A 57671-nucleotide genomic window follows, 5' to 3' on the forward strand; every position below is an offset into this window, starting at 1 on the left:
ATGAAGCCGGAGACCAACGTCTTCGAGACGATCTACCTCGTCGACGAGATCCGCATCCCGCACGAGAGCTGGATCATCGACCCGGAACGGGAGAAGGTCGAGCTCTCGTGCGGGATGCGCACCGATGAGAACGGCAACATCCGGCGGACTCTGATTGTCATGCCGGAGGAGCTGGACGACGAGACGCTGAGGCTGTTCCATCGGCGCACGCTCGAGCAGGGCAAGGGCTGAAGCGATGGCTGAGATCTTGTCCGATTCCAGTGCGCCGACCACAACCACAGTGTTCGATGTCGCAGAGTACATCCTCTCCAAGAACGCGGTAGAGCACCCTGAGAATCCAACGATGTCGACGATGAAACTGCAGAAGCTCGTCTACTACTGCCAGGCCTGGCACCTCGCCTGGGACGGCCGGACGCTGTTCCCGGAGGAGATCCAGGCCTGGGCCTCCGGTCCCGTATGCCCGGCACTCTACGAGGTACACCGCGGCATCTTCGCGGTCGGGCCGGGCTTCTTCGCGAAGCGCCTGCACGTACGCAACGACATCGCAAGCTGCGAATAACGCTAAAGCATCAGTCAGTCGCTGCGCCTGACGGCAATCCAACCTTGGCCCGCGTTGCCGGTCTCATGAATCCATTGCTGGCCGCATTCCGTGCAGCGGTAGTCCTGTTCGTCGGCGCGCATACCCTTCACAGCGATCTCTCGCAGTTCACCGACCGGTACCAGCGCCGCGTGTGGCGGTTTCTTCCGGCCGGACACTCCGAGTCCGGTCAAAGCCTTGCAGTCGTTGCACATCGCCATGCGATCGAGAGTAACAGCCAGCCGAGGCGCTCAGGCGATGGCCGTCGCCTTGTCATAAGCGTCCACTACGTTCTGTGCGATCCGACCTCGCGGAGCAACGGAATAACCGTTCGCCTCGGCCCATTCGCGAATCTTCGCCAGATCCGGCTTAGCCGGCCGTGGTCGGCCAGCGCTTCGCTTTCCAGAGAGCTGATGTGCGGCGCTCACGCATCGCTCCAGAACCTCCTGAAACTCGCTGAACTCTGCATCGGTGAGGTCGATTTCGTAGCCCTTGTCGTCAACGGAAAAGAGCGTTGGCTTCTTCGAGCTATCGAGGGTCGCACCGGAAACATCGCTGAAGCGATGGATGACAGTCTTTGTTCCCATGCCTGGATTCTAAGCATGGCGTTCACAGGGACCGGAAAAATGTGTCTTCGGTGAGTGTTGAGAAGCGCAAGACTGCCGGACACGGAACTCAGCATGTGACGCCGCATTGAGTACTGCCAGCAGCAAAGCTGCTTCGGGATCATTCTCGATGGCTCAGGCATTTGACCGACTTTCAGACATGGCAGCCGCACCTGCCGGCCTCAGCAGAACAGGAATCCTTCATGAGCGCCCTCGCCTCCGAGCACGATCCGGCCCTCCCGTACCTGGTGGTCAACACCGGTGGTCACCCGATCGCCCGGTTCGCCGTCGAAGAGCACGCGAACGAGTACTCAGCCCAGTGGCTGGGACTGTTGTCGCCGATCGACAGCTCCATCGCCGGCAACACCGGCGAAGCAGCGGTCGCCGAATGGACGGCAAAGCAGAAGAGGGACTCCGCTAAAGCCAGAGCTTCCGGCTGGTGATCCTCTGAACATCTCACACAACGAAAAGGACAGGACCTACGATCATGACGGCTATCGACGACAGCGAGCTGACAAAGCTCCAGGAGCTCCAGGGTCTGCTCGACGAGGCGTACAAGCACTACTTCGAGCTGAGCGCCGGCTACTGCAAGTTCAGTGAGGGCCACGTTGCTCTCGAGTTCGGCAATTTCTGGAACCGGCGCGGCGGTGCTGATGGCGCTCTGAAGATCCTGGGCGTCACGGTCTACTCCTACGTCTTCGGCCCCGGCCGGACACACCACTTCGAGAGCCTCGACGAGGCCCTCAACGCAGTGCGCACCTGGCATGCCGAAGAAATGAGCACCGAGTACGACGAGGACGGCGATCCGGTCTGATCACGAGCTGCCACCTGAACCAGCACAGAACAGGACCCACCCTGATGAGCACCACCTTCCAGAACGCCAGCACGGACACCGAGATCGACGTCGACACCCTCTTCAGCTCGATCGTCGAGAACGAGGAGCGAGTAAAGGACGACGGCGGGGGCGAGCACTACAGGCTGTCGCACTACGTCAGCAAAGAGGACATCGTCCGCTCCTCCATGACGGGGGAGCCTGTCTTCGCGGCAAGAAGTGGACGCCGTCCAAGAACCTGGAGAAGTACCCGGTCTGCCCTGAATGCAAGGAAGTCTGGGAGACCCTCAAGGAGGAGTAGCGCCATGTCTGATGCCATCACCCGCTTCGACCGTGAGCACCGCTTCCTGTCGAACTTCCACGTTGCCCCTCTCGAAGTGCATTTCGTTGCGCCGGCTCTGCGCCCTGGCCTCGCCGGCGGCTTCGAGATCGGCCTTGTGGGTGGCCTGGAAGTCATCCAGGCTGCCAGCGCCGAGCACGCCTTCCAGGCCCTGAAGACCGTCGACCCCGCGGAGCGCGCTGCTGTCCTGGCCTGGGAGACCCCGGGCCGTGCCAAGCGCATGGGGCGGAAGGTGACGCTGCGTCCCGGCTGGGACGACCTGCGGCTCTCCGCCATGGAGATGGTTGTCCGCGGCAAGTTCCGGGATCTGGAGCTCGCACTGATCGCCACCGCTGACGCTCTCCTCGTCGAGGGCAATACCTGGGGCGACCGCTTCTGGGTGTGGACGTGTCCGACGGCCGGGGCCTGAACATGCTCGGCCTGACGCTCATGAAGGAGCGGGCTCGCCTCATCGCGCTGAATGGTGCCGGTTGAGGCCTTCATCGATCCACCTACGGCAGGGGTGCACGGATTCCGTGTGCCCCTGCTACGTCCCGGGGTACTTGCTTGCCTCCCGAGAAAAGTTCGACTCCGCGTAGATCAGCAGAGCTGATCCGGGTCCCGCCCTGACAGAGACCATCCATTGTCTACAGGAGACATTGCCATGCCTGAGCGCCAGCCCACCGAATTCGAGCTCGACTGCTATGTCCAGCAGAGCCGGCTCACCGATATCTCCGAAGAGCTGGCACGCGTCCAAACGAAGATCTGCGACGAGCTTCGGACGCAGAACATGATCGCCTTCTACCAGCTGGTTCAGGAGAACGAAGCACAGGGCAGGCAGGCGCTGCCAACCAGCGGCAGCAACACCGCGCTGCTTCGTGAGATCAGCAGCAACATCGCAACGCGCCTGAACTACTGAAGAACACCGCCTTCGGCGAAGAAAGCACGGATACCGATCAGCGCAGCTGATACGGGAACAGCAAAAGCAGTGCAAGAGCATCCGATCGGCAGAGCCGATTCGGGGTGTGCCCTGACAGACAAGCCCGTCTCGCCCTCCGGCAAGCCTACGGGCGGGAACAACACCTTCCGGCGTCGATGCGGCGCGGTAACCATCGAACAATTCAAGGAGAACACCATGTCGAACGTCGCCAACAACGGAACCATCATCGGCCGACTCGCCCGTGACCCCAAGGTCTTCGCGAACGAGGACGGTTCCGCCAAGGTCGTCTTCACCGTCTTCGTGAATCGCAACTACAAGAACCGCGCCGGTGAGCGCCTTGCGGACGCCATTCCGCTGGAGACCTTCATCAACAAGGACGCCAACTTCGAGGCGACCCCGTACGCGAACGTCCACAAGGGTGACCTCGTGGCCGTCGGCACCGAGCTGCGCATGAACGAGTATGAGCGCGGCGGCGAGACCGTCCGCGATCTGAAGGTCATTACCACCGGCATCACCTTCCTTGAGTCCCGCCATACTGTGCAGAACCGCCTGGCCCAGCGCGTGAGCGCCGCCGAGCAGACAAACCGCGAGGTCCAGGCCGCCCCGGCTGCCGCTGCACCGGCTCCGGTCCCCGCCGGCGTCGCCGCGCGTGACAGCTCCGCCGTCCAGGACGAGCTGCCTTTCGGCAACTGAGCCTGACAACTGAATAGCCGATCCCCGGTGGCTGCGCCAAGAGCGCTGCCGCCGGGGGTCTGTCATTCGCAACATTGACCCCTGACCGTCTGAGAACCCCACCGGTTCTTTTCTTTTGCATAGCATCAGCCACTCAATGAGGAGAGGAGAATCATGATCCGCTTAAGCGAACCCACCAACCAACAAATCGAAGAGGCCCGGGCCTTGTTGTTCCTGGCGGACCTCAAGAAGGCTCTTCGCGACCAATACATCCGTGACGCCGTCCTGGAGCTCAGCGTAGATCGCAACATCCATAACCAGGTTGTCTACTGCATCCATGCCACTCGTGGAGCTCTGCAGATCACTGGCCCCGAAGGCCGTGCTGTGCACCCTATCTCAGACACCCCGTTCACGATTGCCCGATTACTTGCGAGCGACGCACGGCAGGCAGCCAAACACGAAGCGGCGATCCCGCAGAGTGCGGCAGCATGATGCTCCCCGCGCACGCTCTGTGGAGCCAGGCCTTCGTGATCCTTCTGCCTATCTTTACTAGGGGCGCCAAACGAACCGGACGACGGCTACGGATACTGATCGTCGCTCCATTCTGGTCGTCTCGGCTTTTCTTTCATCACCCCCTGACCCCGTGGCTGCTCATCCTGGGCGCCGCGGGGTCTTCTATTTCCTGTCTGAACAACTCGAATGAGCTGCTCACGGATGCAGCCCTGGCCTGCGACGGTTCGGGCCGCTTCGTGGACAAGGACAGCCCGCCGACCTCGATTTGGATACCGCAACCCAAAACTCACGCACCAGTGGGCCAAGAAAGCTTTAGTGTAGCGTTTCTGAAGTAGTTAAAGCGGTTGGCTTTGGCGAGGATCTGTTCGGGGTTTTGGTCCAGACGAACGGGTGGCGGCGGTCGTTCCAGTCGGTCATGAATCGGCGGTTTTTCTGGTTGAGGTCTTTGACGCTGGTGAAGACGCCGAGCCGGATGGCCTGCCGGTCGATGATGCCGAACCCGACTTCTGCGAGGTTCAGCCAGGATCCCGAAGCGGGAGTGAAGTGAACGGTGAAGCGGGGATGGGCTGCAAGCCATACCTTGACCTCAGGGGTCTTGTGCCTGGCGTAGTTGTCCATCACTAGGTGCACCACCTTTCCGGGATCCGTGCGGTCAATTTCGAGCCGGTCCCGGCGCGCCTTGACCCCGCCGAATCCAACTGTGCGGTGAAATCCTGGCAATGGGCTTAACCCTTCACCGACTACGCTGCGGACCAGCGGGCACGGCCTACGACACTTCCCTTCCACGTCGAGGCCATCGGCCGCCGGGGAACGATCAATCAGATCTCAGCGTCTTCCGACAATCTTCGGTGGGGGCGGGTGCGTGAACGCGCTGGGCTCCGATTCGGAGTGAGCTGTTGTTGCGTGTCAGGTTAGCGGGCTACGGAGCGCTGGTGTCCTGATCTTTTGTCCTACGGCGCTTCTTTCCATTGCTCTCAAGCTCCGCAAGGTGGCTAATTCGCGGATACTCTTGGATTACGTAACTCTTAATAACATCGGCCCTCGCGGCATCGTCGGTAATTGAAAGAATGAGATTACGAATCTGCATCTGACGCGCGATATTAGCCGGTAAGTCATAGAGCTCCTTGACTCGCTCAGAAGCGACATCGTGGGCCTTTCGAAATGTCTTGGTGATATATGCGGTTACCCCACCAATAACAGCAGTAGCGGTGCCAGCAATGACAACTCCGCCAATGGTGGGTGCAAGCACAGCTATAGTGGCGAAACCGATCACCGCAAGGAGTCCAACGCCCATCGCATATTGGGCCGAATAGAAACTGTGGCGCGCTTGTTCGAGAGCCATGCTCCTAAGCCCTACTATCTGTTTATCGATTTCTCTGCCGACGCGCCACTCGGCATCATCATCGATGCTCTCCCTCGTCATAAGGAGCATGCTCTGCTGGCGTTCCAAGCCGTCGAGTCCGTTAGATATTCTTCCGAGCATGTATCTATCTCTTCGTTGAGAGCTCCATGCAGACTGCAGGCCAAAGGTAGCGAGAAGAAATGCGCCAAGAATCAGCCCGAGTGCTATGGTGCGCACAGCGTTCGTAGACGGGTCGTCGTAAGGATCGTAGGCAATGGACAATGGAGGGGCAACGAGGAGCGGTGCGAGACCCCATCCGGATAACCGTTGCTCAGTGGCTCTGTGGCTGTTCATCTCTACACCCACCTTGATACACAATCGTAACCGCGGCCAGTGCCGCGAACAGGGCAGATAGGGATATCTCAATGCGGAATCTCAACACAGGACCTCACTAACTGAGGGTGGGACTTATTCAGAGAATTACCCGTGGACCAGGGCTTTCTGGTGTCACCGACGGTCCAAGCGGACACAAAATTGCAGCCGTCGGGTTGTCCTGTTCCTCGCCCTGGCGCAGTTGATTGGACCAAGGCAGAGAACGCAAGGTTGCTTGCGGGAATTGTCCCGCCGAGCCTCCTTTCGGTCAAGGCTTCAGGGGCTGAAATCATTCCCTTTCTGCGCCTTGCAATACCAAGGGCCCAAGATAACCCGGGGGACTGGCACCCATTCGGATGTTCAGCCCCCTAGGCTCATGCACAAGCCATCCTTGTCTCGCGGCGCAGCTTTGGCGGTCCTGCCGCTCCTAGTGATCGGCTATCAGGTGTTGAAGCACCCGAGGAATTGCCACTTGAGTCATTCGCCCCTGGTGCCATAGACGTGCACGACTGCGCAGTAGGTGCTTCCGGCCAGAAGGGGAGCGGTGTCTTGCCAGACGTTGGTCCAGTGACCGGTCCAGTATTTGGTGGAACTGGGGCCCGAGATGTCCATTTCAAACCTGTAAGGGTTATCGGTGAAAGCATGTGTTCGTTCCAATGGTTTGTGCAGGACGCCGCTTCGACTTCGCCAATCATTCATCATGAGGCCGCGGCGCAAGCGTGAGATACGGCTGGCCGTATTCTTCAACGGCCATCGGCCGACCTTCTATTGGATACCTGCGCTTTGGTTCCACCGGCTTGGATAAAGACTCAGCCACCGGTGCTCTTGTCGTTCTGCTCGTCGGTGCTTGCCTCAGCAACCAAACGCGCGACCAAGGCGCTCACGAGGGCGTCTCTTAGGACAAGGGCTTGGAACCGACCAGCGGAAGTCAGTGCGAAGAATCTTCGCGGACTGGATGTCAAGAGGTTTGCCCAGTCACCGACGCCTGCTTGTTTATCGGCGTGGTCAGTAACCAGAACCGGTTCAAAGAGATCACGCAATCGTTGAACGTGCACATGTCGGCGGAGACTTGAAAGGTCCGGAACATCCACGTTTTGCTGTAGGAAAAGCTCAAAAGCAAAGTCGGGGTCTGGACTTTCGTTGCTTGGGGGAAGGAAGAACGGCTGATTGTTCCAAGGCAAGAGCACCTGAGGGAATGCACCGGGAGACGGCTTCACCGGTTCGCCAATCTGCCATCGGGCGGTCATCGCGGCTGCGGCATGATGTGCAATACGAAGAGAATCGTTAGAAGCAAGAATTTGTTCGAGCAAATCGGACGGGGCGGCCCAGCCTAGAAAGACCCCTGGGGCCCCGTTACGGTCGCCTATAAACGCGATAGCCTGTGGCCGAGTACGCCTCGCCGCACCTGCAATAAGGATAAAGAGGCGAGACTCCCACCATTTCTGCCCGTTTCCGAGGTCTACCACCGTGATATCACTGCTCTGCGCGCGGCGCAAGGATCGCAAGATGCTCGTAACAGAACTCTGGGGAACGGGTTCGCTTTCGGGGGTCCCGAGATTTTCGCTCAGCGTCGTACTGCGTGTGCTCGAAGCGGCCTGAGCTGACGCCGAGTCAAACGAAATTTTTATGCCGCCGGGCACCTCAATTCGCGCGCCGGAGGCAGCTAGTACTTGAACGACGAGTAGAAAGACTGACAGGAGGCTGAGTGACACTACCCCTAGCAGAACCCATCCTTCGTAGCGGCTGTCCGGCCAACCCAGTGCTGCCTTGGCAAATCCATAGATAAATAGCAGGACTACCAGAACCACTGGCACTGTCAACAATGCTGCGCGACTAGTCCACGGCCACAAAGCGCCGCTTGACGATTTCGCTTGATTTACGACCTTTGTCGTTGCCATTTTGTTGCCCATCATGCTCCAGCGCGGTCTCTGGAGGTCAGGACCCGCTACCGGTCAAAAATTTGCTAGGAAGCCGTGGGTCGGAAGTGACTCGAAAGCTTGATGTTTTCGTGGCTATAGCTGCCGCGTCAAGGCCGGCACCCATGCCTGTTCTGTGTGTGTCGATAAGGCCACGACACGGCGGCCTTTCCCGTCTGGGACGCTCTAAGGTCCAGGCCCCAAGCAGTGTCCGCTTGAGCCCCGGAGAGGACGTCAGGGCCATGTCCAGCCCTTAAGGAATTTTTGGGCGCTGGTCCAACCGCTCGTGTACAGCTCTACCTTCTGCGGGCCCGTGAGCTCGAAGTCGGTCGCTTTGAATCCAGTGGTGTCGACAAAGATTGTCCGTTTTTGTACACCGGGATGGTCGTCGACATGTGCGCGGTCGTGGGCGCCCATCATCGTGCTAAGGAGCGACTTTGAAAATTCGAGGTTGTTTGCAGTGGGTGCCCACTGTTCGTCGGCCAAGGCCGCATTGGCCGAAAGCTTGATACCGAACGTCGGCCAGCGCGGATCCTTGCCGTCATCCCTGTCGAAGATATCCACCGGGAAGTTGGACAACATTCCGCCGTCCACACACAGGATGTCGCCATTCTTCGCAAACACACCACCCACGGGCAACTTGAACGGTCGGAAAAAGAATGGAATTGAAGCGGATGCTCTCACGGCATCAGCAACCGGCTGCTCATCGGGGTCCACTCCCAGTAATTCCTTGTAGTCCCAGGGAAGCCTTAGCATCCTGCCCTGCGAGACGTCAGAGACGATGACCACAAGCTTGTATCGCCGCTCCGGCGGCAGAGCACTTTCGGCGTCCTCATCCCTGAGGTCCGCCCAAGTCTTGACGCCGTTGTCCGAGAGTTTCTTGGTTATCCACTCATGCAGTCGGTTTCCTAGGAACATGCCTTCCTTGAACAACAATCCGAACGCTTCGCCAGCGCCCTCGGCGTGTTTGAAGACCCTGGCAACGTCCTGAAATTGGCGGAAGTCCTCCTCCATCGCCAACTTGATCTTTGCCGGCGTCATGCCCGCGGCAAGCATCGATCCTACAATGGCCCCCGCCGACGTCCCGGCGATTCGCTTGAAGGCGTAGCCGTGATTTTCCAGAGCGTTCAGCGATCCGACAAGGGCTGCTCCCTTGACACCCCCGCCCTCAAGGACCAAGTCAGCCTCAAGGGCCGAAACTGTGTCTTCCATGGCTATCCTTCTTTCAATAATCCGTTGCTGGATAGGTTCACGCTGCGAGTAAAGACAGATATCGAGCCAGGGGATGGGGCTGCAGCATGGCTTGAGCCTTCTTGCGGGGGTTTAAGTGATGAGTCTTTGCCGAAACAGTCCCCCAGACCGAAAGGCACACCATTGTGCGTGGAATCCATACCGGGCACTTCGTCATAACAATGGCTGAGATGGCGGCGCGACCGGTAGCCTACGAGGTCGGCAACAGATGGGTCACGAGTGGTTGGTACTCGTCTTTTTAAGAACCACTTAGTCTCCGGGGAGAGCCCACTCGGCCCGGTTCTTGACGGTTTGCCCAGAATTCTCGTTCGATGGTCTTGAACAGGGAGATGCTTCCCGGCCCGATGGGGCGGGCCCGGGCTAGGAAGTCGGGCCAAAATCTGGGCCGCGATTGCGTCATTTCGCGATGACGTTAAAGCAGCTCCAACAGCATCGTTTTCCTCGAACAAGCCACGCCACTGATCACGACGAAGCGCAGAAGACTGGATCGTTCCTTCGCCTCGTCCTGCAGGCCCTGTAGCCGAACAAGCACGCAGCCTGCCTGCGACAACCGTTGCAGCGGGTGAAATACTAAAGTGAATCTCTCCCAGAAGATATCGTTGGTCTCCACCCTCGACGAGTCAGAGTTGCCCTTGAAAAGCTCCCGCGTTGTGCATCAACGTGTCGCAGTTAACGGCAACTTTGACAAGCCACCGCGGGGTAGTTGACGGATTTCATACAGTGCGGGATCCTAGGCCTCTCAGCATTGTTCTTCATGCCTTTCGAACCGTAGCCATATTTGGTGACGCGGGTTGTATTGAAGTAATTGCAAGAGGGTGATGCACTGTCATGAGCATGCCTGCACGTGTGATTGGCGTTCCCCGCGGAGCGCCGAGGTCGATACCCGACAACCAACCAAATCCGGAAGCTGCCGGCCCTGCGATGCTTGGTCGAACTCCGGACACCGTTGTGAACGCGGCGTTAGGGGAGTCGCTCGACCAAGGCGATGGAAGTTTACGACCACTCAGCACACGGGCGTCGTGGGTCGTCCTCGGATGGCTCCTGGTGGTCGCCGCGACCACAGGCCTTGCGTGTGTTACCTTGCTGTCTGCGCTGGAGCAGGTTGAGCAGGTCGCCCGGCAGACGGCAAGTACAACCGTCACCGCCGAGCCGCCGATTCTTCCGGACCTGAATGTTCTGGGCATACACATTACTTTTACCGCAGACGCGGGCGTCCTCCTGCTGGCGATCCTCTGGGGCATGCTCGGAAGTCTTGTCCACGCCCTTACGGAACTGGCCCAGTCTAGAGGTACACGACAAAGCAAACGCGGCGGACCTCGATATCACGGTGCCGTATGGTTTGTCGCCGCACCCTTCCAAGGCGGTCTGCTCGCGTCCTTGGTGATCGCCGCAGTCGCTGCCGGTCTTCTCAGCACCGGTCAGTCGACGTCGTCGACCGGCGTTAGCTTATTCACGGTCTCGTCGGTCGCCGGGGTGACCGGGCTGTTCAGTAAGCGGATGACCGACAAACTCGCAGAACTCATCAACCGTGTGACCGACACGGGAGCCAAGAAACCGCCGAGGTAGAAGCGATGAACGAAACAGACGGCGCAGAGAACCTGCCAGGCAGTGGATTGGTGACAGGAATCGCGCAGGAGGAAGCCGCACTTGGCTGGGTCATTTACAACCAGGATCCGGCGGCGCGAACCGACTGGGTCGTGGTCAGCGACGGCCCGACGGACAGTATGCCTGTGTTGCAGGTGACAGCATCTCACCCCGGGACCCGGTTATTCAGAAACCTGGTCGCGCCGGTGTCCGTGGCAACGCAGGTCAGCGGCTGGCAGCGGGTGGCCGCGGGTGCGGTGTTGGCCGGCGCCGGAGCGGGGGCTGCCACGACCGACAGTCTCCGGTTCGGCAGCGGATCGGGATGGCAGCAGTTCAGCCTCCCGGCGGTCCCGCCGGCCGACCAGGTCGTGTTCTACACGGCGCTGCCGGGCACGACGTTCAGCGTCTACGACGTCGGGATCGATAGGTCCGGGTTGCACTCGCCCACGGACGGGGCCGGTGGGTTGAATTCTCAAATAATAGCGACCGCGAGGGCGCGTTTTACGGCGTTGGCGAACAAGCCGGTCACGCCTTCTGTCGCGCCCGCAGGTGTCCTGATGCCACAGCAGCAACCATTTGCCCGGCCGTCACTCCCGTCTGGTTCTGCGGATTCGGGGCCGATCCAGGCGATGCCTGCGCTCAGCGGGTCCGCGTTCAGCCTCAGCATCGACCCGCCCGCTTCGGTGCAGGGGCATGAGCCGGGGACCCCGGTAATCATCAAGGGCACCTATCAGTTCCGTAAGGACATCCAACCTGTCGATGCTCAAGTCGTTCTCACCATTGACGGAGTAACTAGCGGTCCCGTGGATCCTGTGGACGCCGATCGATGGGAGGTTCCGGCTCGGGTCTATCGCACCGGAGACCTTCCTGTTGTCTGCGCGATGACAGCGACCGACGCGTACACCGGAAGCATTATGCAAGCAGAAGGCACGGCCACTGTCACGGTGAGCTCCTTGCAGAGCGCCGTCCCGGCTTTCACGGTCGACACGCCCCAGTCCAACGACTCCGTCCCGATCGGCTTGGCTGGAGGCGGGTTCGCACTGGCCGTGACTACCGCGGCCGACTTCGGACCCCGTTCCCTCACCTGGTCTTTCGAAGACGCGTCAACCGCAAACTCGCCGACACGGTTTGACTGGCAGGGCCGGGTAGCGGTATCCGTGGCAGCCAAGAATCTACCACTGGGTCCGCAAAACCTGCAGGTGAGCGTGTTCTGCGATGAGCATCCGCAAGTCAGCCAGACAGTGCAGATCCCGGTCAATATCCGGGATTTTACCGGGCCCGCGCTGAGGGTAACCCAACCAAACCAGAATCAGACCATCCGTGTCGCGACCCTAACCGGGGCCACCATCACGATCACCGGGACCGCGAGCGACACGCAGAGCGGGATGGGCGGCCCGGCGAAAGTGGAAGTGTCCCTCACTGGCAGGGACACCGACTACACAGCAGCGAGCACATCTGACGGGTGGGCGAACTGGACCATAACCGTGCCGCTCATCGACTACGGGGCCTATACGGCACAGGTGCGTGCTTTCGACGCCGCCGGTAACCGCACCAACACCACAGCGCCCTTCCAGATCGTTTCAACCTACCAACCAGGCTCGCTCGCGGAAAGACTTGATGACCGCTCCTACCTCGACGCGCTGCTGACCTTTGGCCATGATCAGGTCCGGGCCGCTGACGGCAGCCAGGTGTCAGGGCATACTCTGGAAACAGTATTTAGTCAGCCATTCGAAGCGCTGGCCCAGCCGCTGGCGGGCGCCGCGACCGCGGCAACGGATGCCGTGAATGAACTCCGGCCCACCATCGAACTGATCCGTCGACTCCAACCACGACTACTCGCTGCTGACTGGGCATTCACGCCCCCTGGCCTCACCAAAACCGTGCCGGACCTGTCCGGCTGGGGCCAGACTCTGACCCTGCAAGCGAACGCATCGATCCGGCTAGCCGGTCCGAACGGGGAGCCGGTGCTCAGTGTCGACGGGTCAAACACCGGCTTCGCCAGCACCGCCGGCGACGTCGCCGGGCTAGGAGACCACGGAGCTGGATACTCGATCGTCTTTGACTACTACCCGCAGTCGCCCGTCTCCGGAAAACCACGAGTCCTCCTCACTAAATTTACGAAAGAGCCCCAAGGTGTTTTCGCCATTTGGCTCGGCGAAGCCGACAACACCCTGCACTTCCTCGCGGGTACCGGCTCCGTAGGCCAAGTGTCCACATCCCAGCCGCTTCCCTTGAACCAATGGTCACACATCGTCTGCATCTGCGATGCGGAGGAGGTGCGGATATACCTGAACGGGGTTCTCGCCGGCCGGGAGAGCTACGACCCGGTGCCCGACTTCCAGAAGACCGACCAGAGCAGCTTCTACCTCGGCTGGATCCCCGACCCAAAGGCCACCGGCGCTGCCGGCCTCTACGGGCGGGTCCGAATCTACGAACTCCCTCTGAGCGATGACACCATCCCACGACTCGCGACCGGAACCGACACCCAGCCGCCGTCAGCCCTAACGGATGCCGCAACAACGGGCATGCAGGGCTACCGGCAGTCCGCATACCAATCTCTGCTCGAGGCCATCGGGACCAGTTACGCCGAGCTAAGACTGGCGGCAGGGGCCGACGATGCAACCCGGTCCTCCCTCGCCTCCCGTCTGGGAATTGACCTCACCGGAAACCCCGACCAGCTCACCCAACTGACCATCCTGCCAATAACAGCCGTCACCGAAGCCGGCCTTGAAACACTCTTCGGACTTCCCAGCACCGACCCGGGCCTGGACCCCCTTCGAGCCCGCACCACACCCCTGCTACAGCAATGGCGAGAAACCGCGATGACAGCCCGCTGGGTCGCGCAGGACCAAGACGCCACTACGCGGCCACTACCGGTGATCCTTGACCCTGACCTCCTCAGCCCCGCCGACCTGACCGAGCAAGCCGCGACCGGCCAGACCGGCCAGATCCTGGCAGCACGGCAGCAGCAAGTTCTCGACTGGGCCACGCAGTTGCACGCGCTGCACACGACCTCCGACAAGGCAGCCCTCCAATTCGGCGCCATGCTGCTCTACGCCCTCCCGGCGGACATCACCCTGGACGCGATCGGCCAACACCTGCGCGAGGGCGTCAACATCGCCAACGACCTCAAATCGGCACAATTGACGCTGCCGGCATTCCGCACACTGAGCCAGATTCAGCAACTGTGCAACGCGGGCACGGTGACCGACGACGAGTGGACGACAGCAGAACAAATCCTCACACAGGTCCTGAAAGTCGGCCAACACGACACATGGCACACCCAGGAACAGGGCATCTCCGTGTGCCCAGCCTTGTTCCACCCTTCGGACAGCCCGCCGACGCTCATCCCCTGGCGGGCTGCACCGATTGACCGCACCGCGTGGGAGAACCTGCTCCAGTCTCGTCTCAACGAAGTCGGGGCCGATCGCGACGGGCACAGCGCACTGCTCGCCGGAGTCGAACAACGGGTGCTGCCCTTGCTACGCGACACCCTCGTCGCAGCGATCGCCGGCCGCGAGGTTGCCCACGATGCCTCGGAACGACTCACCCGCAGCCTCGCCGTCAATCTCCAAGCGTCCGGCGCACAGGAGACCACCCGGATCACCGCCGCGACCGACACCCTACAGACAATTCTTTTCAGCACCCGTAGTGGACTGTGGCCCCCTGGCCACCCGGCCAGCGGATGGAGCGTCACCGATACCGACAAATTCGACCAACAGTGGAGCTGGCTCGGCGACAGCAACGCGTGGGCGACGGCAGCCACCGCCTTCCTCTACCCGGAGAGCTGGCTCGATCCGACCCTGCGCACCGACCCGAGCCCAGCGTTCCAGCAACTGGTCAGGGCAACGCGTGCCGCCCCCAACCTCGACGCCGCCGGCGCGCGGGCGCTTGCCGCCCAATTCCAAGCCACCCAACGTGCCGAGTATGAGGGTCCCGCGTCACATGGTTTCGTCAACAACCCGCAGGTTGCATTGCTCTTCACCGACAGCTCCGGTGCCGTCGCCGTCGACTCGGTCACCCGCTGGACCGGCAAGCTAAACGGCAACGTCGCTTGGACAGACGGACTCTTCGGCCCGGCCGCGCAATTCAACAAACCCAATGCGGCGATCGACTTCGATGTCACCGTACAGGGCGCACCGCCGGACATCTCACAAAACTTCACCATCAGCTTCTGGGCATTCCCCACGGCTCCGATCGTCATCAACGCCCCCGGAGGCAACATCACCGCAGGACTAACCGGGCAGTGCTACGCCTACGGGCCTCTACAGGCAAGCGGCTACGGCACCGACCATGTAGGCGCCGGAGTATCGGTCGGCACCAACGGGGTGAGCGTCTACGAACACGGCGACAAATACCTGGCCCCCGTCGTCAGCTACAGCCTCGACATCAGTGACTGGACCCACATTGCCGTGGTCTACCGCAATCGAACCCCCTGGCTGTACATCAACGGTAGGAACGTCGCCACCGGCAACCCCAGCCCCAAGACCGTGCACGCACTGCCCCAATCGCTCGGCAACGCCTACGGATACGGCCAATACCTGGGCATGTTGCAGCAAGTCCGCGTCTACAACCGCCAGCTGCTGGATCCCGACGAAACCGACGTACTGGCCTTCCGCCTCACCGACCAGCTCGATGACGCCAGCCTGGACCGGCTCGCCGCAATGGAGAGCCGAATCCTGACCAACCTGTGCAATCCGACGCCTCCGTATGTTCAGGCTGCCGGCGCCGTCTTCACCGAACTCTTCTACTTCGTTCCGCTGCTGCTCGCGCAGCGGCTGCAGGCAGCCGGCGAGTTTCTCGCTGCCCTGGACTGGTGGCGCACCATCTACGCCTACCACCGGCCACGGCTGCGCCGCTTCATCTACTACCCGCTCAGCCTGGAGAGCAACACCGCGGCGAAACTACAGCTCACCGGCGACTGGGCGGCCCATCTCAACCCGCACGCCATCGCAGCAACCCGGCCGAATGCCTACACCCGCTTCACCCTCCAATCGCTCGGGCGGTGCTTCAGCGACTACGGCGCCAGCGAATTCGCCAAGGACACCAGCGAGACGCTGGACCAGGCGCGCACACTGTACGAGACCGCCGCCGAGATCCTGAACACTCCCGCCCTGGGCCTTCCGGTCCGGTCCCCGACCGATGACGTGGCATTCCCGAACCCCTTTCTCGCCGGGCTGCAACAGAAAGTCCGCCTTCAACTCACCAAACTCCGGCTAAGCCGATACATCACCGGCGAGCCCCGCACATTAGTCACCGACATCGCGCAAGTGATCTCGGCAGGCCCCCCCGTGCAGGCCACGCCCTACCACTTCAGGACGCTGCTGGACCGAGCAAAACAGCTCGTTGCCCTTGCCCAGCAGACCGAGTCGGCCTACCTGCACGCCCTCGAACAGTATGACGACAGGTCCTACCGCCGCTTCGAGGCGCAAAACGGCATCGACGTGGCAGCCCAGCAGGTACTCCTGCAGCAGGACAAACAGACCCAGGCGCAGGACGGCATCGGCCTCGCCCGCAGGCAGAAAACACGAGCGGATCTGCAGGCGGCCCAGATGACCGCACATATCGCCGCGGGCCTCAACATATATGAGCAGAGCATGCTCTCCGACATCTGGTGGGCGAACTCACTCAAGGACTTCATAGGCGGGCTTGACGCAGCAATAACTGTGGCAACTTTCGCGCAACAAACGGCTGGCTTCGAGGCCGTGTTCAAGTCCGTGCCAGCCATCGTGGGTAGCGGCGCCGCTCTCGGCAAAGCCGTCTTTACTGGATTACTTGACCAGGCCGAGGCACAGTTGCAGGCCGATCAGCTGATGGCCAGCCATGAAAACCAGGTCCAGTCCTGGCAGGACACCCTGCAGCTGGCACAGCAGGACTCGCTTATCGGCGACTCACAGATAGCGATCGCCGATGACCAGCTCACGATCGCCACCCAGGAATCGGCGATCTCGCAACTTCAACTCAGGCAGACCCAAACCACTCTCAACTTCCTCGACCGACAATTCACCAACGCCGATCTGTACCAGTACATGAGTGGCGTCCTCGGCGAGGTCTACGCCTTCCTCTTGCAGGAAGCTGCGGCCGTCGGACGCCAGGCGCAATCCCAACTGGCGTTCGAGCGGCAGATGCCGGTCCCGACCTTGGTTCAGAGCAATTACTGGACGGATGCCGGTGGACAGTTGGCCGCCGCCGGGGCGAAACAGGCCGCACCCACTCCGAACCTGCGCGGACTCACCGGAGCCGAACGGCTGCTGCAGGACCTGGCCACGCTGGAACAGTTCAGTTTCAACAACGACCAGCGGAGGCTGAACCTGACGCAAACCTTCTCCTTGGCTAGCCTTCTGCCGCTTCCATTCACGATCTTCCGTCAAACGGGCGTCCTGGACTTCGCCACCTTGCCCGACTGGTTCGACCGGGCCTTCCCCGGACACTACCTGCGGCTCATTCAACAGGTCCGCGTCTCCGTGATCGCACTCATTCCCCCTGATCTGGGAATCCGAGCCACGATGAGCGACTCAGGAATATCACGCGTGGTAACCGGCGGCGATACCTTTTCGGAAGTCGTGATCCGGCGAACCCCGGAGACAGTAGCGCTCACGTCTCCCGCCGGGGCCACCGGCGTATTTGCTTTGGACACCCAATCGGAGATGCTGCAACCGTTCCAGTCCCGCGGCGTGGTGACCGGATGGAGGCTGGAGATGCCACTGCCGGCCAACCCCTTCGACTACGGCTCCATCGCCGACGTCCTCCTGTCCTTCGATTACACCGCGCTTGCAGACCCGGCCTACCGCGACCAGGTAGTACGCGGCCTGAACACCGCCCGACTCAGTGCCGACCGTATGATCAGCATCCGCCAGGACCGCATTGATGCCTGGTATACCCTGATCACGCCACCTGACCCAACCGCGGCACACACGGCCACGTTCAGCCTGAACACCAGCGATTTCGCCAGCAGCCTCACCGATCTGCCCAGAGTCGCCGACATATCGGTGTACCTGCCCACCAATCCATCCGATCCGGCCTCAGCTCAGGGCGCAGCCGGTGCGCCGTTTCGGATCACGTTGCGCCATAACGGTAGGGGTGGCCAGGGCCAGGCTTCCGACGGCGTGATTGGCACCCGCCGCGGTAACGCTCCCGCCTGGGAATCGATCCGGAACACCCCCGCGGCTGGCGACTGGACAGTCACCGTCGACGCCGCGGACGCCGCAGCGTTGCTGGACGGAACACTGCAGGACATCGTTCTCATCATCAGCTACACCGGTACCGTGCCGACATGGTCACTCTAGTCACAGTCACTCACAACGGGAGCCCGGCCAACGAGCCCTCCGAGCCTTCGGCGCCGCCTGCGGCAGCCGGGAGTGCTGGATCATGAGCGGACCTCAAGCTCCGGAGATCGCCGTCCCGAAAGGAGGCGGCGCCCTCTCAGGACTCGGCGAAACCTTCCAGCCCGACCTGCACACCGGTACCGGAAACCTCACGGTGCCCATCCCGTTGCCTCCCGGACGCCGGGGCATGACCCCCTCCCTGTCCCTGTCCTACAGCACCGGTGCGGGCAACGGGCCGTTCGGGCTCGGCTGGGCGTTAAGCGTGCCGCAGGTCAGCCGGCGCACCGACCGGGGCATCCCCCGCTACCAGGACACCCTCGACACCTTCGTGCTCTCCGGGGCCGAAGAACTGGTGCCGGTACCCGTGGGAACGGCTGCCCCATCACCAGCCAATAGCGCCGTGACGGTGAGCCGCTACCGGCCGCGCACCGAAGCCGGGTTCGCCCGGATCACCCACGTCACCGGCGGGAACGGCGATTACTGGGACGTCCGGGCCACGAACGGGCTGCGGAGCTACTATGGCACGCCCCGGGCGGGTGGCGCACCGCCAGACTGGACCGACCCGGCCGTAGTCGTCAACACCGGGGGTGGAATCTTCACCTGGCTGCTGACAGAAACCATTGATCCACTGGGAAACCGGATCGCCTACACCTACCGGGCCGGGGCCACCGGGTCCCAGCGATATCTCAGCGAGGTGCGCTATGGCGACTATGGCGACCCAGCAGACCCCACATACCTCGTCAACGTCCGAATCATTTACCAGGATGAGGACCCGGGCGCGCGCCTTGAGCGGCCGGACCCGTTCTCGGTCCGGAGACCCGGCTTCGAGCTACGCACCACGTTGCGAGCGAAACGGATCGAGATCTGGACCCAGGCCAGCACACCCGTCAAGGCCACCACGGTCCGCCTCGACTACATCGACGAGATAAGCCAGGCGCCGAGCAACCGCGTATCGCTGCTCGGACGCATCCAAGTACAGGGCCATGACGGCGGCAATGACGAGCTGCAACCGCCACTCGAGTTCGCGTACAGCGGCTGGGACCCGGCCTCACGCCGGTTCCGGCTGGTCGGGCTCGGGCTGCCGGCGGTCCCGCTGGGCACCGGCGGGTTGGAAATGGTCGACCTGTTCGGCGACGGCCTCCCCTCTCTGCTGCAGCTCAACGGAACCGCACAGTACTGGCGCAACCGGGGCGCCGGGCTTTTTGACCCGCCGCGTTCTATGGCCGGCACACCGGCCGGGGTCACCTTGGACCAGCCCGGAACACGTCTGACGGATTTGAACGGCGACGGCCGCACCGAACTCGTCACTTCATCGGGTACCCGGACCGCAGCCTGGTCCCTGGCCGCCCCGGGCGATGTGCCCGGAGCCCGGGCGGGTTTCGACCCCGCCAGTTACACGACCAGCACGGCCCCAACATTCCCGCTGACCGACCCCCAGGTCCGGCTGCTCGACCTCGATGGCGACCACAGGACGGACCTGCTCCGCGCCGGGAACCCCCCGCTGATGGCCTTCAGTGATGGCCGCGGCGGCTTCTCCGGCCTGCAACGGCTGCCCGCGGCAAGCAACCTGCCGCAGCTGGATTTCACGGACCCGCGGGTGCAGCTGGCGGACATGACCGGTGACGGGCTCACCGATATCGTTCTTGTCCACAACCGTGCGGTGACGTACTGGCCGAACCTCGGTTACGGTCGCTTCGGTCCGCCCGTGTCCATGGGCGGTGCCCCTGCCTTCAGCGACGCTGCTTCCTACACCGGCACAGGGTTCGATCCCCGCCGGCTGCTCCTTGGCGACGTCGGCGGCGATGGAACCGCCGACGCGCTCTACATGGGCGACGGACAGGTCACGGTCTGGGTCAACCAATCGGGCAACAGCTTCGCCGCGCCGGTGGTGATCCGCGGAACGCCCCGCACCAGCGACCTTACCCAGGTCCGACTCGCCGACCTGTACGGATCCGGTGTGCCAGGCATCCTGTGGTCAGGGGTCGGGCCCAACAGACGCACCGCTTTCCTGGACCTGACCGGAGGAGTCAAACCGTACCTGCTCACCGGCATCGATAACCACGCCGGCGCCACCACCACGATGACGTACGCGACCTCCACCATCTACGCCACCCGCGATCGCAACGCGGGCAGTCCGTGGCGCACCACCCTGCCGTTCCCGGTCTATGTGGTGGCCAGCGTGACCACGAACGACGCTTTCGCCGACACGGTCCTCAGCACTGCCTTCGGCTACCACGAAGGCTACTGGGACCCGGGCGACCGGGAATTCCGCGGATTCGCCCGCGTCGAACAGACCGACACGCTGGGACCAGCCGCACCCACTCCACCCGCCCCCGCAACAATCCAGCCGATCGACCCGCTAGCCACCCCGACGTCGGTTCCGGCGGGCTTCGACCCTGCCGGAGCGGGCAACCTTCTTGCCAACTTCAGCTTCGACACTCCGTCTGCGGCCGGCCCGAGCACCTTGATCACCTCCGTCGAGCAGCCCTTCGGCAGCGGTGGGTCAGCCGCGGACTCTTGGACCACATGGAATATCGCCGCCACGACGACCACCACAGACCTGTTGCCCTCGACCCTGCCCTACGGCAGGGGAGGGTCCATGGTCCACATCACCACAGGGGCTGCCGGGTGCGGGGTGGTGCAAACATTCCTTCCCGCGAACACCGGCCCCGCGCAGGTGGTGTCGTCTGCTTGGATCTATGTGCTGCGGGGCAGCGTGATGATCGGCACCGGCGACGGGGGCAATACCGCCAGCGACGCTGTCTGCGACGATACTGGCCAGTGGATGCTCGTCGAGGCCGGCAACCAGCACGGCCCGGGCAATGAGATCGTCATCTACTCAGCCAGCGCAGAAGGGGCCGAGTTCTACGTCGACCACGCGTGGGTCCGGGTACCGTCGGGGCCGGTAGAGCCAGTGGACAGCCCGCCGGTGCGCACCGTCACCTGGTTCCATCCCGGCCCCGTCGGCCCCCCGCAGGGCGCATGGACAGAGCTCGACTTCAGAGCCGAATACTGGCCGGACGATCCGCCTCTGGCAGCACACGTCGATTACACCGCGCTGCCGGGCGCGCTGTCCCGCCCGTCGCTCCGCGAAGCGGTCCGGGCGATGCGTGGCCGGGTGCTGCGCACCGAAACCTACGCCGACGACGGGACCATCCGGGCGCCCCGGCCGTACGAGGTGCACGACTCCTCCTACCAGGTCGCGCCTGTGCTTGACGGTCGCAGCGCCGAAGATGCAGGCTGGCAGGCGGCGCCCGTGGTCACGGTCCGTCAAACGCTGTCCCGGTCGGCGGTCTGGGAACGCGGCACCGAACCCATGACGAGGCTCCAACTCACCGGCGGCTACGACGACTACGGTCGTCCGCACGCCAGTGTCGATGTCGGTGTTCCGCGGGGGCGTGATCCACGCGCCGCAGGTTCCGCGTGCCTGGCCACCCTCACCACCACTGATTTCGCCACCCGCGACGACGCCGGCCTCTACCTGACCGACCGGGTATCGCGGACCGCCCGCTATGAATGCCATGACGATGGTTCCCTCCCCGTTCTCCCTTTCGGGGCGGCCGCACTCACCCGCGAGGTCAACACGGATCTGCGCGGCCTCCAGCTCACCCGATACGACGGGCCGGCATTCGACGGCCTGGACCCCGGCCAGCTCGGCGACCACGGGCTGGCGGTCCGTACCGAACACCTCGTGATCACCCCGGCGCTGCTCGCCGAAGCCTGCCAACCCGGCCCCGGCGGCGGTGTGGGCAGCCCTTTCCCGCCCTACCTCAGCGCCGACGGAAGCGCCCCGCCGGCGACCTGGCCAGCTGACTACCCGGACGCCTTCCAGCAGGCTATCACCGGCGCCCCCGACGCCCGCGGCCAGCATTTGGGGTACGTCTGGCATCCCGACGGCGGAGGGTACATTGCCGGCTATTATGCTCAGACTTCCCGCCTGAGCTACGACATCCAGGCCACCGGCACCGGCCGCGGACTGGTCATCGTATCCCGGGACCCCTGGGGTGGAGACACCGCCACCGGCTACGACGAATACAGTATGCTGCCGGTCACCGTCACCGACCCTGCCGGACTCACCACCACTGCTGGCTATGACTACCGGTTGCTCAAACCGATCCTGATCACCGACCCCAACGGTAACCGCACCGCGGCCGGGTACACCCCGCTCGGCCTGCCGTTATTTACCGCCAAGCTTGGAAAGGACGGGGTCGCCCAGGGGGACACCCTCGAGCAGCCCGCCGTCTATTATCAGTACCATCTGACTGCTTGGGACGACAGCGTACCCACGGGAGGTTCCCCGGTCGGCCCTCGGCAGCCTATGAGCGTCACGACTGTGCGGCGGGTCGAGCACAGATGGACCATCGTCGACCAGGAAAACGCGCTCCGCACCGCCGCCGGCCAGCCGCCCCTGACCGAATCGGAAATCGCCGCTCTGTTCGGCCCGGACGAACAGACCAACCACCCGGAACGGTTCATCCACACGGTCGAGTTCAGCGACGGCCTTGGAAGGCTGCTGCAGATCCGTACCCAAGCCGACGATTTTGTGATCGACGACCTCGGCGTGGCCGACGACCCGGAGGTGGCGGCCGGCGCGGTCACCGGCCACCCCGCCGCGCCCGGGTCTCCGCCCGTGGTCGTCAGCAGCTGGACCATCTACGACAACAAGGGCCGCGCCGTCATTAGCTACGAACCGTTCTTCGATACCGGTTACGACTACGCGGCGCCCGGGGACCAGAAGCTAGACTCTCTGGCCCGGACCGTCCGCCATTACGACCCGCGCGGGCTGTGCGTTCGGACCATCGCCGCGGACGGCAGCGAAACGCTTACCCTCCGCGGGGTGCCGTCTGACCTGAAGGATCCGGACAGCGCAGCACCGACCGCCTGGGAGACCTATACCTACGACGCCAACGACAACGCGGGCCGCACGCACCCGACGGTCAGCCTGTTCTTCGCCGCGCACTGGAACACCCCTTCGAGTATCCTGCTGGACGCGTTCGGGCGAACCATCGCGGCCACTACGCGCAACGGCGCCGAGCCCGTGGTCACAACCACCGGGTACGACATCGACGGCCATCCGGTAACCGTGACTGACCCATTGGGGCGGGATTGCGCGGCCACCTTCTACGACATGGCGGGCCAGCCATGGCGGACCTGGCTGTTGGACGCAGGCACCACCCACACCATCAGGGATGCCACGGGAGCCGCGATTGAGCAGCGGGATTACAAGGGCGCGCTAATCCTGGCCGACTTCGACCCGGCGCATCGGCCGCGGTTCGGCTGGGCCGCTAGCCGCGCTGGCCAAACACCGACCCTTCGCCTCGTCACCATCTATGGCGATGACCCGGCCGGTGCCGGACTAACCACCGATCAGGCCCTGGCTGCCAACGCTCTCGGCCAACCTGTTCTCGCCTTGGACGAGGCAGGCGCTTACTCCACCGGTGGCTACGATCTGGAGGGCAAACCGGTTACCGTCACACGTCGCATCCTGCGGCCCGACCTTCTTATTTCCGCCCTCCCTGGCCCTGGTACGGCCAGCGGCGTCTGGGACAACACCAGCTATGCCGTGGACTGGCAACCCGCCGGCGACGAAACCTATGCCGTTCACGCAGATACTCGGCTCGATGGATCCGGATACAAGAGCGATACCGTGCGGGACGCGCTGGGCCGAACAATCTCAGAGACCGGCCCGACCGATGCGACCGGGACGCGCTGCCTGTACAGCTATAGCTATGGGCGTGGCGGCGGCATCACTATGATTAGCCTGAACGGCACCCCTCACATTCGAACGGCCGCCTACGATGCCCACGGTCGCCGCCTTTTGGCTCAGCTCGGCAACGGTCTGCTCCTTCGTTACCTTTACGACCCCCGAAGCTTCCGCCTCGCCCGCGTACACGCGGTCCGCACCACCCAGCCCAACCCAGCCAGCTGGCAGCCCAACGGACCCGTACTTCAGGACCACAGCTACCGCTACGACCCGTCCGGCAATCTCCTGACCCTCGCCGACAGGACTCCCGACTGCGGTATCGCTCCGGCCGACCCGAACGAGCTCGACCGCAGGTTCGCTTACGACCCGCTTTACCGGTTAACCGCCGCCACTGGACGGGAAACGGATATCATGCCCGATCAGCCATGGCTGGAAACACCCCGAAGCCAGGACATCACCCGCACGCGGGCGTACACCGAAACCTACAGCTATGATCCCGTCGGCAGCCTGCTCAACCTGCGCCACACCACGGATGCGACGTCGACCGGCGCCTACACACGCGCGTACATCCAGGCTGATGGAAGCAACCGGCTCGCCACCATGACCGTCGGAACGCTCACCGCCAACTATGGCTACGACCCGTCCGGGAACATGATCGCCGAAACCACCAGCCGGTTGTTCGAATGGGACTACGCAAATCGGCTCGCCACGTACCGCACTCAGGCAGGGGCCGAACCCTCCGTCTACGCCCAGTACCGTTACGACGCCTCCGGGAGACGGGTGATCAAACTCGTTCGCAACCAGAATGGGCCCAACAGCGTGACCATCTACATAGGTGCCGGATTCGAAAGAACCCTCTACACTCAACCAGCCGCCGGCACTACCACTCACGACACACTGCACATCCTCGACTCCGCCAACCGGATCGCCTCCATCCGTCGCGGCGACCCCATCCCCGGCGATCCCATGCCGCCAATCACATACACCCTGTCCGACCGCCTCGGTAGCAGCACGGTCGTTGCTGACCCTACCGGCGTGCTGTTGAACCGGGAGGAATACACCCCGTACGGAGAAACGTCCTTCGGTAGCTATGCACGAAAGCGGTACCGCTACACAGCAAAGGAGCGAGACGAAGAAAGCTCCCTGTACTACCACGGAGCCCGCTACTACGCGCCCTGGCTAACCCGATGGACAAGCTGCGACCCCTCCGGTGTGTCGCGGGACGGGCCCAATCTTTATGCGTTTGCAAAGGACAATCCAACAAACTGGACGGACCCAACTGGCCACTCGGCTGTGCCTGCTGTCACGTTGCCTGTGACGGAGGCGGGGCCCGCCCTAGCACGCGCAACTGCGGCTTGGGGCGTGGAGGCTGAAATACTTGCGGGAGGTGCGGCAGCGCCCAGCGGAGCGGCAGGTGGCGTTCTTGCTACCGTCGCGCTGCCCGCCGTCGCTGTCGTTTCCGCTGTGATAGGCGTGTATAGCCTGTACAGAGTTGGAAAATCAGCAATAGAACTCTACGGTGCTCAAAAGCGATCTGATCATCTAGCCGAACGGCTGCACCAACAGGTAGATCTTGCTTGGAAAAACGGCGTCATCACTGATCACGAGTACCTTCTCTACAGGTCGACTGGAAATCTCGTTGTACAACTGCGCAGTACAAGTGAAAGAGAGAGACCTAGTCAACACATCGAGTCTCCAGCGACCGAGCGAGGGAACAGACCAACCGTGTCAGCGGCGAAACGTCAGCAGGTACAGCTCAATCGGGCCGAAGGTAAGAAATTCGAGCAAGATCTCAAGAATGCTTACGAACAAGCGGGCTTCGAAGTCAAGCCGCAGATGAGCTTTGAAACCCCCCTGGGCGTTCGCATCCTTGACCTAGGCATTTACAAGAACGGCCAATTGTTGGAGCTCATTGAAGCAAAGGCAGGGCAAGCCGCTTATCCGAGACAGCAACGGCTTAAGGACATTTCGATCTCAGGGACGGAGCGACGCTTGGTGAACGTAATACGACCGGACGCGCTCACTCTTCCTCAAGCGTCAACGCCAAAATGACACGACCACGCTTTGGACCTTCGCCAGCAGAGTGCACCATTTCGAATAGATTTGGTGCCGGTTGCTGGCCAGCGGATCTTTCGATCGGCATGGTGGACAGAGTTTACCGGATTAGAAATCTTGGAAGATTTGTTTCAAAACCTTATCGAGAGAGGCGGTATGGCCGAATCTAGAGTCGTATTCCTGAGCCATGCCTGGCTCGATCAGAGTCCATCGCGCGTGGCGGAGAACCCGCGTCGCGGGCTGGCTCCCATGCTGCGCGACTGTCTCATGAAGTTAGGAATCAAGGTCTTCTTTGACGACGCCGATATTGAGGACTTTGATGCAATCGGAGATCGAGTTCGGGCGGGAATGGCCGAGTCAGCATTGTTCTTGTGTTGGTACTCTGACGCATACGCCAGCCGGAGGGCGTGCCATTGGGAGCTCACGGCTGCCGTAGCCGTCGATCCCTCTCGCGTCTTCGTTATCAACCCCGAGCCCGCCATCGAACACATCTTGCCCACGTCCCTGCGCGCGAACCTGATTGTGGAGGTGCCGCTCGCGGACAACAAGGAGGGCTGGGCTGCGCTGACCCGTCGAATTGCCGATCGCGCTCATGCGACACACGGCACCTTCACACAGATTATCGATGCGGATGCGGTGCCTTGGTACGGTGACCCGCCGTCAAGGTTCCATCGATTTGTGGGGCGCGCGTCAGACCTGTGGAGGTTGGACGACCTGCTACGGCCACCGCCTGCTGTTGCGGGTGGAGACCCCGTACCCCCTGCTGTCGTCGTTCGGGGCATGGGTGGCTTGGGCAAGACCGCACTAGTACGTGAATACGCCAGCCGCTTCGCCGCAGCCTACCGAGGCGGAATCTTCTGGCTCCGGCTCAACACCCCAGTCGAGGCTGTGCAAGGTCCAAAGCACATCCGGCCTATACTCGAGACTCAGCTCGGACTCATTGCACGTCAGTTGCGTCCGCTCCAGATCCGTCCGGGTGACACCGATGTGAACGTCCCGCCTCCGAGCCATGACGATGTCATCGCCCGTCATCTCGACGCTCTCGACGGGGCCTTCCTCTGGGTTGTCGACGATCTCCCACCGGGCCTATCCGCCGCCGAGTTTGCTTCCGTGCTGCCACCGATCAGAGGTGGCCGAACTGTTGTCACTACCCAAGGGTCTACCTATCGGCACGTGCCCAATCTGCCGCTCAAGGTTATGAACAACGAAGAGGCCATCGAGCTGCTCCTGGCCCAGAGGCACAATGCGGAGGATGCAGACAAGAACGATGCCCTCAGGTTGATTGCCAAACTAGGTAACCTGCCACTGGCGGTCGACGTCGTCGGCGCATTAGTCGCCATGCCCGGCTCTTCCGCCGGCTCTTTGCTTGCCGAACTAGGTAGGCCAGGAGACGAATTATCCCTAGTTGAGGAGGCGGCGCGCAATGCCTGGACTTCCGTCTCCCCGACCGGCCATGCGGGCAGCGTGATGGCCACATTTACGCCGAGCATACGCCGGCTTAAGGAGGATGCTTTCATGCTTCTCGCAGTTGCCGCGACGGTTAATGTGGGACCGCTGCCAGTGCAAACTCTATTCTCCGTAGTGCGGCACTTCACAAACGGGGAACTATCCACCGCCGGGACTCGCCAAGCGCTGGGCGAGCTACTAAATCTCTCTTTAGTCCGCGGTTTGGATCCAGATACCATCGAACTGCATGGCTTGGTCGGCCTCTCTGCCCTGCAGTACGTTCAAAATCCTGAGGCCTTCCACGCTGCCGTCGTTGAGGACGTATCAACCCAGATCTTTGAAAGCCTTGGGGACGTCGAAGACATCGTCACCCATCGCAATAATTTCCGGCTGGCCGCTTTCGGAGCATCCCTTGCCCTCGAAGCACGGTCACCGGACGACACCTTTGACCTTCGCACATTGCGGGCCTTGGGCCGTTTCTTGCATGTCGAGCAGCGCTACCCCGAGGCCGCGCAGATCCATGGCCTGGCGGTCGAGAAGGCCCGTTTGGAGAGCGGCGGAGCGGAAACGCGGTCATCGCTTACCGTGGCAGCCGATTTGGCACTCGATCTCGGAAAGATCAAGCCCGGCTCCGAAGCCAAGGATCTTGAGGTGGTACTAAAGGCAATGAGGCGTCTATATGGGGCTGATGACGTCGACGCGCTGACTATTCAACATAACTTAGCCAACGCAACCTTCAGCGTGGACCCAGACCGTTCTCGACGGCTTCACCTCGACGCTTACGAGCGCCGACTTCGGACGCTGGGTTCCGAGCATCCACACACCCTGTTCTCGTTACATAGCTTGCTCGCCCAAGGGATTACTCCAAAGCCGTACTCGAACGCAATCGCGGCGTATACCGACCTCATTGCCCGCCGCACCCAAGTGCTCGGTAAGAACCACACGACGACGCTGACCAGCCTTAGCAACTTCATCGATAGACTGATACGCGACGGAAATCCATCAAAGGCACTACCCTTGGCACGCGAACTAGTGGAATGTCGCCGCGCCCTGTATGGCACGGACCACGGGGCTACCTGGACGGCTAGAGTCCGTCTGCTTTCCGTACTAGTCCGCTTGCCCGATCCACCGGACGAAGAAATCCACAATGAACTAGTTGCCTTTAACTCGATTCCGGACTCAGTTGACCCCAGATCCGTGGTCAACGCACTCGCGTCAGCAGGGGAGATGCTACGTCGCGCGGGACGGTACGAGCGTGCCCTCGACCTGCACGAGTTAGCTTGCAGGACCGCTTCGGTTCGACTGCCGGCCGATGACGGCGCCACCCTGCTGGCTGAGCACAATCGCGCGACCCTCATCGGGACGGCGGGTGCTCCGCAGACGGCGACAGCCATTTTCGACGACCTGGTCCCGCTGATGATGAACGCGCTCGGCCCCAAAAACCGGCTGACGCTTCGGGCGCGGCGCCAGCAACTCATCATGTTGGCTCGAGGCGGCGGCCCGCAGCAAGCTATTCCGGGCCAGCAAGACCTGACTGAATATTGGCGCAAGGAGCTCGGCGAGAACAGTGCATTCTACGCCGAGGCACTCGGCGATCTCGCAGAATCCTTCGGCATCCTGGGCCGCGCGGATGAGCAGCGCCACTATCAAGAGCTCCAGCAGCAGGTGGCTGCAGACGTTGGTCAGGAAACCGGATGGGTGTGAGCTGCCTAACGCTCAGCCGACAACCGGGGCCAGCTTATGGATCATTCCTCGACTGGCCGGGCGGTCGCGGCGGCGTGAAATCGATGGCTCCTAAGACGGGCCGGGCATCGCAAACGTCCGCGATCAGGCCGGCGTAAGAAAGGAGCGTGCTACGGACATCAGCAAGCTCCTTGCGCAGCATCTCGGCCCTATCCCACTGCCGCTCCCAATCGATCGAACTGATTTCCGCAGGTTTTCGCTCCTCATAGTCACGCAGCATTGGGTGCCAATATGCGAGCAGGGGCCTGATGGCGCCATTCAGCATCGAGATCGACAGCGCAGCGAAAGAAACGGTACTCTTCCGGGCGAAGTCCGGGTGTGCTGTAGCCGCCCCGTGCCGTCGGAGCACGTCGCGCGTCACATCGAAAAGGGCGTAATGCGATGTCAGAGCCTCCCGGAGCAGCCCTTCTCCCGGGCGCATCTCAGCTAGGGCAATGCGCGTGGAGAGCTCGACCAGCATCTCCCACGCAGCTGAACGTTCGGCGTCATCCGGTCGCCAAGTGCCACCCACCTTGCCCAGCCCCCACGGGAGGCCGATCTCGGCATTGACTTCTTCTAGCGGCATAAACACTCCAGATGACCAGTTGTGCTAAATGCGTAAAGCATACGCCGTCAGGCTGAGTTAGTTTTGTGCGCCGCGTTTTTTTACACAAACGCTTCAGAACCGTGGCTTCCAGGTCTCTGACAAACTCCAGCCGAGTCTTGTCTCATCCAAGTCCCCAAATCTGAAAATGGCAGTTTGATTCAGGACCGGGGTGACGGCTTGAATCAGGACCACCTCACGACTCGCCGGTTGGTTGAGACGGTCTGAATCAGGACCACACTCAGTGTTGCTTCTAGCCGATGTAAGCAACACTTGGAGGTCCGGATGAGGGTGCACTTGGAGCTGTTTGCCACTCGGACGGGACCAACCGGCCGAGCACCCGCGCATCATGTCTTCTGGTCCGGTTCGTTCTGAGTCGCTGGTACCGGACCCAAAGCGTCGCACCAATGCTCGCGGACAAGACGATGAGGAGGAACCAAACGGGGAGGAGAAGTGCAAGAACAATGATATTGCAGCCCGCTCCTGCGATGGCAGCTACGCAGGTGAGGAGCAGCATGAGCGCGCTGTTTCGAACGGATCGCTCAGCACCACCAGCGGGTGCTCTGGTCTGGTGCTCTGCCGGAGGGCAAAGCGATTGACCATCGCCGTCTCCGAATGGATCCGCTATGTTGACCTGGCAGATCGCGGATCGACAATACAGCCACTCACTCCCGCTGGACGCTCCGGTCTCTGAGGTAACAGAGCTGGTGGAGATCTGCATCGCGAGCCAGGCGCTCCATAACGAGCACATGGCCGTTGAGAACAATCGCATCCGCGGCGACGCCGTCAGCAACTCGTGGGAGTGCCGTCGGCGGTGACGTAGGTCACCCTGTCAATCGCGTAGTAGGCGCAAAGTCCGTCCTTCGGGAAGTGAACCCCAACGCAGTAGATGCCCTGCAACGTCCCGACGTTGTGTCCACGGTCAATGATCTCGCCGATGTCCTCCCGGCCTTCGACCCGAACTAGCTTCCGGTCCTCTTCACGCGTCCTGAAGTTTGCCATGCCTCCAAGATTGGCCCTCGTCCGGCCAAACGTGTGGGAGGAAGGAGCGTGTCGGATCGGTTGAGTTCGAACAAGGCCTCATGTGGAATGCAAACGCAAGTATCCGGTGGAGGTCCCCATATTGGGAAAGCCATTGCTTCATCATGGTTGCGGTCGAGAAATGTATGCTCGCCCGAAGCGATGTCGATAACGGAAGTGCTAGGTTGAGCGGCCAAATCTACAACGAAGCAATCATGCACGCGCGCTTCTCTGATCTCTCAGAGATGCGCGCGTACGCCCGCAAGATGATCGGTCATTGGGACCGGTCGCGGGAAAAGCCCTTCAACATGAAATCCGAGTTCGACGTCCAAAGCGGGGGGGCCGTTCATCTGGAGCTTCGCGAACCATGCGGTCAACCTGATGCGGACCATCATCGAGCTCTCCGAGGCGGACCGAATGCTCCACGCGATGCCGCTGATCCGGCTCATGGTCGAGAACGCCATGACCGCGATCCGGCTCTACCTCGAGCCAAGGAACGCTCGAGCAATCATCAAGGAAGGCTTCCGGCAGAGAAGGGCCGCCTTCGGCACAAATTGTAAATATGACCCCATCAGGCTAGCGGGGCCACCAAGCTCGCCTTGCTGAAGTGTCTCGTCTACGAGAATGTTGATTAGGTGGGGGCGCCGTCGCCCGTTCCAACCACTTGGGCGTATATCGCCGCCAATTCGTCCGGGTTAGTCTCGAACCAATCCGGCCCTCCTGCGTCTTCCGCCCTAAGTCCCCGCATTGTTAGGATGCCTTGAATTACTCGCTCTAGAAGAGCTGCATTATCCGTTCGAGCAATCAATCCTAGGCGGGGCTGTTCGGGCAAAGAAGTCCGGTGCGCAGCCATCCGCTGCCCGACGCTTGTAGTTGTCATACCAACTCTTATTGGCCACCGTAGGTGGCCCTCCACTTCGGCTATGCGCCGATATGTGGGGAGGTAAAACGCATATACATACTGGTCGCCGGTGCCAACACACGCATCTGCCTCAGACTCTGCCTCGGTGTCCTGGGCCAACACTTCCTCGGAAAAGTCTGTACTGGAGGAATCCGCATAGCCATTGGTCTGCAACTCGACGTTTGAAGTACTCACATCCACAGGGCCCTCATCACGAACCGCTAATCGATATATACCAAGCATTGGATTTTGAGTTATTCCTTGCCCCCCAAGCATGGCCAGCGCCTTCTTCACCCTCAGCGTCGTCTTACCCCGCGGAATTTCCTTACCGCCCACGGAGGCCCACTCTCGCTCTACCGCTAGGACAAGATCTGATCTTGACGTAGCTCCATGAACTTCTAGATGAGCCACGAGGAATGACGCAATTGCCGAAGGTGTTGGCTCTTGACCTATCGCAGCAATGTCTTCCAAGTCCATGTGGCGACACTACCGCCCGAATAGGGATTTATAGCTAGCGAGGGGCAGCGAATCGAGAATTTGGGGCGTTGGTCAATGCCTTTCTCGATCGGCTCAGTCGCCTTGAACGCCTACATCCAGGCGTGAATCATCTACATGCCCAACGATATTGGCACGACTGTTCAGCGGATCCTCAGTTAGGTAGCCGACTGCTCCATCTTGCGAAGACACTTCAGACAATCCACCGCTTCGGTGACGTTAGTGACTAGGATGGACTCGCTCTGACCGCACCATGGGTGCAGGTCGCCTCCGAATCCCTTCCAGACCCCCATGACACTTGGGTCATAGTGCATCTGACGCTTTACCGGAGGCTTACGAGTCTGGTCTGCCATGGCGGTATCCCTTCTGTAGACGTCTCTTCTTTCGGAATGTCGAGGGCAAGCGTACTCTCCCATCCCCTAAGTGGCATCCGCCGGCGACTCGCCAAAGAGAGTGTCTTGCATGTTTGGCTTGCGTACCAGATTCCCCGTATTCGGCGGTGTATTTACAACTTGTCGCATTCCCAGGTTGCGTCGCCCCGGTTCACGCGTGGTGGCCGTAGCGAGGGCTCATGAATTGGAGCTCAGGTGGACCCCGGAGGGGCGGGGTCTGTGCCTTCTGCGGCCGATGTGGGTTGGAAGTGCTTGGCGTCCAAAATCGTCCAAGCGGGGAAACGGGTAGACCAGCGTCTGCGCGCCGCGTCTGGGCTCGTTCGGGTCGATGTAGTCTAGGTGCATGATCTGGACGTGGGTGCGAATACTGTGACGACTCAGGCTGAAAAGGTTCGTAGACGCTATTCGAAGCCGCCGGTGGTTGAAGCAATCGCTCGTTTGAAGTTTGCTCAGCCACTGGAATGGGCCATTACGACCCCGGGCCTCCTTTACGAGAGAGTTCGGGACATTTATCCTGCTGCACCTGAAGCTAGGAACGTGATGCGCGCCGATGTGGCGCAGGCTGGTGGAGAGGGAACCGGTCCAGGCGCTAGCTTGTCTTTCAGCACGGGCCCCCAGGAAATGGTCTTTCTTACGGGAGCGCGCGATCGCCTCTTGGTAGTCGGTCCAGAAGCGATATCTGTGCACTCTCTCCCGCCGTATGAAGGGTGGGAATCTCTTGAAGGCCGGTTGTTTGAAAATCTCAACCGACTAGCAGACGTCCTACCTCCCGAAACAAAGTTCAGCGAAACGAGTGTTAGGTATATCAATCAGGTTGAAATCGCTGAGTCCGAGGTTGATCTAGGCAAATACATGACAATATCTTTTCAATTGCCACCCTCCTTTCCGCAGCAACTCACGGGATTTCTTGACCGTGTGGAGGTCGTCTACCCTGACGCACCCGCGAAGTTGGCGTTTACCTGGGCTTCAACCCAATCGACAGATACACATTCGAGATTTATTCTGGATCTTGACCTCACTGCTAGCCCCGATCAGGCATTGAACTTTGTGGAAGCGCGGGCTGCGTTGAACGATTTGAAGGCAAAAGAAACAGAGGCTTTCGAGGGGTTAATTAGGGATCGGCTGAGGGAGCAATTCGGTGAGATCGACTGAAGTGATGGAAGGAAGCAGCTACCCGGCCAGCAGGGCCCTCTCCAAAGTTGGAACATACGCGATTTCCATGGCGGTTTTGCCAAGTCTTGTCGTGGGAACTGTTGTCACGGTGCGCCCTAGTGAGGAAGGTTCTTACACTCGGGCAGCAAGCTCTGCGCTGTCGCAGTTGGGTTCGGAAGTTGATTATCGACTCTTAATTGCGAATTCTGTGCTTCGTTTCGGGGCTGCGACCGAGCTCGAACCTCAGGACGTCACGGTCTCTCGCGCTCCAACTCGATTGCGCAAGCTTCGCGCCCGAGTTGTGAAGCGTGAGCGCGTGTTGCAGTTTTCTGAGAGTCAGCAGGAACTGGAGACCTGGCTCGGGGCAGAGAATGTCTGAATCTTGGTACGAAGTTGTGCACGAAGCGGGGCTCGAACAAGGAGACATCTTCTTTCGCTGCCCCATTTATCGCGTTGAACGGTCTCTCGTCGAAAACGGTGAAACAATCGCGGAGGTGATCGAAGAAGAGATTGACGTGATCGTTCTAACACAAACGTGCGACCTAGAGAACAATAAGGTTGATGAGGTTCTAGTTGCAACGGTGACGAGTTATGCCGAACTCGTCGCCAGGGAAGGGGAGAGGAACCCCACAATAAAGAGTAAGAATTTCCGTAAGGCTGCCGTTGACGGTGTTCTGCCGCCTTACGCGGTGCTACAAGAGCGGCAAATGGCCCCCGGACTGGCCTGGTCACTGGTCGATTTCCACAACTTGTTTTCGATGCCGAAAACTCTTTTGACGGAAGTTGCTTTCAAGAGTGGAGAGCGATTGCGACTCGTCCCGCCGTACAAGGAGCACCTTGCTCAAGCCTTCGCTCGATACATCATGCGTGTTGGCCTTCCGTCCACTCTGCATGACTTTGTGACAGTTGCGCCCGGCTAAGGTGATCGCCGGGTAGTCGCCCATCAGCTGTGCTCTACGTCGGGGGCCGGCGTGTCCAGCGTCAGCTCATGCGCGTGGTCCCGGTCCGCGATCTGTCGGGCATAGCGCTGCTCGTCGACGGTGATCCGGACCTGAGCGGGGTCGCCGCCGGTCGTGACAAACACAGCAGAGCGTTCGTCGGTTATCCGCGCGACTGCCAGGAGCGAAACGCTCACGAACTCGTCGGTCAACGCCTTGGCCAGAGTCTTGTGCTCGGGATCAGCCATCATTCGTTCAGTCCTTCGTCTTGTCGTTGCTTCCTGGGGAGAGCGCCAGGCTCTCGCGCTCCTTGTAGACCTCGTAGAGTGTCCGGCCGGTGCCATCGACCTGCAGGAACGCCAGGAGCGCCTGGTCGACGTCGATCATCTCTGCGGCCACGAGCGCCAGCTGCGCTTCGAGCCAGGTCTTCATGACCCGCCAAGCCACCCGCTCAGCCTGGGCGCGGCTGGTGCGCTCGGCCTTGCTCCCGGACTTCAGGCGGCCAGCTGTGTCTTCGGCGGCCAAGAGCCGCTGCATGCGATCGACGCTGGCCGGGAGTGAGAAGGCCCGCTGTCCGTGCGGCGTGCCCAGCACGAAGTCGATCGAGCTGGGCACGCCGGAGGCGTCGTAGTCGACGCTGATCCGGCGTGCCCCGTGCTGCGCCAGCAGGGCCTGCATCTCGGCGACGGTCTGCGCCGCCGAGATCTTCGTCGTGTAGTTGACCGGCGCTGCCACGGCTCAGCGCGCCTCGACTGATAGGTTGACAGAGACCAGCTCGCCGAAGCCACGCAAAGTCCAGTCGCCGGTCAGGACATCGACGATGGTGCAGTTCGCATCCGCCGGCGCATCCGAGTCGTACGCCTCGAAGATATAGGCCCGCGGCGGCACCTGCGTGCCATCGCAAACGTCCTCGTCGAGATAGACATGGCCGCCGATCTCGATACTTCTGTGCGCCACAGTGGTTTCAGCCTCGTCGATCTCCGGAAGCTGACCCTGCACGATGGATGCCATGGCGGCCGTCGCCTTCCAGAGCTCCTGGCTGGCCGGGCTTAGCTGCCCGAAGATCCGGACGATCGACCTGAGGAATTCGAGCTCGCGGTCCTCAAGCAACGGCGAACCGCCGCGCTGGACCCGGTTGCGTTGAATGTCGGCAAGCCACGTCTTCGCGACACGCTCGGCGTCACGCTTCCAGAGGCGAACAAACTCTTCGTTGGACTCCGGTGCCAGTTCATTGCTGTTCATCAGGCCGCCTCCTGCTTCTTGGCTGCCCGGCGGGTCTGCGGCGTGGACTGGTCCGCCTCGGCAGCCTGCTCAACCGAGCGTGCCGCGAGGAACAGACCTTCCCGGTTCAGGTAGCGGCTGTAGCTGGCATCCAGGTAGAGCACCGGGATGTCAGCTGCCACCTTCAGCAGCGCGGGGTACAGCAGCTCCTTGATCGGACCGGAGCCGCCGCCATAGACGTAGACAGCTTCCGTCGATTCGCCGGACTGGACCAGCGCCTCGCTGAACATGGTCGTGATCGCCTGCACCAGGTACTTCACGTCCGGCTCGACGAGGGCCTGCGCGCGCTGGTGACGGCCACGCTGGAGCGAAGACGGCACCAGCTGCAGGAAGTCCGCGAGCTGCTTGCGGCTGGTGAACCGCAGGTCGGCCTCATCCATGCGGTCCATCGCATTCGCCAGCACCGTGCCGTAGCCCATGTCCAACGTGGTTGCCGCCTCTGGATTGAACCGGCCACCGGTGAACACCGGGAAGTTGACCGTGCCCTCGCCGACGTCGACGCCGATGGTGTTCTGCGCGGCGACCAGGTCGCCGGCGGTCACCCCCTCAAGGACACCTGCCTCGCGGGACCGCAGATCCTCCAAGAGGAGCTGCGCCAGCGGCGCACCCTTCTCCGTGATCGCGAACTGCGCCGACGCGCCTTCGGCGATGACCCGAACATCGACGAACTCGAGGCGCACCGAGACCGGCGTGTTGAAGTTCTTGATGGTCACCAGGTGCACCGTCGGGTCCTGACTGCCCAGGACACCCGTGAACTCGGCAGCATAAGAGTACCGCCGTGCCACGTACTCGGAGATCGGCAGCGCCAGACCAGTGCGCACCTTGACGCGCAGCTCGTGATCGGGGAGCGCGCCGTGCTCGCGGACGTAATCCCGCAGGGCCTTGGCCGCGAAGACGCCGAGCACCAGGATCTTGCTGAGGTGCTGCTCGGCCTTGCTGGCGTGCCCGTCGTGGACCTCGAACTCGGTGAACGAGGAGCCTCGAACGCTCAGGGCGGAGCGGCCGAAGATCCGGCGGTCACTGTCACTGATCAGCGGCGTCGTCAGCGAGCAGTCCAGCCGGTTGTAGAAGTCCAGCTCCGTGTCCGCCATGACCTCGACCGCGGTCGGATCCTCCATCGGCACCTTCGGGCTCTGCCGCGGAGTAGCCACCACCGCGCTGGGCAGATCGATGGTGTCGCGGGCTTCCGACTTGGTATTGAGGATCGTGCCCTTGACGTAGCCGTTGCCGACGTCGATGCCGCCGGTGAGATGGATGGTGTTCGTGCTCATAGTGAAAGTCCTTTGTCTCGTCTGTCGCAGTGGAAACGTGAGTGCTGCTGTGCACCGGGGGAGAGCAGTCGGTCGCTCTGCTAGATGCCGAGCATGTCCTTGAGGCCGCTTGGCGGCCCGGAGCGCTCCTGTGGTGCTGGGGAATCCGGCGCAAGCTCTACTGATTCCTCCTTTACAGGCGGCGTTGGCTGCTCCTCGGGCTCAGGCGCAGTGCCGACTGGTTCGACATCCGCGTCATCAAGCCCGGCATCCTGCGGGGCGCGGCTCTCCTCATCGACCTCCCCCTGCGGTGGGCGACCACGCCGTGGCAGCTGCTTCACGGGCCTATACGTCACATCGATAAACCCATCGCGCTCAATCGACTCGCGGATAAGCAGCCGCAGAGAATGTGAGATTGAAGCCTGTGCGTCAAGCCATTCATTCACTGAGACGTCTGCCGCAGGGACACTCCAACGCAGGCGGCGCAGCTCTTCAGGACTCGTCATCGCGCCACCGCCAGTGTGGGCAGAACAGCGCGGGCCAGGACATCACGCTGTCCGTAGTCGGCGACATCCGTATTGATCAGCACCCGCAACGAAGCTGCCACATCCGTCTGCGCGCGTAGCCATGAGGCGACCGCAGGGTCTCCGTTAGGGAGGTCAACCGAGACCACCGCTGCTGCCGCTCGTTCACTCATGCTCCCCATGAAGCATCAACCCCCCACTGGTTGCTCGCGATTCACTATCCATTAGGTTCGCTATTCGATATGGTCGAGCATAGACCATTCAGTGGTCTTTCGCAATGCCATCAAATGGTCTCTGAAAGACCAGTGCCGACGTCTCCCGCCATCGGTGGTCTCTTGGTGGTCCCGGCGATAACACCACGCGGCCCATGGTCACGCAGCGTGGTCTCAATTAGGACCATGAATAGACCCAGATATGGCCAGACACCTTACAGAACGCCAAATCGACACCTTGGACGACCGGCATCGCGTGGTGGTTGGTCACTTATGGGGCTCATGGTGGGCTCGGAGAGGCCACCATGAGCCCTGACATAGACCAGCAGTTGGAACCGCGTGCAGCCAACTGTCCCAGCACCGCATGGCAGATTGCCGCGACCACGATGGCTGGGTGCGATCCGTTCGGCCGGAGGCCCGCACACAGAGCGCGACCGGGCTGCGCCCGACGCATGCAGCCCGCTGTGCCAGGGAGGAAACAAGGAAGCGACGACCCGTGGAAGCGCACTGCTTCCTCCCTGGCGCAGCTGGAAGACACCCCTGTGGCCGTTCGGATCGGCAGGCCGTTGCGTGGTGGTGCCGACGACAGAGCAGAGCTGCCCAGGAGTTGGTAGCTCTCTCTTTATGATGCGCCGACGACTTCTGCACGGACGGGTCGCAAGCTGCACATGTCGTCCTATCGGACGGCGCGAACTCGACCTCTGGCGCGATGCTAAAAGCGTTGCCTCACATTGGGCGAAGACAACGCAGACGAACCACAGTGACGGAGCACGATGCCCGAGCTCAGGCTCCCCGGCGACGCGGCTCGCACAGCTCGCCAGGCAAAAGGATCAGACGCCGGGGAACCACGACGGCACCCATACGGTGTAGATGGTCCAGCAGGGCTGGAACGATGGAGCGACAGCCGCTGCGCGGCGCAAAGAGAGGTCGTTTCACAGCGTTATCCACAGCCGCAACGAAGGGTGGAGCCGCCAGCGGCACGGCTGTGACGGCAAGGCCACCGGGCGTCGGCACTGCGTGCCAGCAGGTGCTGCAGCGCCCAGGGGAGCAGACCCGTTCCGAGGGTGATGAGAACCGTCGCTCGTTCCTCACGACGCCACGAACAGGCATTCGTACGGCGGTGCCAAGTGGCACCACAAGAGCGAACAAACAAAGTGGCCAGATAGCAGGGGAACAGTCCCGGTTCGTACACTCGCTTCGCGAAATGTATGACGATCTCCGAACCGGTACGTACCAACGAATTCCCCTGATAAACGTGCGTTCCAGACCTCCGCTAACGCTCCGGCCGTGGAACAGCGGCTGTAAACGCAAAGGGCATAAGCAAACCTGGCAACACGTGTCCTGCGGACCCTCGCTACGCTCAGCCTCTCCGCTGCGCTTCGAGGACGTGTTGGTCGGCATAGCCGACGGGTTTGTCCCGGTCGCTGGCGCTCCCTCACCTCGCTGGGCTCGGCATGCCCATTCGCTTCGCCCAGAGAAGATGAGCCACTGCGCTCGTCGCCCGGTATCCACAGGTGGACGCCCTGCGGGCGCACCAATGAAGAGTGGGGCGACGACCGCTGAACCTGCGGTAGACGGCTCAAAGCCAGCAGAGCTGGCACGGGAGGAAACAGGAGTCGGAGAGGTCCTCTGGCCCCCTGTGCAATTCATTCGGCTTCGAAGCGCGACAACGCGCTTCCGATCATCGCGTGGAATGCGAACACCGTTGAGCTGACGAGAACGCCGGGAACGATTGCTCCTGGGGCTTTCAGCTTCTACACGGGCCAGGGAACGGGTCACGCCCGCATCGGCCGAGTTGTCTCCTTCACCTCGAGAAGCGTGGTTCGTGAGGTCGAGTCCGTCTACAGGCCTGCTTCGCGCTCAGCTACTCACGGCTACTGGTCCGGATATGGCTTCGAGGTCCCCGGCGATCTTGGCATGGATTATCAAGAGGTATTCATCCCAGTAGAACGAGGGACCGCCCCGGCTTGGCTTCTTGTCGGCGACCCGGAGATATGGGTCATCCATGTGCATCGTCTGGGCGGCCGACAGGCAGCATGTCTACGCGCGGCTCCGGTGTTCGCTGAGCTGGGAGCAACGCAGATGGTCGTTTGCTACTCCGGGGACCGGGACGCTCCACCGACGGAGGATGGTCGTCATTATTTCGGGCTCGATGAGTGGCGCGAGTTCGACGCTGCGCTCGAATTTGCTGTTGCCCACGGCGCCAGGAAGGTCCTCTTGTCCACCTGGTCCATGGGAGCGACCATTGCACTGAAGCTCTTGGCTGGGTCTCGGCATCGCGCCATCGTCATGGGCTGGATCATCACGGCACCTGTCATTGACTGGGAGCAGACATTGCTCGAGCACGGCCGGCGTGCCGGACTGCCACATTTCCTGCCTCGAACCGGGATCCTCCTCATGGGCTCACGGTGGTTGACAACCGGGTTTCCGGGCTCGCGCAACCTCTGGATCTGAAAGCGGTGTTGCACCTGATGCGTAATGAAAACCGAAGAATCGTGCTTACGGTCATTGCTTATGACGCCGGTCTTGCCATCGTTACCGGCGTCGATTCATTCGAGGTTTTCGGAGCCGCCGGCTGATGAGTGGACGAAGCAGGAGATTTATCGCAAAGCTGCCAAACCCGATTGCCAAAACCAGTGTCACCATCGTGCCTGAAGGTTGAAAAGTTCGTGCAATGATCATCCCGATGCCGACGGACAGGAAGATGATGCCGAGGCGTGTCCAAGGTACTTTTTGGCGCGCGTGTGATGGAAGGGTTGGTCTGTCTTCAGCGGGGGCGAGGCCTTCCTCCATGAGGATGCGAGTCAAATACCCGGCCAGTATCCACACGGAATTGGACCGGTCGAGGTCGGGGGAACGGACAAGGTCAAACAACCAGCCCTGACCGAGGTCGCAGTGCTCTGTCAGCAGGTACATGAGTGCGTGGGATTGTTCCGGCGGTAGAGCCGCAATCCTCTCCGCCCAGCGAGATGCGGTGGGTGTGTTCTGGAGTTCGGCCTCGAGGAGGCCAAGGATTTCCGGCTGGAACCGCTGATAGAGCTGTTCCAGATATTTGTCATACGAGCGCGCATAGCCGGGGTCTACCCAGGAACGCAAGATCATCCGATGGCTCATGGGGTGCCATCGATCTTTCGTGAGGGCAATCAGGCTCTCGCACTCAATGCTCGCTTCCAGAATCGGCCCTTGGAAGCGGTCCAGATTCTGTTGAATCACCCAGGGGTAGCGGTCGATCGTTGCGCGTTCTAGCGAGCGATTCAGTATGGCGGGTTCGATGATTTTGTCCCAGACCGCCTGTTCGAGCTCGACCGTTGACCCACCGAGCGTGAGGAAAGCCTGTACGAGATCTGTTTCACCGGTGCCGTGATCTTTGGAACTAAAGGGACGGGAGATGATGGCTTCGAGAAGAGCTTCTCTAAGAGCCCGTCGCGACTTCGGCTCGAGTTGTTCGGGTCGAAGCCAGGAACGGATTGGTCTATCTTGGCTCTTGATTGCCGCCAGCACTGCCTGGATGGCATGGGGTCTGCTAAGCCAGCGGTGAGCGAGCGGCGAACCGAACAACTCTATGGTCTGCTCCGGGCTGAGTTGTTGGATTTCTTTAGAGAAATATGTCTCGGCCCGGAGATAGCTTTCGAGCCCGCGCACGGTCTCGAGGTCCGGAAGTTCATCTCGCGTTTCGGAGGTTCGTTCTATGAGATCGCGGCTGAGTTCCGTGAATTTCGACTCGGTCACGTCTGCCGGGGAAGCCGGCAAATGCCGTATGGTCTGATCACGCCCGATGGAGCGGCAGTCGCTGTAGGAAGGGGAAGCGAAGATTAGTGCATCGCCGCAGTCTCGTGGAGAGCTTTCAAAAGTGGAGAAGGATATTTTGTCCTGCATCCGGTGAGGCAAACAGCCCAAAGCGTGGGCTAAGAGGACAGGGACGCGGGTTGCATTTTGTGAAATCACAATTGAGCGCGTGCCTGCGGCGATGTAGTCAAGGAGGGCCTCGAGAATGACTCGTACCTGCTCCCGCTCTTCCGCTTCCAGGGGAGGAGCGGGAGCGGGCGAAAGAGGCAGGATGATGGGCGGGAGATGTTTGTTCGGCGCCGCGTCGAGAGGCCAGGACCGTACTATCGCAGGGGAGCAGGCGAGCAATAGTGCCGTTAGCGGGTTCAGAACGTTGCCACGGTCGGCGAGGGCGTGGACGAGGTATCGACCGTCGCGGCCGTGGGAGTCTTGGCCGAGGTATAACTTGACGAGCAGGATCCGGCCTATTTCCGGGTCCGTACGATAAGCAACAGCCTCGGGTGCGGCGTTGCCCTCGCGAATCAGCGACGCCGCTCCTTGCCGGAGGTATCTGACCTGGCCCCCTAGGCCCCCTTGATTGTGCTCCCCGCGGATAGGCCAACCGGGCGAACAACCCACAACACCGAACCCCTGACCGGTCAGAGTTTGGTTGGCCCAAGTGTAGATCAGCTGCTCCAAACGCACCTCACCTACGTTCTGCGTGGCTTCGGGTGAAAGGACGCCAGTCATCGGGCCACCACCCTCAAGAACCCGCGCTCCCACAGCACCATCAACAAAGCATCCAGGCAGCGGTCAGAAGCGCCTGTTCTAACTGAGGAGCCACTCCCTGTAGAACCATCGTCGGTTCCGGTCCCGCTGACAGTCATGCAGCGACCTATGCCGTTGAAGCTGAGCACTTTCCTTAAGAGCGAATCCCCGCCCCCCATCCGGACGAAATCGAGGAGTTGCGGAGTCTCACGATTGATGTCCCCCATGATGTCGCGAACAGTCCGGCCGCTATGCCTGCGAGAGCTCAAGAGGCCTTCCGGAAATCCGGTTGCATGAGCGAGCTGGTCAGCTTTGGACAGGACGAATATCGGCAGGACGCCCTTCCGCCGAGGCGAGTCTGACCGGTCATTGCTCTCGGCAACTGTGAGCACCTCTTGGAATTTGTTCCGAGTGCCTTCCGGTGTCTGGGTTGCGTTGCCTCCGCGCTGGCGAACACTCTCGGGGAGATCGCCGAGCGTTGCTGGAGGGGCGAAGAACAGAAGTGCGTCCGCGACGGGGGCAAATTTCCACTGTTCGTGTGCCTTGGAATCGGTCTCGCCTTCTTCACCGGAGCTGTCGAAAATGAGGAGATTGATTTCGCGCCCTTCGATGGTGAGCTCCATGATGACCGGTTTCCGCGGAGCGTCGTAAACCGGATGGGTGGGTTCGTTATTGTTGAGATATTCATCCTTATAGGTTTGTTTGAAGGCCGGCGCCAGCCGACCAAATATCCCCAGGTCTTCCAGAGCGCCTTCGATGTCCAGTTGGCGCACCATTGCTTTCAGAAATGCAGTCTTTCCGGCGGCGCTCTCTCCAAAAAGCCCCATGATCAGCATCTCGCGCTCATCCGATTCGGGCGGCAGCAGATGGCCCTTCGGGCAGTGCAGAACCCAGCCGTTGCTCTTCCAGGCGCCATACGCACCGCTGGCTGCCGCGTGGCTTTGGGTCCGCTTTTTGACGGGAGGGGCGTACCCTTCGTCCTGTTTGAGAGGATTTGACCATTTGCATTTCTCTATGTCCAGGTCAGCTTCGAGGCAGACGGTACACACGAGTCTTCTTTGAACCATGATTCCTACTTGGAGTTGGTGGGGGTAGCGGAAGTTGCGGACGCAGGAATCCTGACCTCGATCCGCGAGAGCAGGCTGCTCAGAGCGCTCTTGGCGGAGTCTGTCGGCGCGGGATCGGTTGGGAAGTCAACAGTCACCCGGATTTTTCCCGTCTCTGTGTCAAATAACTTAGAGAAGACGGTGTCAGGTATCGCTGGTTCTTTGTTGTTCTTAGTTGATGATGGAACAGAGGTCCACCCGGGATGGTTCGCGTCCGGCACCCCCCAATTAACGTTGTCTCCTGAAGGAACAAGGGCAAGGATCGCCACAGTCCCGGAAAGTTTGATTTCGGTAGTCGCGATCTGATTTCGCACACCCAATGGTGGCGGACTGTAATCTCTCGAGGTTGGCCGAATAGAGCCGTCCACCGGGACGAAGAGATAATCCAGCTTCATTCCTGCGCGGCTCAGCGCGTCGGGGTCCGATCGGAAGTAGGTATTGTCAAGGCCTCCGTCATCTCCCATCCTCATGCTGGAAAGCAACTCGTTGGTCTGGTTTGCTATTTTGATCGCATCGGCTGCGTTGCACCCGCGTTGCACGGCATACACTCCTACGTCGGTCGAACCGTAAAACCCTCGTCCGGAGCTGCCGTTGGACAGTGCATAAGGTGAGTAGACATCGACTGAACTTACCTTTGAGCCTTCGAGCACGCTTTCGCCTGTGTAATGGGCGAAGTGGTTCGCCCCGGCAACCACGCGCTGCTCCTTGCCGTCCGCGGTTGTTCGCACCAAGTTGACGGTCTTGAGCACTTGGTCCTTTCCGTCGAGAAGTGGAGCCGAGACATGGTCCGGTAGCCGCAGCTGCGGGGTGGCCGTTGTGACTGAGACGTATTCCGTCAGACAGGGAATATCAGGATCTAACAGGGCCACTTGAAGTTCATTCACAGGATCATTGCCTGAGCTCTTGAAAGCAGCCCCCCATGTCAACGCTTTCCACATGGAGTCGGACGAAGCCGAAGCGGTAACAACTGTCCAGGTACCGGTGTCTTGAACGCAGAATCTACGGGAGACTATGACAAAGTTCAGGGGGTTGACGCAGGAGGCAGGGCCGCCCAGCAGTGTGGTGGTGTTGGCGTTGACGATTGGTGCGGCAATCCCGCCGCCAACAGCGATGAGCGTCGATGCAACAAGTAGCACCAGAAGGCTTTTCAGGGCCCGGGGTCGTGCCCGCAATCGTGCCAGCATGACGAGGAGTGCAAGGATTACTCCGGCGTCTGCCACAAACCCCCATTGCCAGGGCAGCCAGTCTTGGTGCTCCCATGAATAAGTCATCTGGCCGTAGAAAAATTGCTCCAATCCCGCTATCAGGAGGCCGGGGACAAGGAGTACTGTGAACGCGCCCACGCCCCCGATGATTCCGATGCCCGCTCCCCAGAGCCACCTGGTTGCCGGGCGAGCGAGCAGCAAAGATGCCCCGGTGATCGCAAGCGCCACAATGATTTGAACGGGAGTCCATGCGCCGCCGGGCCAGTCGGGAAGTCCATGCGGGACAGAACTGAGCAGCCCGATGCCCGGCCAGAAGGTAAGGACTCCAGTAACCGCCAGGGGGATGAGCAGGGCGGGGAGAAAAGACCATCCGCGTGCGACGCGGGCAAATCGGCTGAGGCGTCCCCATAAGCCATCACCCCAGACGATGTTCCTCCTGGACTGGGCGCGGCGCCGCGCCGGATTCAACGGGATGTACCACTGGGAATAGTCGTCGCTCCAGGGCGAGGACCCGACGTACTGGGTCGGTTCTTCGATCCGCGACAGATTGGCCCTTCCCTGAAGCCGATTCCGATTCCGAGCCTTGATGTTTTCCAGGGCGGCCTTGTAGTCCTGGCCCTGGATAGCGCGCTCCCGCTCCGTTCGCTTGTCATGAAGCATAACGTTTAGGACTCGATGAAGGTCAGCGCCGGCATCCCGTAGCGCCTCTTGATCCGGAAACAGCACGTATTCTTGCTTCAGCAGATCCTCCGCCCGTAAATTCTGGCGTTTGTATTCGATGGCTTCTTCATTCTTGCGCCATACAGTTTTTCCCTGGGTTAGGAGGATGTGGCAGGTGGCGGCTATGCGGAAGAGCTCATCGATCTCTCCATTACGTGGGTCGGTTGTTTGGTTAACTGAATCGAGGAGGGATTCCTGGGAGGTGGTGACGGCCATGCCGGTTCCGAATCCTTCGGTGACGGGATCGTCGATCATGTAGGCATGGTCGAAGTCGCCCAGGATAACGTGGTCGGGTACACTCGGCTGACCCGGTTCTGTGTAGCCGAGGGGCAGCATGATGTTGCCAGGGTGGATGTCCCGGGTGTACACCCCGTGACGGGCGAGTTCGGTGACAGCGTCGAGCGCACACAGCAGGACAACCTCAACGAAGCTGACCAGCTCAGATCTGTCCAGCTGTTGCGAGTAGGCCATACTGTTCGGCCCGGCCTGTTCGAAGACCGCCTTCCACACGGCGGGGTCCGTTGTGTCCCAACCGTAACAGCGCATCAGCCAGCGGCCGCCGCCGTTCGGTGGGATGGTCCGGATGATCTCATACGCCCTTTTCTCCCTGTCCTGGTTCGTTTTCACCTTTTGCTGTTCTTCCGGGCCGTTTTCAGGGAGACGGAACTCTTTGCAGACGATGCGGTCGGGGGCCCCCGGGGGGAGGTTGCCCTGCCATTTCGCAAGGAACGGGGACTTGTCATGTGCCAGGTTTGCTCTGTTGGCTATGTCCCGCGAATACTGCACTTCATATTTGCCCAGACGGGCTGTCTCTTCAGTGCGTTCGGCGTGTGGCAGGGGATCGGTTCGGGCATCGCTCATCGGGAATGTCCGTTCGTCTGGTGGATGGCTGCGACGACGCATGTTGCGTTGTCCTTCAGAGACTTTGACGCTGCGCGGGCGAGGATTTCATAGCTGATCGAACCGGGTAGACGTTCGCTCGCGACGATCTGCAGGACCTCTCCCTTCGTGACCTTGGTGTGGATGCCGTCGCTCATGAGGATGACGATGTCGCTCTCATGAGGGGTGAAGCGGACAAGTTCGGGGGTGAACGAGCGCATCGGAGCTATGAACTTGGCCAGACTGTGGGGATTGATGGACGGCGGAGCACCCTCCCTGCCCGCAAAGGTGGCATTGTGCAGTGGACTCCGGTAGACGAGTTCGCCCCCGCGGATCAGCATGCTCATGCTGTCTCCGGCGTTGGTGAGCCACAGGCTGCCATCGGCGTCGAGCAGCGCGGCGGAGACGGTACTGCCGTCATCGAGGCCCAGGCCCAGCAATGTATGTCCAAGGTCGCCCGGGGCCTGGCGAAGGGTTTCCTCGAGTCGTCCCGAATATGGAGTGGACGGTTGCAGGGACTCATAGTAGGCGGTCACTTGAGCGGCTACGGCGCCAGGTCCGTAGCCGCCTCCCATGCCGTCGGCCAGCACTAGGCATTGTGGGTTGAAGGCGTAGGCGTCGTTTTGTTCAGAGCGGGGGCCTTTGAGCTGTGCTCCGTCTGCGACGAATTCGAATATGGGATTGCATAGTGTCATCGCCGGCTCTTCTCCTGTCGTTTCTTTTCCAGCTCGGCTGGTCGGTTCTTTTCGTGCTCGTCTGCGGCGGCGAAGGCAAGGGCGACGATTTCGAAAGCATCCTCGGTGACAATTGCCCGTTTCACGAGGAGGGCGGTTAGCTCGTTGAGCCACACACCCCTGTCTGTGGAAGTGGACGGGGAGAGGGTGAATACCTCATCGAATCTGTAGTTGTGCCTTTTGAGGGGGCGGGAAAGACAGCTGAGGATATCTTCCGGATCCGTATACTTCGGGGCGTTCTTCTGTGTGCGGCCCATGCAGTGTGTAACAGCGTCCATCCAGTTGATCCGGGAAGCCAGCTTTAGGTGCGGATAAGCGTTGAACAGATCGGAGCGCTGGTAACGGACGGTGAGGGCGGCGATGGCTTTGGCCCAGTCGGGCCAATTCTCCGTGGCATTGCCAAAGAGGCTGGTGTGCACCTCCTGCGCTATCTCGTCACGGAGGACGGAAACCGGCGGAGGATCAGTGGTGGGATCAACCTGGACGTCTTCGCTTGGCCCGCTCAGGACGGACTTGATATGCGCGGCAAGCACGCTCACCCAGTCGCCGCTTTCGATCTCGAACTGCAACGTCACCGTTTCCGCTGGCGCAACGGGATGAGGGGGACTTCCGGCGGGAATTGGGGTATTTCCTATGAGCAATCGCCAGCCCTCTTTCTCTGACGGTTCGGATGCAGCGGTCAGGTAGGGAGCACCTGTCCTGCTCCTTTTCAGGGCGAGGACCAGGGCACGGCTGGGCATCGTGGTGCCGAATCCCGAGGACTCCGGGATAGCCGCACGGAGCTCCCCGTCTGAGGAACCCCACCGGCCGAGGACGAGGTTGTCCCCTATTTCGCTCATTCGGTGCTGTTTATCATCGCCCAGCAGTGGTATCGGTACTTTCTGCTTGCTTATTCCGTTGACGCCCCGGGCGATTCCGTCTATTTCCAGTCTTGCCATCAGCCAGGCTTCAATCACGAATGTCGTCATTGGATTCCCCCATTTTTGATGTCGGGACAGCCGGTCGCCGCTGCCGGTTCCTTCTGTTGGATGGAAAGTAGCACGGCGGCGGCGACTGTGGAGGCCTTTGCGTCCGCGGAGGTGTCTGCGCCGTGGACGTGAACGGTCACGACGAAACGGTTCTTCAGTACGGTCGTGACCCAGCCCTCGATCGAGTGGCCGTCAGTTCCGGTTTCGGCAGTGCCGCTCTTGGCTGCAATATCGATGCCGGGAGGCAACGCCGCGCCAAGGGCAGCAGCGGTTCCGGTGTGGGCGGCTTGCCGCATCCCGTTCATCAATTCGTCGGCCGCCGACGAAGGTAGCGGGTCGTGTGTTGTGGCCGTTTCCTCGGCCGTTTGCCAGCCCGAGGAGCTGCAATAGCCACCGACGATATGCGGGGAGGGCACCGGCTGAGCCGGGGAACCTTCGGATGCTGAACGCGCGACCGTCATCGTCACAGCGGCGATGTTCAGGACGTTGGCGGTCACGCTCTCCTGGCCGATGCCGGTGCGGACGAGCTGGTCCGTGGAGAGGGGCGTGAGCAGACCGGTCACGATCGGTGTCGCATCGCCGCCGTCGTAACCGGGGGCGGAGTCAGTGCCGAAGTAGTGGGTTGCAACTTCCTTCAGCCGCTCCTGGCCGAGGTTTTTGGCGATGTACCCGGCAGTGGTGTTGCAGGATCGGGACAGCATGGTAGCGATCGAGTTGTCCGGGCAGGTGAACCCCGCGTAGTTCGGTAGGACGGTCTTCTCCAAGTTCAGCTCCGTTAGCGGGGCCTGGGAGGTGTCCAGATGGTCAATGAGTGCTGCTGCGCCGGTGACGAGCTTGAATACTGAACCGGGGGCGAAGGCACCCCGCCGCGAAGGCGATGCCGGGATCGCACCAGCTGGCAATGCACCGGGGTCGGCCTGGTTGCTGCTGTAGAGCGTAAGCACGGCGCCGGTGCGGGCATCGAGGACGACGACCTCCCCGGGAGAAGTACCCAGGGTTCTCGCCGCGGTTTCCTGCAGGTTCTCCTGCAAGGAGGTGATGAGGGCGGCCGTGCGACACGGGGCGGGTCGCAGCAGATTGGCAAAGTGATCCCAGAAGCTAAGGCGTCCCCCGCACACGAGCTGGTAACCGGCGACGCTTTCCAACCCGTAGGCTGCGTAGTTTTTAATTGAGGCGCCGATCTCCGAGTACAAGGCTCCCTGAGGGTAAAGCCTGCCGCCGTCACTGCTTGTGGCGGCGATTACCTGCCCGTCTGCGGTGAGGATGTCTCCGCGGGGCAGGATGAGCTGGTCACGCAGGGTTAGATCGACAGGCGTGAGGGCTGTGACCGCGCACAGGACCGCGAAGACCGCGGCAACCCAGCGCAGGGGGAAGGTCCCGGCGATTCGGGTTTGATTGGCTGGGGGTTGTTCCGTGGATGTGCCGGCAAGGAATCCGAGGATGATCATCGTGGGAAGGAAAGCGGAGCCGGTGATAGCAAGCGCGGGGGCGCTGATCCCTGTCAACGGGATGGCACCGAGCACCCCGAAGAGGGACAGCAGGCTCTGGAGTAGCAGGGAGAACCCGAGACCGGAAGCGATCAATGGTTGTACCCCTTCCTTCCACCTCAGTCGCATGATCAGACTGCCCAGAGCGATCAACAGTGCGGAGCCGGTCAACGCGAGCATCGCCAGGCCGTAGTCGGCCGCCACCACGGCCGGAACGTAGTCGCTCCCCACTTCGGGGACCCATCCGATCAGAGGCGAGGAGCCGGTTCCCCCACCGACAAGACCGCCGAATTTCATGGCCCGCAAACCTGCATCAAGTTGTCCTTGCGGGTGCAGGACGTCCGCGAGACGCTGGAGAGCTCGACTGAACAGACCCGCAGAGGCGAAGATTAGGAGAGCCGCTATGACGGTCATCATGCCAGCGGCTGCCCGGCGTCTTATTACCCAGTGCCTGATACGGGCGGAGGCGATAGCGATCCAGGCGATTCCCGCCACCGTGAGGGCCGCCGGTCCTTGATCGACGACTGCAAGAAGGCCGAGATACGGGATCCCAACCAGAAGCGCGCCGGCCAGTCGTCGGTACTCGCTTCGCCCGAACGCCCCTGCCCGGCTCGCCTCGACAAGGTCTAAGGTGATAAGGCCCATGCCGATGATGAAGAGAATGCGGGTGAACTCGCCTGACTGCAGGCTCAAACCGCCGAGGGGAAGATTGATTTGCCCGTTGTCGAGGTTCCCTGCTGACGCCGGAAGCAGCCTTAGGAAAAGGCTGAGACTGCTGAGAATCATGCCGGCCCTGTATAGCCTCTGAAGCGGCCAGGGTTGCCTCGCTAACCGCCGTGACAGCGCCGTCAGGACTATGAAGGCGCCCACTCCGGCAAGAAGGAGGAGGATGGTCCTGGAAATGGGTGCCCCCAGCCTCACCTGGATGGTTGCCCCCAATGCTGCCAGCGACCACAGCGTTCCGATCTGGTGCCGCGCCCCAGCCGCCAGGAAGCAGCAAGCGAACGCGCCTCCGCCAAGGGCCACGCTCAGCGCTGTCCAGTCCGAATGAGTTTTAGGTACCGTGGCAGTGGAAATTGCGGCCGCCGCGGCGCCCCACAGGAGTGCATGCAAAAGCAACCTGCCGCGGGATGCTGTGGGATACGCCTTGGTGCTGACGGACAGTGTGATGGAGGGCTCAATGATCTGGGCGCAGTTCATGCTTCGCTCCGTTTAGTTGCTGCCACTATGCGCACGCGCACGCCGCCGTCGCCTGTCAAAGCCAAAACATCGTCGACGTCGACGTAGGTTGGCTTTCCCTTGGGCAACCGACGCCTATTCCCCTCTGCTCCCTGCCAGGAGCCCCACGTCGACAAATCTGTCGCGTAAATCCCCTTCGCAGCGAAAGTCAGGTCAAGATGATCGCGGGACACCCGGGAAAGCCCCCCGGGCACCTTCAGGTCGCTGTCCGCTCCCCTGCCCAGTCTGATGTCGAGCGGCTCGGCGCTCAACGGCACATCGACGGAATCCACCTCTTCCCCGTCGATGCTAAGGATGACCGTGTACAGCGGGGGGCATCCTTCCGTGGGCGGAATGGAGGAGGCCTTGTCCGTGACGGGAATCCTCTCGTCCTCCCCTGTGACACTTTCGACAGGTTCCGAGCATCGATCGTGCTCGATGATTCGAACGCGGGCGGTTCCGTCTTCCATCCCGGAAGGCGGGGATTCTTCGATCGTGTCGAAAATGGGAAGGGCAGTCTCGTCCCTGGTGGCGTAAACGGCGAACGGGCCGGTGTACAGGTGGAATATAAGGTCCGGACATCCAGCCCAGACCTGTCCGGTTCGCCGCGCGCGCGCCCGGCCTCGCTCATTTATTTCCTTCATGACCACCCGCGCGAAATAGGACAACTGCTCTCTTAACTGGAAGAGCGGTGCGTCCTCATTTCGCAAGTGAATGTGGCTTGCACAGGTCAGTTGGCCACCGTCAAAGGGCGCCCCAATCGTCCTCGACACGGTGTCCACGGTCTCGGTCTTCATGTCTTTCTCGGCAGGTGTCAAACCCAGCCATGTCGACACACGTCGGATGAAAGCCTTCTGGCGCGGTTTGCCGCCATGCGGTCGTCGATATCGGAACCACCATGCTGTGCCTCCAAGAACAACAATGATCCCGAAAATCCACGGTGTTGGGTTGAATACTTCGGTACCCATCGCTCTACCCCTTTCAGAACTGATCCTGGTGAGAATCAGGATCCTGCCTGAGCGGTAAAAGCGCGGAATCGAAAATTCGACAATTGCCGAAGGTCTTGACGAAGAACCGCCACGATCGAGAGCCGGATGTAAGCCGGAAGTGGGGGGGCTTCGACGAGGCATTGAATTTTGGCAGGGAATCACTGCTTGAATATGCGCCCCAATTTCGCCAAATCAGGCTCTATCTGCCCAGCAATCCCGCAGTCCCTCACCGTCTTGGGCAACCCCGATAGTCATCCGCCCGACCAGGTTGCTCATATGTCAGCGCTCAGCAGCGGCGATGACTGCTTCTGTGTTGATTGGGATTCGTGGATCGCTGCTGTTTTCACTGGCGCGGATGTTGATCACTTTCCATCCGTCCGATACGAGGGCGAGTGCGTTGGTCAGTGCGATCTGGTAGTCCTCTGCATCGGCTTCGACGTATTCAAAGCGAGGTGGGGTGGCCTCTCGGCCGGTGGGGTCCTGAACGGTGAGCCAGATTTTCACGGGTTCCATTCTTCCTCTCAGTTGGCCTTGACGATGGCAAACTCGTTCCAGTGGGTCGTTGCTCTGGGTGAAGGCATGTCCCGGCGCATCTGCCAAGCAAGCCCTGGACGGAGACCTCCGTGCCCAAGTCCGATCATGTCGCTGCCGATTCGTCGTTGCACCTGGTCGACGAGAGTGGCAATGCCGCGTTCTTCATGCTCGAAGCGGAATTGCTCGAAGGCTTTTTGCCCGGTGGCAGGGGAGAGGTCGAACAGCATCACTCCGGCCTTGACGTACTTCAGACCGTCGGTCAGGCGGGGAAGAAGGTGCTGTGCTGCCTGGACGAGGATCTTGGGATCACTCGTTGGCGCCGGAAGACGAATTTGTATCGAGGGGAAGCCCTGAGTGTGTGCATCATAGAGCGACGTCCCGGCGAAAGCCTGCAACAGCTTGGCTTTTTGCTGATGCTTCTCCAGCCGGGCTGCACCTTGCTGGGGGTAGACGCTCAGCACCTGTCGCATCTTTTCCCGGCTTGTAATCGGCTCACACGAGTCTCGGCACTGCACGGTGCACCACCCTTCATCCGATTCCCATCCCACAGCCAAGGAGCACCCATGTCTGAGACATCCACCGACCAGACCCCCGTCGAGGCATCCGAGGAATTCATCCGTGGTGCCAAGGCCGCGGCCGAGTCGATGCGCCTCTACTTCCTGAACGAGAACGAAGGCCCGATCTACGACGTTTCCTCCGAGGAGCTTCAATCCCACGCCGATGCGCTCAGCGACGAGAAGCTGCGGCTCGAACGCGCCCAGACGAGCTGAACTCGCTCCGTCGGCTCGACAGCAGGGAACTGCCTGATGCCTGGCTGTCGAGCCTGCGAGTGGCGACCGCACGGCTGCGGTGACCCCTGCGATACAGCCCTAGCGCGCCATCCGATCAGCCGCAGCTAGCGCACCCCGACTGTGCACCACGCTCATTCAGCGAATCATTCCTGAAATCATTCCCATCGAGAGGTAGGACTATCCGCATGACCACCCACCAAAACATCCGGCCTTCGCTGACCCCCTACCCATGCACTGCCGGACGCAGGTCATTCGAGCCGGACTCGAGACCATTGACGTGATCCACTCGTCACTCCCGCCGTTTTGACACTGCAAGCACAACGAAAGAGCCCCACTGCCAGCTGGCGATGGGGCTCTTGAGTCGAGAATCAGGCGAGCAACCCGTGACTACTTGGTGCGCGTGATTTTGTGTGCCGAGTCGTAGGCAGCCATGACCTCTTTGGGGATGCGACCATACGGCGCGAAGTCGAAGCCGTTCTTCCGACCCCACACGCGGATCTTCTCACGCTCCTCCGGCGTCGTCGTCGGAACCATCTTCCGGGGCTTCGGTGGCTCTGGAGTCGCCTTCCGACCGGCATCGAGATACGACTTCAATGCCGCCTCGAGCCCCTGTCGCTCGTCATTTGTGAGGTCAATTTCGTACCACGTATCACCGAGTCCGAAGGTGACCCGTTCGGCATCCTGTCGACCACTAAGGTCCGATTCGATTACTTTCTTCATCGCCATACCACTGAGGCTAACTCATCGGATGGCCCATTGGAAAGCCATTCGACTGCAAATGCTTGCCATTGCCCGTAAGCTCTGCTATATCAGCAGACTAACCAATTTGATGCTGTGAAAACCGCATCGGATTCCCACTGTGAACAGCAAGGACACCATGAACACGAAAACCACTCTGCCCGACGCTGCCCGCCAGTGGCGAGCCGATGAGACCGAACCCGCCGCGGACCTGTTCGCGCTGCTCTGCCAGCGCCGGGGCTGGACCGACGAGTACCTCACCGCGATCGACTCCAGCGAGCACGCCGTGCTCAAAGACCTCGACACAATGGTCGCGGCGCTCGAGGAGATCCGCAGAAGCGGGGGCACGATCACGATCGCCCCGGACTTCGACATGGACGGCATCTCCTCCGGTGTGCTCGGCTACGCCGGTCTCAAGGAGCTTGGCTTCAACGTCAATCTCCACATCCCCGACTACCGTCGTGGCCATGACCTGACGCCCGAGGACATCGCAGAGATCAACGCACGCTTCCCGGGCACCACCGCGCTGCTCACCTGCGACGGAGGAGTGAACTCCCACGCCGGCATTGGAGCGGCACGGATGCTCGGCTGGCAGACCCTCGTCACCGATCACCACCAGGAGCTCGAACCGGGAAGCCAGGCCGACATCACCGTCGACCCCTGCCGGCTGGACGAGACCTATGCGCTGCGCGGGATCTGCGGAGCGCACGTGCTCTATCAGATCCTCGAGGCCTACGCTGCGGCCCATCAGCCCTTCAAGCTCTGGGCGATCCGGTTGCTGCGTCTGTTCGCCGGCCTCGGAACCGTCTCCGATGTCATGCCGGTGCTCTACGAGAACCGCCAGCTCGTGCGCGACTCGCTGTCGATCGCACGGCTGCTGCATGTCTCCGCTCCAAAGACGATCCCGAACCCCTGGGGTGGGATGGACCCGGACCCTGACGCCATCGACATCGCACGGGCGACGCTCTTGCAGCTGCTCGCGACCGAGGATCACGACCCGGCGTACGTCGCCGCATTCGAGGGTTTCGCCGCGCTCCTGAAGGCCTTCGCCCAGGCGGGCAGGATTCGCGACATCGACAGCGTGAACGAGGGGTTCTACGGCTTCTACCTCGCGCCGGCGATGAACAGCCCGCGGCGTACGGGATACCCGATCGACGACTGCTTCGCAGTGTTCACCGCACCCTGCATTGCCGAGCGGCTTGCGGCCATGCACCGGATCATCGAGAACAACGAACGCCGCAAGGAGCTCACGGCCCTGCACCTGGCGGAGCTCACCGATGGCGACCAGCCGTTGGCACCTTGGGTGTACTTCTCGGCAGCCCCCGGTGGCATGTATGGCCTGCTCGCCAACCAGATGATGGAGCAGCTCGGACACCCGGTCGTGGTGGTGAACCGGCCGACGACTCCTGACGAGCCTGTGAGCGGCTCCGGTCGCGCTCCGGGATGGTTCGACATCATCACCACGCTCGACGGCTACGACGAGCTGCACGCGATCGGTCACCAGCAGGCCTGCGGTGTGAAGCTGCGCACGGCGCAGGCGCTCGATCAGCTCGTCACTATCCTCGAGGACAGCACCCGTGTCGCGATGCTCACCGCCGGTGATGCGATGCGCCCGGCCGGCGACCTCGTGCTCGGCGCTGGTTCCGATTGCGATGCCACGCTCGACGACACGGAGCCGTTGGTCGAGCTCGTGCGCCGGGTCGAGACGCTCCGGCCCTTCGGGCACGAGTTCACCGAACCTGTCGTAGAGATCGTGCTCGACAGGTTCGCGGTGAAGGCGATCGGCTCCGAGAAGCAGCACCTGCGGCTCACCACGGCGACCGGTCTCGCGTGCCTGTGGTGGAACGCCGCCGAAGCGCAGCTCGAGCGGCTCGCGGAGATCGCGGAGGACACGACGGCCCAGCCGACACGGTTCCTCGCGAAGCTGCAGCTCAACGAGTTCCTGGGGGAGACGCGTCTCCAGGCCGTCATTGAGAGGTCGATCTGATGCCGAACGCCGTACGATCGCAGGAGGCTGGCAGGGGAGCAACCCTGCACCGGGGGCTGGCAGGCACCATCTGGTGCCTGCTCGTCCCGGTCGCCGTGCTCGGCGGCTACCTCGTTCTCGTGTTGATGAGCTCGGCGTGGGTCACAAGCCCGGTCCTCGCGGGCACGATCGCGGGTGCGGTCGTCGTTATCATGTTCGGCGGCGTGCGGCTGCTCAAGCCCGCCTGGCTGAGCTTCGCACCTGAGGTTCTGCCGGCGTCAGCGACACCCCGGTTCTGGCCCCGGATCGCGCTCACCGCGGTGCTGATGTTCCTGACCGGACAGGCAGCCGCAGCGTGGATCTACACGCATCTCGGCTCGACGGGTTTCGACCAGCATGTCCAGACCCAGCAGTCTTCGGGCTTCGTGCCGAGCCTGCTGGTATCGCTGCTCGTCGCCCCGATCGTCGAGGAATCGCTGTTCCGCGGCCTCCTGTACCCGATGCTGCGCAAGAAGGCAGGGGCTGTGGTCGCTGCGGTGCTCAGCTCGCTGCTGTTCGCCGCCATGCACGGCAACTCTGTGCAGGCCGTGGCCGTGATCCCTCTGGGGCTCTTGCTCGCGCTGGTCGCGGAACGGACGCGCCGGGTCTGGCCCTGCGTGGTACTGCACCTGGCCTACAACTTCGCCGCCATGATGCTGCCGCAGGCGGCCATCCAGGCGATGTCGACGCCATTATGCATCGGGCTCTTCAGCGCAGCCTGGGCCGTCCTCCTTGTGCTTCTTGCCCGTCAGGTCCTGTCCGCCGGGATCACCGACCAGATCGGTGAACCACGAGCACGGGTCAGGGTCGAATAGCTCGACAAGAGAGCAGAAGCGAACCCCGTCGTCGCCCAGCACGGCCTGGTGCGACGTCGGGGATACGTGTGCCCTGGTGACCGGGGTGTACCGGTCACCGGGGGACTGGTTGAAAGAGGAGCTCAAGAGAGCCCCTGGAGACACCGACAGCAGCGAAGGAGTTGATCATGGCTGTCATCGAACGCATCACGTACACCGACCATGGTCAGATTAAGACCTCTGACCTGCTGGCGACCCTCCGGGCGAAGTCCCGACTGGCCTTCCCGAGTGCGAAGTTCTTCCCGACCTTCGACATCGGCTACGCCCACGTCTTCCGCATCTCTGCCCACGGCCTGACCTTCGACGAAGCCCAGCGCAACGCCAAGCGCAAGCTGGACCGCTTCCACAAGAAGATGCGCCTGGTCGAGGGTTTCCGCGAGACCAAGATCGACAAGATCGAGGACTACATCCGCACCAACCAGAACTTCAAGGTCATCTACACCATCATGTACGTGATTGAGCAGACTGGCTCTGGTACCCAGAATCCCGATTCCCCGTATCCGGAATACCAGCTGGACCTCACGAAGCTGCAGTTCCCGCCCGAGACAGCCGCTGTGCTGTCCTCGAAGTGAGCCGCGCGACGCATCCAGCGCCCACCGAGGATACGCAGAAGGACCGGAGCGTTCCCTTCCCACGGGGAGTGTCGCTCCGATCCTTCTGTATTCACGTTTCCATTCGGCAAGTGCCGGGGTGACTACGACAGTCGCCTATCGCACACATGAAACACTAGCAGAGTGAAAGGCCACTCCACAAGCCGAACCAGCCATTGATACTCCCTATCGAAAGCGACTTCGAATTATGAGCATCAGCGACCACGACCAGCCCCAGTCCGAGCGGACCCAGGACAATGGCGACAAGATGCGCCAGGGAGCCAATCAGCTCGTCGACGGGGCTGGCAAGGTCGCCGTAGGTGCCAAGGACTACCTCGATGCCCACGTGGCCCCGGCCGTCAAGAACGCTGCGCGC

General features: G+C 61.5%; 49 protein-coding genes and 2 pseudogenes (2 of these 51 running past the window's edge). 23 read left to right on the forward strand and 28 right to left on the reverse strand.

Annotated features, from left to right (window positions below; translation table 11 throughout):
* On the forward strand, positions 1-231 hold the final stretch of the coding sequence (locus QRN59_RS09945; protein ID WP_284982346.1) for a hypothetical protein. It extends 288 nt beyond the left edge of the window; only the last 231 of its 519 coding nucleotides appear in the window; the start codon falls outside the window, past its left edge; it ends in the stop codon at positions 229-231.
* A gap of 4 nt (positions 232-235) precedes the next feature.
* The gene (locus QRN59_RS09950) at positions 236-559 is read left to right on the forward strand and encodes a Panacea domain-containing protein (RefSeq protein ID WP_284982347.1); all 324 of its coding nucleotides are present in this window, start codon (positions 236-238) and stop codon (positions 557-559) included.
* A gap of 14 nt (positions 560-573) precedes the next feature.
* Here QRN59_RS09950 and QRN59_RS09955 read toward each other — a convergent pair whose 3' ends face one another.
* Together QRN59_RS09955 and QRN59_RS09960 are read right to left on the reverse strand one after the other, a co-directional pair.
* The gene (locus QRN59_RS09955) at positions 574-798 is read right to left on the reverse strand and encodes a hypothetical protein (protein ID WP_284982348.1); all 225 of its coding nucleotides are present in this window, start codon (positions 796-798) and stop codon (positions 574-576) included.
* 30 nt (positions 799-828) lie between these two features.
* Positions 829-1164, reverse strand: a complete 336-nt coding sequence (locus QRN59_RS09960; protein ID WP_284982349.1) for a histone-like nucleoid-structuring protein Lsr2 — start codon at positions 1162-1164, stop codon at positions 829-831.
* 221 nt (positions 1165-1385) lie between these two features.
* On the opposite strand from QRN59_RS09960, the gene QRN59_RS09965 reads away from it, so the two are divergent.
* From QRN59_RS09965 to QRN59_RS09995, 7 genes and pseudogenes are all read left to right on the forward strand, one after another.
* Entirely contained in the window at positions 1386-1625 is a 240-nt protein-coding gene (locus QRN59_RS09965) for a hypothetical protein (protein ID WP_284982350.1), read from the forward strand.
* Positions 1626-1669: 44 nt separating this feature from the next.
* Positions 1670-1996, forward strand: coding sequence for a hypothetical protein (locus QRN59_RS09970; RefSeq protein WP_284982351.1), 327 nt, complete (start codon positions 1670-1672; stop codon positions 1994-1996).
* Between the two features lie 206 nt (positions 1997-2202).
* A pseudogene (locus QRN59_RS09975) lies at positions 2203-2315 on the forward strand (DUF3039 domain-containing protein).
* Positions 2316-2319: 4 nt separating this feature from the next.
* Positions 2320-2763, forward strand: a complete 444-nt coding sequence (locus QRN59_RS09980; RefSeq protein WP_284982352.1) for an NADAR family protein — start codon at positions 2320-2322, stop codon at positions 2761-2763.
* A gap of 234 nt (positions 2764-2997) precedes the next feature.
* Positions 2998-3252 carry a hypothetical protein gene (locus QRN59_RS09985; RefSeq protein ID WP_284982353.1) on the forward strand — a complete coding sequence of 85 codons (255 nt, stop codon included), beginning with the start codon at positions 2998-3000 and terminating at the stop codon, positions 3250-3252.
* 216 nt (positions 3253-3468) lie between these two features.
* Positions 3469-3966, forward strand: coding sequence for a single-stranded DNA-binding protein (locus QRN59_RS09990; protein ID WP_284982354.1), 498 nt, complete (start codon positions 3469-3471; stop codon positions 3964-3966).
* Positions 3967-4119: 153 nt separating this feature from the next.
* On the forward strand, positions 4120-4437 hold the full coding sequence (locus QRN59_RS09995; protein ID WP_284982355.1) for a hypothetical protein: 318 nt from the start codon (positions 4120-4122) through the stop codon (positions 4435-4437).
* A 333-nt stretch (positions 4438-4770) separates the two neighbouring features.
* On the opposite strand, the gene QRN59_RS10000 is transcribed toward QRN59_RS09995, so the two are convergent.
* The 5 genes from QRN59_RS10000 to QRN59_RS10020 all read right to left on the reverse strand — a co-directional run bounded on the left by QRN59_RS10000 (position 4771) and on the right by QRN59_RS10020 (position 9267).
* Positions 4771-5178, reverse strand: a complete 408-nt coding sequence (locus QRN59_RS10000) for a transposase (protein ID WP_284982356.1) — start codon at positions 5176-5178, stop codon at positions 4771-4773.
* Positions 5179-5377: 199 nt separating this feature from the next.
* Complete coding sequence (locus QRN59_RS10005; RefSeq protein WP_284982357.1) at positions 5378-6154, reverse strand: hypothetical protein; 777 nt, start codon at positions 6152-6154, stop codon at positions 5378-5380.
* A 495-nt stretch (positions 6155-6649) separates the two neighbouring features.
* Positions 6650-6784: a hypothetical protein gene (locus QRN59_RS10010; protein ID WP_284982358.1), complete on the reverse strand. Its 135-nt coding sequence runs from the start codon at positions 6782-6784 to the stop codon at positions 6650-6652.
* Between the two features lie 197 nt (positions 6785-6981).
* Positions 6982-8085, reverse strand: a complete 1104-nt coding sequence (locus QRN59_RS10015; RefSeq protein WP_284982359.1) for a hypothetical protein — start codon at positions 8083-8085, stop codon at positions 6982-6984.
* Positions 8086-8322: 237 nt separating this feature from the next.
* Positions 8323-9267: a patatin-like phospholipase family protein gene (locus QRN59_RS10020; RefSeq protein WP_284982360.1), complete on the reverse strand. Its 945-nt coding sequence runs from the start codon at positions 9265-9267 to the stop codon at positions 8323-8325.
* Positions 9268-10167: 900 nt separating this feature from the next.
* Here QRN59_RS10020 and QRN59_RS10025 point away from each other — a divergent pair.
* The 4 genes from QRN59_RS10025 (at position 10168) to QRN59_RS10040 (ending at position 29157) form a co-directional block, all read left to right on the forward strand.
* Entirely contained in the window at positions 10168-10905 is a 738-nt protein-coding gene (locus QRN59_RS10025; protein WP_284982361.1) for a hypothetical protein, read from the forward strand.
* Between the two features lie 5 nt (positions 10906-10910).
* A complete protein-coding gene (locus QRN59_RS10030) occupies positions 10911-18209 on the forward strand; it encodes a Tc toxin subunit A-related protein (RefSeq protein WP_284982362.1) in 7299 nt (2432 codons plus the stop codon).
* Between the two features lie 82 nt (positions 18210-18291).
* Entirely contained in the window at positions 18292-26004 is a 7713-nt protein-coding gene (locus QRN59_RS10035; RefSeq protein WP_284982363.1) for a SpvB/TcaC N-terminal domain-containing protein, read from the forward strand.
* 54 nt (positions 26005-26058) lie between these two features.
* Positions 26059-29157 carry a tetratricopeptide repeat protein gene (locus tag QRN59_RS10040; RefSeq protein WP_284982364.1) on the forward strand — a complete coding sequence of 1033 codons (3099 nt, stop codon included), beginning with the start codon at positions 26059-26061 and terminating at the stop codon, positions 29155-29157.
* Positions 29158-29191: 34 nt separating this feature from the next.
* Here the strand turns inward: QRN59_RS10040 and QRN59_RS10045 are convergent, their stop codons facing one another.
* On the reverse strand, positions 29192-29761 hold the full coding sequence (locus QRN59_RS10045; protein ID WP_284982365.1) for a hypothetical protein: 570 nt from the start codon (positions 29759-29761) through the stop codon (positions 29192-29194).
* A 644-nt stretch (positions 29762-30405) separates the two neighbouring features.
* On the opposite strand from QRN59_RS10045, the gene QRN59_RS10050 reads away from it, so the two are divergent.
* A complete protein-coding gene (locus QRN59_RS10050; protein ID WP_284982366.1) occupies positions 30406-30597 on the forward strand; it encodes a hypothetical protein in 192 nt (63 codons plus the stop codon).
* Here QRN59_RS10050 and QRN59_RS10055 read toward each other — a convergent pair.
* From QRN59_RS10055 to QRN59_RS10065, 3 genes are all read right to left on the reverse strand, one after another.
* Positions 30566-30781 (reverse strand): hypothetical protein, encoded by a 216-nt coding sequence (locus QRN59_RS10055; protein ID WP_284982367.1) that lies wholly within the window; start codon positions 30779-30781, stop codon positions 30566-30568. The genes QRN59_RS10050 and QRN59_RS10055 overlap by 32 nt on opposite strands.
* A 257-nt stretch (positions 30782-31038) precedes the next feature.
* A complete protein-coding gene (locus QRN59_RS10060) occupies positions 31039-31263 on the reverse strand; it encodes a hypothetical protein (protein ID WP_284982368.1) in 225 nt (74 codons plus the stop codon).
* A gap of 167 nt (positions 31264-31430) precedes the next feature.
* Positions 31431-32177 (reverse strand): hypothetical protein, encoded by a 747-nt coding sequence (locus tag QRN59_RS10065; RefSeq protein ID WP_284982369.1) that lies wholly within the window; start codon positions 32175-32177, stop codon positions 31431-31433.
* Positions 32178-32941: 764 nt separating this feature from the next.
* Between QRN59_RS10065 and QRN59_RS10070 the strand changes: the two genes are divergently transcribed.
* A complete protein-coding gene (locus tag QRN59_RS10070; RefSeq protein WP_284982370.1) occupies positions 32942-33739 on the forward strand; it encodes a TIGR04255 family protein in 798 nt (265 codons plus the stop codon).
* A gap of 371 nt (positions 33740-34110) precedes the next feature.
* A complete protein-coding gene (locus QRN59_RS10075; RefSeq protein WP_284982371.1) occupies positions 34111-34659 on the forward strand; it encodes a hypothetical protein in 549 nt (182 codons plus the stop codon).
* Positions 34660-34682: 23 nt separating this feature from the next.
* Here QRN59_RS10075 and QRN59_RS10080 read toward each other — a convergent pair whose 3' ends face one another.
* From QRN59_RS10080 to QRN59_RS10105, 6 genes are all read right to left on the reverse strand, one after another.
* The gene (locus tag QRN59_RS10080; RefSeq protein ID WP_284982372.1) at positions 34683-34928 is read right to left on the reverse strand and encodes a hypothetical protein; all 246 of its coding nucleotides are present in this window, start codon (positions 34926-34928) and stop codon (positions 34683-34685) included.
* Positions 34929-34932: 4 nt separating this feature from the next.
* Positions 34933-35412 (reverse strand): hypothetical protein, encoded by a 480-nt coding sequence (locus QRN59_RS10085; protein WP_284982373.1) that lies wholly within the window; start codon positions 35410-35412, stop codon positions 34933-34935.
* Positions 35413-35415: 3 nt separating this feature from the next.
* Positions 35416-35919, reverse strand: coding sequence for a hypothetical protein (locus tag QRN59_RS10090; RefSeq protein WP_284982374.1), 504 nt, complete (start codon positions 35917-35919; stop codon positions 35416-35418).
* On the reverse strand, positions 35919-37229 hold the full coding sequence (locus QRN59_RS10095; RefSeq protein WP_284982375.1) for an acetate and sugar kinases/Hsc70/actin family protein: 1311 nt from the start codon (positions 37227-37229) through the stop codon (positions 35919-35921). The genes QRN59_RS10090 and QRN59_RS10095 overlap by 1 nt, the downstream gene beginning before the upstream one ends.
* Positions 37230-37309: 80 nt before the next feature.
* The gene (locus QRN59_RS10100) at positions 37310-37714 is read right to left on the reverse strand and encodes a hypothetical protein (protein ID WP_284982376.1); all 405 of its coding nucleotides are present in this window, start codon (positions 37712-37714) and stop codon (positions 37310-37312) included.
* Positions 37711-37905, reverse strand: a complete 195-nt coding sequence (locus tag QRN59_RS10105) for a hypothetical protein (RefSeq protein ID WP_284982377.1) — start codon at positions 37903-37905, stop codon at positions 37711-37713. The genes QRN59_RS10100 and QRN59_RS10105 overlap by 4 nt, the downstream gene beginning before the upstream one ends.
* Positions 37906-39675: 1770 nt before the next feature.
* Here QRN59_RS10105 and QRN59_RS24640 point away from each other — a divergent pair.
* Positions 39676-39768 (forward strand): annotated as a pseudogene (locus tag QRN59_RS24640) (DUF8805 domain-containing protein); the annotation flags it as partial.
* Between the two features lie 36 nt (positions 39769-39804).
* On the opposite strand, the gene QRN59_RS10110 reads toward QRN59_RS24640, so the two are convergent.
* Complete coding sequence (locus tag QRN59_RS10110; RefSeq protein WP_284982378.1) at positions 39805-39951, reverse strand: hypothetical protein; 147 nt, start codon at positions 39949-39951, stop codon at positions 39805-39807.
* 75 nt (positions 39952-40026) lie between these two features.
* Here QRN59_RS10110 and QRN59_RS10115 point away from each other — a divergent pair, with 75 nt between their 5' ends.
* Complete coding sequence (locus tag QRN59_RS10115; protein ID WP_284982379.1) at positions 40027-40398, forward strand: alpha/beta fold hydrolase; 372 nt, start codon at positions 40027-40029, stop codon at positions 40396-40398.
* 81 nt (positions 40399-40479) lie between these two features.
* Here the strand turns inward: QRN59_RS10115 and QRN59_RS10120 are convergent, their stop codons facing one another.
* The 9 genes from QRN59_RS10120 to QRN59_RS10160 all read right to left on the reverse strand — a co-directional run bounded on the left by QRN59_RS10120 (position 40480) and on the right by QRN59_RS10160 (position 52865).
* Positions 40480-42459: a GAP1-M domain-containing protein gene (locus QRN59_RS10120; RefSeq protein WP_284982380.1), complete on the reverse strand. Its 1980-nt coding sequence runs from the start codon at positions 42457-42459 to the stop codon at positions 40480-40482.
* On the reverse strand, positions 42456-43526 hold the full coding sequence (locus QRN59_RS10125; protein WP_284982381.1) for a TRAFAC clade GTPase domain-containing protein: 1071 nt from the start codon (positions 43524-43526) through the stop codon (positions 42456-42458). The genes QRN59_RS10120 and QRN59_RS10125 overlap by 4 nt, the downstream gene beginning before the upstream one ends.
* A gap of 23 nt (positions 43527-43549) precedes the next feature.
* A complete protein-coding gene (locus QRN59_RS10130) occupies positions 43550-46411 on the reverse strand; it encodes a protein kinase family protein (protein ID WP_284982382.1) in 2862 nt (953 codons plus the stop codon).
* Positions 46366-47082, reverse strand: a complete 717-nt coding sequence (locus QRN59_RS10135; RefSeq protein WP_284982383.1) for a PP2C family serine/threonine-protein phosphatase — start codon at positions 47080-47082, stop codon at positions 46366-46368. Before QRN59_RS10135 ends, QRN59_RS10130 begins: the two co-directional genes overlap by 46 nt.
* Positions 47079-47960 (reverse strand): hypothetical protein, encoded by an 882-nt coding sequence (locus tag QRN59_RS10140; RefSeq protein ID WP_284982384.1) that lies wholly within the window; start codon positions 47958-47960, stop codon positions 47079-47081. Before QRN59_RS10140 ends, QRN59_RS10135 begins: the two co-directional genes overlap by 4 nt.
* 125 nt (positions 47961-48085) lie before the next feature.
* A complete protein-coding gene (locus QRN59_RS10145) occupies positions 48086-50776 on the reverse strand; it encodes a penicillin-binding transpeptidase domain-containing protein (protein ID WP_284982385.1) in 2691 nt (896 codons plus the stop codon).
* Positions 50773-51591, reverse strand: a complete 819-nt coding sequence (locus QRN59_RS10150) for an FHA domain-containing protein (RefSeq protein ID WP_284982386.1) — start codon at positions 51589-51591, stop codon at positions 50773-50775. The genes QRN59_RS10145 and QRN59_RS10150 overlap by 4 nt, the downstream gene beginning before the upstream one ends.
* Positions 51592-52062: 471 nt before the next feature.
* A complete protein-coding gene (locus QRN59_RS10155; protein WP_284982387.1) occupies positions 52063-52287 on the reverse strand; it encodes a hypothetical protein in 225 nt (74 codons plus the stop codon).
* A 17-nt stretch (positions 52288-52304) separates the two neighbouring features.
* On the reverse strand, positions 52305-52865 hold the full coding sequence (locus tag QRN59_RS10160) for a DinB/UmuC family translesion DNA polymerase (protein WP_350225232.1): 561 nt from the start codon (positions 52863-52865) through the stop codon (positions 52305-52307).
* A gap of 15 nt (positions 52866-52880) precedes the next feature.
* Between QRN59_RS10160 and QRN59_RS10165 the strand changes: the two genes are divergently transcribed.
* Positions 52881-53087: a hypothetical protein gene (locus QRN59_RS10165; protein WP_284982388.1), complete on the forward strand. Its 207-nt coding sequence runs from the start codon at positions 52881-52883 to the stop codon at positions 53085-53087.
* Between the two features lie 408 nt (positions 53088-53495).
* Here the strand turns inward: QRN59_RS10165 and QRN59_RS10170 are convergent, their stop codons facing one another.
* Positions 53496-53834: a histone-like nucleoid-structuring protein Lsr2 gene (locus QRN59_RS10170; RefSeq protein ID WP_284982389.1), complete on the reverse strand. Its 339-nt coding sequence runs from the start codon at positions 53832-53834 to the stop codon at positions 53496-53498.
* A gap of 151 nt (positions 53835-53985) precedes the next feature.
* Between QRN59_RS10170 and QRN59_RS10175 the strand changes: the two genes are divergently transcribed.
* From QRN59_RS10175 to QRN59_RS10190, 4 genes are all read left to right on the forward strand, one after another.
* A complete protein-coding gene (locus QRN59_RS10175; protein ID WP_284982390.1) occupies positions 53986-55833 on the forward strand; it encodes a DHH family phosphoesterase in 1848 nt (615 codons plus the stop codon).
* Positions 55833-56666, forward strand: a complete 834-nt coding sequence (locus QRN59_RS10180; RefSeq protein WP_284982391.1) for a CPBP family intramembrane glutamic endopeptidase — start codon at positions 55833-55835, stop codon at positions 56664-56666. The genes QRN59_RS10175 and QRN59_RS10180 overlap by 1 nt, the downstream gene beginning before the upstream one ends.
* A 167-nt stretch (positions 56667-56833) precedes the next feature.
* Positions 56834-57277: a hypothetical protein gene (locus QRN59_RS10185; protein ID WP_284982392.1), complete on the forward strand. Its 444-nt coding sequence runs from the start codon at positions 56834-56836 to the stop codon at positions 57275-57277.
* Positions 57278-57503: 226 nt separating this feature from the next.
* A protein-coding gene (locus QRN59_RS10190) for a hypothetical protein (protein ID WP_284982393.1) crosses the window boundary here: on the forward strand, positions 57504-57671 show its start. It continues 450 nt past the right edge of the window; the window shows 168 of its 618 coding nt (coding positions 1-168); the start codon lies at positions 57504-57506; its stop codon lies beyond the right edge, outside the window.

The organism is Arthrobacter sp. efr-133-TYG-118, from assembly GCF_030209755.1.
In the GTDB taxonomy this organism is placed as follows: Bacteria; Actinomycetota; Actinomycetes; order Actinomycetales; family Micrococcaceae; genus Arthrobacter.

Coding starts and splice junctions, on each gene's coding strand:
- QRN59_RS10105 (WP_284982377.1), bottom strand. CDS start 37,905: ATGAGTGAACGAGCGGCAGCAGCGGTGGTCTCGGTTGACCTCCCTAAC.
- QRN59_RS10140 (WP_284982384.1), bottom strand. CDS start 47,960: ATGAGCGAAATAGGGGACAACCTCGTCCTCGGCCGGTGGGGTTCCTCA.
- QRN59_RS10035 (WP_284982363.1), top strand. CDS start 18,292: ATGAGCGGACCTCAAGCTCCGGAGATCGCCGTCCCGAAAGGAGGCGGC.
- QRN59_RS10150 (WP_284982386.1), bottom strand. CDS start 51,591: ATGAAGACCGAGACCGTGGACACCGTGTCGAGGACGATTGGGGCGCCC.
- QRN59_RS10095 (WP_284982375.1), bottom strand. CDS start 37,229: ATGAGCACGAACACCATCCATCTCACCGGCGGCATCGACGTCGGCAAC.
- QRN59_RS10115 (WP_284982379.1), top strand. CDS start 40,027: ATGGTCGTTTGCTACTCCGGGGACCGGGACGCTCCACCGACGGAGGAT.
- QRN59_RS10015 (WP_284982359.1), bottom strand. CDS start 8,085: ATGATGGGCAACAAAATGGCAACGACAAAGGTCGTAAATCAAGCGAAA.
- QRN59_RS10060 (WP_284982368.1), bottom strand. CDS start 31,263: ATGGCGTTCTCGACCATGAGCCGGATCAGCGGCATCGCGTGGAGCATT.
- QRN59_RS10010 (WP_284982358.1), bottom strand. CDS start 6,784: ATGGACATCTCGGGCCCCAGTTCCACCAAATACTGGACCGGTCACTGG.
- QRN59_RS10080 (WP_284982372.1), bottom strand. CDS start 34,928: ATGATGGCTGATCCCGAGCACAAGACTCTGGCCAAGGCGTTGACCGAC.
- QRN59_RS10180 (WP_284982391.1), top strand. CDS start 55,833: ATGCCGAACGCCGTACGATCGCAGGAGGCTGGCAGGGGAGCAACCCTG.
- QRN59_RS10145 (WP_284982385.1), bottom strand. CDS start 50,776: ATGAACTGCGCCCAGATCATTGAGCCCTCCATCACACTGTCCGTCAGC.
- QRN59_RS09965 (WP_284982350.1), top strand. CDS start 1,386: ATGAGCGCCCTCGCCTCCGAGCACGATCCGGCCCTCCCGTACCTGGTG.
- QRN59_RS10185 (WP_284982392.1), top strand. CDS start 56,834: ATGGCTGTCATCGAACGCATCACGTACACCGACCATGGTCAGATTAAG.
- QRN59_RS10175 (WP_284982390.1), top strand. CDS start 53,986: ATGAACACGAAAACCACTCTGCCCGACGCTGCCCGCCAGTGGCGAGCC.
- QRN59_RS10005 (WP_284982357.1), bottom strand. CDS start 6,154: ATGAACAGCCACAGAGCCACTGAGCAACGGTTATCCGGATGGGGTCTC.
- QRN59_RS10050 (WP_284982366.1), top strand. CDS start 30,406: ATGTTGACCTGGCAGATCGCGGATCGACAATACAGCCACTCACTCCCG.
- QRN59_RS10165 (WP_284982388.1), top strand. CDS start 52,881: ATGTCTGAGACATCCACCGACCAGACCCCCGTCGAGGCATCCGAGGAA.
- QRN59_RS09950 (WP_284982347.1), top strand. CDS start 236: ATGGCTGAGATCTTGTCCGATTCCAGTGCGCCGACCACAACCACAGTG.
- QRN59_RS10065 (WP_284982369.1), bottom strand. CDS start 32,177: ATGGACTTGGAAGACATTGCTGCGATAGGTCAAGAGCCAACACCTTCG.
- QRN59_RS09960 (WP_284982349.1), bottom strand. CDS start 1,164: ATGGGAACAAAGACTGTCATCCATCGCTTCAGCGATGTTTCCGGTGCG.
- QRN59_RS10090 (WP_284982374.1), bottom strand. CDS start 35,919: ATGAACAGCAATGAACTGGCACCGGAGTCCAACGAAGAGTTTGTTCGC.
- QRN59_RS09955 (WP_284982348.1), bottom strand. CDS start 798: ATGGCGATGTGCAACGACTGCAAGGCTTTGACCGGACTCGGAGTGTCC.
- QRN59_RS10075 (WP_284982371.1), top strand. CDS start 34,111: ATGTCTGAATCTTGGTACGAAGTTGTGCACGAAGCGGGGCTCGAACAA.
- QRN59_RS09995 (WP_284982355.1), top strand. CDS start 4,120: ATGATCCGCTTAAGCGAACCCACCAACCAACAAATCGAAGAGGCCCGG.
- QRN59_RS09970 (WP_284982351.1), top strand. CDS start 1,670: ATGACGGCTATCGACGACAGCGAGCTGACAAAGCTCCAGGAGCTCCAG.
- QRN59_RS10170 (WP_284982389.1), bottom strand. CDS start 53,834: ATGGCGATGAAGAAAGTAATCGAATCGGACCTTAGTGGTCGACAGGAT.
- QRN59_RS10135 (WP_284982383.1), bottom strand. CDS start 47,082: ATGACACTATGCAATCCCATATTCGAATTCGTCGCAGACGGAGCACAG.
- QRN59_RS09985 (WP_284982353.1), top strand. CDS start 2,998: ATGCCTGAGCGCCAGCCCACCGAATTCGAGCTCGACTGCTATGTCCAG.
- QRN59_RS09990 (WP_284982354.1), top strand. CDS start 3,469: ATGTCGAACGTCGCCAACAACGGAACCATCATCGGCCGACTCGCCCGT.
- QRN59_RS10025 (WP_284982361.1), top strand. CDS start 10,168: ATGAGCATGCCTGCACGTGTGATTGGCGTTCCCCGCGGAGCGCCGAGG.
- QRN59_RS09980 (WP_284982352.1), top strand. CDS start 2,320: ATGTCTGATGCCATCACCCGCTTCGACCGTGAGCACCGCTTCCTGTCG.
- QRN59_RS10100 (WP_284982376.1), bottom strand. CDS start 37,714: ATGACGAGTCCTGAAGAGCTGCGCCGCCTGCGTTGGAGTGTCCCTGCG.
- QRN59_RS10055 (WP_284982367.1), bottom strand. CDS start 30,781: ATGGCAAACTTCAGGACGCGTGAAGAGGACCGGAAGCTAGTTCGGGTC.
- QRN59_RS10120 (WP_284982380.1), bottom strand. CDS start 42,459: ATGACTGGCGTCCTTTCACCCGAAGCCACGCAGAACGTAGGTGAGGTG.
- QRN59_RS10130 (WP_284982382.1), bottom strand. CDS start 46,411: ATGCGTCGTCGCAGCCATCCACCAGACGAACGGACATTCCCGATGAGC.
- QRN59_RS10045 (WP_284982365.1), bottom strand. CDS start 29,761: ATGCCGCTAGAAGAAGTCAATGCCGAGATCGGCCTCCCGTGGGGGCTG.
- QRN59_RS10030 (WP_284982362.1), top strand. CDS start 10,911: ATGAACGAAACAGACGGCGCAGAGAACCTGCCAGGCAGTGGATTGGTG.
- QRN59_RS10110 (WP_284982378.1), bottom strand. CDS start 39,951: ATGGATGACCCATATCTCCGGGTCGCCGACAAGAAGCCAAGCCGGGGC.